Origin of the sequence: Archangium sp. (genome assembly GCF_045802675.1) — a bacterium.
GTDB lineage: Bacteria > Myxococcota > Myxococcia > Myxococcales > Myxococcaceae > Archangium.
Window position 1 is genome coordinate 1 of sequence record NZ_JBJMQO010000050.1, and the last position, 51979, is coordinate 51979.

At 70.3% G+C, this 51979-nt stretch carries 46 protein-coding genes; 18 read left to right on the top strand and 28 right to left on the bottom strand.

The genetic code is table 11. The annotated features are described in order from the left end of the window. A partial coding sequence (locus ACJ8AN_RS14945) for a hypothetical protein (RefSeq protein WP_407756016.1) occupies positions 1-202 on the top strand: 202 nt, incomplete at its 5' end. A 139-nt stretch (positions 203-341) separates the two neighbouring features. Further along, positions 342-476, top strand: coding sequence for a hypothetical protein (locus ACJ8AN_RS14950; RefSeq protein ID WP_407756017.1), 135 nt, complete (start codon positions 342-344; stop codon positions 474-476). A 6-nt stretch (positions 477-482) separates the two neighbouring features. Here ACJ8AN_RS14950 and ACJ8AN_RS14955 read toward each other — a convergent pair whose 3' ends face one another. Continuing rightward, positions 483-2531 (bottom strand): PilZ domain-containing protein, encoded by a 2049-nt coding sequence (locus tag ACJ8AN_RS14955; protein ID WP_407756018.1) that lies wholly within the window; start codon positions 2529-2531, stop codon positions 483-485. A 486-nt stretch (positions 2532-3017) separates the two neighbouring features. Between ACJ8AN_RS14955 and ACJ8AN_RS14960 the strand changes: the two genes are divergently transcribed. Together ACJ8AN_RS14960 and ACJ8AN_RS14965 are read left to right on the top strand one after the other, a co-directional pair. Then, positions 3018-5852 (top strand): protein kinase domain-containing protein, encoded by a 2835-nt coding sequence (locus ACJ8AN_RS14960; protein ID WP_407756019.1) that lies wholly within the window; start codon positions 3018-3020, stop codon positions 5850-5852. A 99-nt stretch (positions 5853-5951) separates the two neighbouring features. Next, positions 5952-6653: a head GIN domain-containing protein gene (locus tag ACJ8AN_RS14965; RefSeq protein ID WP_407756020.1), complete on the top strand. Its 702-nt coding sequence runs from the start codon at positions 5952-5954 to the stop codon at positions 6651-6653. 88 nt (positions 6654-6741) lie between these two features. Here the strand turns inward: ACJ8AN_RS14965 and ACJ8AN_RS14970 are convergent, their stop codons facing one another. Next, positions 6742-8268: a cyclic nucleotide-binding domain-containing protein gene (locus ACJ8AN_RS14970; protein ID WP_407756021.1), complete on the bottom strand. Its 1527-nt coding sequence runs from the start codon at positions 8266-8268 to the stop codon at positions 6742-6744. 78 nt (positions 8269-8346) lie between these two features. Between ACJ8AN_RS14970 and ACJ8AN_RS14975 the strand changes: the two genes are divergently transcribed. Next, a complete protein-coding gene (locus ACJ8AN_RS14975) occupies positions 8347-9372 on the top strand; it encodes a zinc-dependent alcohol dehydrogenase family protein (protein ID WP_407756022.1) in 1026 nt (341 codons plus the stop codon). Between the two features lie 3 nt (positions 9373-9375). Here the strand turns inward: ACJ8AN_RS14975 and msrB are convergent, their stop codons facing one another. After that, positions 9376-9885, bottom strand: a complete 510-nt coding sequence (gene msrB / locus ACJ8AN_RS14980; RefSeq protein WP_407756023.1) for a peptide-methionine (R)-S-oxide reductase MsrB — start codon at positions 9883-9885, stop codon at positions 9376-9378. 182 nt (positions 9886-10067) lie between these two features. Between msrB and ACJ8AN_RS14985 the strand changes: the two genes are divergently transcribed. Next, positions 10068-11051 (top strand): aldo/keto reductase, encoded by a 984-nt coding sequence (locus ACJ8AN_RS14985; protein WP_407756024.1) that lies wholly within the window; start codon positions 10068-10070, stop codon positions 11049-11051. Here the strand turns inward: ACJ8AN_RS14985 and ACJ8AN_RS14990 are convergent. From ACJ8AN_RS14990 to ACJ8AN_RS15015, 6 genes are all read right to left on the bottom strand, one after another. Then, on the bottom strand, positions 11048-12088 hold the full coding sequence (locus ACJ8AN_RS14990) for a phytoene/squalene synthase family protein (RefSeq protein ID WP_407756025.1): 1041 nt from the start codon (positions 12086-12088) through the stop codon (positions 11048-11050). The two genes, ACJ8AN_RS14985 and ACJ8AN_RS14990, sit on opposite strands and share 4 nt — an antisense overlap. Positions 12089-12226: 138 nt before the next feature. After that, positions 12227-12739, bottom strand: coding sequence for a hypothetical protein (locus ACJ8AN_RS14995; protein WP_407756026.1), 513 nt, complete (start codon positions 12737-12739; stop codon positions 12227-12229). Positions 12740-12765: 26 nt separating this feature from the next. Further along, a complete protein-coding gene (locus ACJ8AN_RS15000; RefSeq protein ID WP_407756027.1) occupies positions 12766-13413 on the bottom strand; it encodes a hypothetical protein in 648 nt (215 codons plus the stop codon). Between the two features lie 129 nt (positions 13414-13542). Next, on the bottom strand, positions 13543-13998 hold the full coding sequence (locus ACJ8AN_RS15005) for a type II toxin-antitoxin system VapC family toxin (RefSeq protein ID WP_407756028.1): 456 nt from the start codon (positions 13996-13998) through the stop codon (positions 13543-13545). Further along, a complete protein-coding gene (locus ACJ8AN_RS15010) occupies positions 13998-14696 on the bottom strand; it encodes a hypothetical protein (RefSeq protein WP_407756029.1) in 699 nt (232 codons plus the stop codon). The genes ACJ8AN_RS15005 and ACJ8AN_RS15010 overlap by 1 nt, the downstream gene beginning before the upstream one ends. A gap of 176 nt (positions 14697-14872) precedes the next feature. After that, positions 14873-17056 carry a tenascin-X gene (locus tag ACJ8AN_RS15015; RefSeq protein WP_407756030.1) on the bottom strand — a complete coding sequence of 728 codons (2184 nt, stop codon included), beginning with the start codon at positions 17054-17056 and terminating at the stop codon, positions 14873-14875. A gap of 196 nt (positions 17057-17252) precedes the next feature. On the opposite strand from ACJ8AN_RS15015, the gene ACJ8AN_RS15020 reads away from it, so the two are divergent. Together ACJ8AN_RS15020 and ACJ8AN_RS15025 are read left to right on the top strand one after the other, a co-directional pair. Beyond that, a complete protein-coding gene (locus ACJ8AN_RS15020; RefSeq protein ID WP_407756031.1) occupies positions 17253-17540 on the top strand; it encodes a hypothetical protein in 288 nt (95 codons plus the stop codon). Positions 17541-17916: 376 nt separating this feature from the next. Then, positions 17917-19716: a protein kinase domain-containing protein gene (locus ACJ8AN_RS15025; RefSeq protein WP_407756032.1), complete on the top strand. Its 1800-nt coding sequence runs from the start codon at positions 17917-17919 to the stop codon at positions 19714-19716. A gap of 24 nt (positions 19717-19740) precedes the next feature. On the opposite strand, the gene ACJ8AN_RS15030 is transcribed toward ACJ8AN_RS15025, so the two are convergent. Beyond that, entirely contained in the window at positions 19741-19935 is a 195-nt protein-coding gene (locus tag ACJ8AN_RS15030; protein ID WP_407756033.1) for a hypothetical protein, read from the bottom strand. A 217-nt stretch (positions 19936-20152) separates the two neighbouring features. Next, the gene (locus tag ACJ8AN_RS15035; RefSeq protein WP_407756034.1) at positions 20153-21064 is read right to left on the bottom strand and encodes a LysR family transcriptional regulator; all 912 of its coding nucleotides are present in this window, start codon (positions 21062-21064) and stop codon (positions 20153-20155) included. A gap of 106 nt (positions 21065-21170) precedes the next feature. Here ACJ8AN_RS15035 and ACJ8AN_RS15040 point away from each other — a divergent pair, with 106 nt between their 5' ends. Then, the gene (locus tag ACJ8AN_RS15040; RefSeq protein ID WP_407756035.1) at positions 21171-21788 is read left to right on the top strand and encodes a hypothetical protein; all 618 of its coding nucleotides are present in this window, start codon (positions 21171-21173) and stop codon (positions 21786-21788) included. 25 nt (positions 21789-21813) lie between these two features. Here ACJ8AN_RS15040 and ACJ8AN_RS15045 read toward each other — a convergent pair whose 3' ends face one another. The 4 genes from ACJ8AN_RS15045 to ACJ8AN_RS15060 are packed head-to-tail and all read right to left on the bottom strand — an operon-like array spanning position 21814 to position 27737. After that, on the bottom strand, positions 21814-22131 hold the full coding sequence (locus tag ACJ8AN_RS15045; protein ID WP_407756036.1) for a DUF1330 domain-containing protein: 318 nt from the start codon (positions 22129-22131) through the stop codon (positions 21814-21816). Between the two features lie 15 nt (positions 22132-22146). Beyond that, positions 22147-25356, bottom strand: coding sequence for a helicase HerA domain-containing protein (locus tag ACJ8AN_RS15050; protein ID WP_407756037.1), 3210 nt, complete (start codon positions 25354-25356; stop codon positions 22147-22149). A 34-nt stretch (positions 25357-25390) separates the two neighbouring features. Continuing rightward, a complete protein-coding gene (locus ACJ8AN_RS15055; RefSeq protein ID WP_407756038.1) occupies positions 25391-26467 on the bottom strand; it encodes a hypothetical protein in 1077 nt (358 codons plus the stop codon). Then, positions 26436-27737 (bottom strand): endonuclease domain-containing protein, encoded by a 1302-nt coding sequence (locus ACJ8AN_RS15060; protein ID WP_407756039.1) that lies wholly within the window; start codon positions 27735-27737, stop codon positions 26436-26438. The genes ACJ8AN_RS15055 and ACJ8AN_RS15060 overlap by 32 nt, the downstream gene beginning before the upstream one ends. Before the next feature lie 137 nt (positions 27738-27874). On the opposite strand from ACJ8AN_RS15060, the gene ACJ8AN_RS15065 reads away from it, so the two are divergent. Both ACJ8AN_RS15065 and gshB read left to right on the top strand, forming a co-directional pair. After that, on the top strand, positions 27875-28123 hold the full coding sequence (locus ACJ8AN_RS15065) for a hypothetical protein (RefSeq protein WP_407756040.1): 249 nt from the start codon (positions 27875-27877) through the stop codon (positions 28121-28123). A 912-nt stretch (positions 28124-29035) separates the two neighbouring features. Further along, on the top strand, positions 29036-29995 hold the full coding sequence (gshB, locus tag ACJ8AN_RS15070; RefSeq protein ID WP_407756041.1) for a glutathione synthase: 960 nt from the start codon (positions 29036-29038) through the stop codon (positions 29993-29995). Between the two features lie 28 nt (positions 29996-30023). Here gshB and ACJ8AN_RS15075 read toward each other — a convergent pair whose 3' ends face one another. Both ACJ8AN_RS15075 and ACJ8AN_RS15080 read right to left on the bottom strand, forming a co-directional pair. Continuing rightward, the gene (locus ACJ8AN_RS15075; RefSeq protein ID WP_407756042.1) at positions 30024-31283 is read right to left on the bottom strand and encodes an adenylate/guanylate cyclase domain-containing protein; all 1260 of its coding nucleotides are present in this window, start codon (positions 31281-31283) and stop codon (positions 30024-30026) included. Between the two features lie 65 nt (positions 31284-31348). Next, positions 31349-31852 (bottom strand): hypothetical protein, encoded by a 504-nt coding sequence (locus tag ACJ8AN_RS15080; protein ID WP_407756043.1) that lies wholly within the window; start codon positions 31850-31852, stop codon positions 31349-31351. Positions 31853-31991: 139 nt separating this feature from the next. On the opposite strand from ACJ8AN_RS15080, the gene ACJ8AN_RS15085 reads away from it, so the two are divergent. Then, on the top strand, positions 31992-32786 hold the full coding sequence (locus ACJ8AN_RS15085) for a tRNA1(Val) (adenine(37)-N6)-methyltransferase (protein ID WP_407756044.1): 795 nt from the start codon (positions 31992-31994) through the stop codon (positions 32784-32786). A 6-nt stretch (positions 32787-32792) separates the two neighbouring features. On the opposite strand, the gene ACJ8AN_RS15090 is transcribed toward ACJ8AN_RS15085, so the two are convergent. From ACJ8AN_RS15090 to ACJ8AN_RS15105, 4 genes are read right to left on the bottom strand one after another with little or no spacing between them, the layout of a single operon-like run. Further along, entirely contained in the window at positions 32793-34976 is a 2184-nt protein-coding gene (locus ACJ8AN_RS15090) for an alpha/beta hydrolase-fold protein (RefSeq protein ID WP_407756045.1), read from the bottom strand. A gap of 31 nt (positions 34977-35007) precedes the next feature. Continuing rightward, the gene (locus tag ACJ8AN_RS15095; protein WP_407756046.1) at positions 35008-35790 is read right to left on the bottom strand and encodes a zf-TFIIB domain-containing protein; all 783 of its coding nucleotides are present in this window, start codon (positions 35788-35790) and stop codon (positions 35008-35010) included. Beyond that, positions 35787-36338 (bottom strand): GNAT family N-acetyltransferase, encoded by a 552-nt coding sequence (locus ACJ8AN_RS15100; RefSeq protein ID WP_407756047.1) that lies wholly within the window; start codon positions 36336-36338, stop codon positions 35787-35789. Before ACJ8AN_RS15100 ends, ACJ8AN_RS15095 begins: the two co-directional genes overlap by 4 nt. 33 nt (positions 36339-36371) lie before the next feature. Continuing rightward, positions 36372-37559 (bottom strand): winged helix-turn-helix domain-containing protein, encoded by a 1188-nt coding sequence (locus ACJ8AN_RS15105; protein WP_407756048.1) that lies wholly within the window; start codon positions 37557-37559, stop codon positions 36372-36374. Between the two features lie 270 nt (positions 37560-37829). On the opposite strand from ACJ8AN_RS15105, the gene ACJ8AN_RS15110 reads away from it, so the two are divergent. Beyond that, positions 37830-38420 (top strand): head protein, encoded by a 591-nt coding sequence (locus tag ACJ8AN_RS15110; protein WP_407756049.1) that lies wholly within the window; start codon positions 37830-37832, stop codon positions 38418-38420. Positions 38421-38453: 33 nt separating this feature from the next. Here the strand turns inward: ACJ8AN_RS15110 and ACJ8AN_RS15115 are convergent, their stop codons facing one another. Further along, a complete protein-coding gene (locus ACJ8AN_RS15115) occupies positions 38454-38951 on the bottom strand; it encodes a hypothetical protein (protein ID WP_407756050.1) in 498 nt (165 codons plus the stop codon). 256 nt (positions 38952-39207) lie between these two features. Further along, a complete protein-coding gene (locus tag ACJ8AN_RS15120) occupies positions 39208-40119 on the bottom strand; it encodes a LysR family transcriptional regulator (protein ID WP_407756051.1) in 912 nt (303 codons plus the stop codon). A 71-nt stretch (positions 40120-40190) separates the two neighbouring features. On the opposite strand from ACJ8AN_RS15120, the gene ACJ8AN_RS15125 reads away from it, so the two are divergent. From ACJ8AN_RS15125 to ACJ8AN_RS15140, 4 genes are all read left to right on the top strand, one after another. Beyond that, positions 40191-41564, top strand: a complete 1374-nt coding sequence (locus ACJ8AN_RS15125) for an MFS transporter (RefSeq protein WP_407756052.1) — start codon at positions 40191-40193, stop codon at positions 41562-41564. Positions 41565-41659: 95 nt separating this feature from the next. Continuing rightward, on the top strand, positions 41660-42601 hold the full coding sequence (locus ACJ8AN_RS15130) for a hypothetical protein (protein ID WP_407756053.1): 942 nt from the start codon (positions 41660-41662) through the stop codon (positions 42599-42601). Positions 42602-42604: 3 nt separating this feature from the next. Beyond that, complete coding sequence (locus ACJ8AN_RS15135; RefSeq protein ID WP_407756054.1) at positions 42605-43981, top strand: AHH domain-containing protein; 1377 nt, start codon at positions 42605-42607, stop codon at positions 43979-43981. Further along, positions 43978-44553 carry an imm11 family protein gene (locus ACJ8AN_RS15140; protein ID WP_407756055.1) on the top strand — a complete coding sequence of 192 codons (576 nt, stop codon included), beginning with the start codon at positions 43978-43980 and terminating at the stop codon, positions 44551-44553. The genes ACJ8AN_RS15135 and ACJ8AN_RS15140 overlap by 4 nt, the downstream gene beginning before the upstream one ends. 23 nt (positions 44554-44576) lie before the next feature. On the opposite strand, the gene ACJ8AN_RS15145 is transcribed toward ACJ8AN_RS15140, so the two are convergent. From ACJ8AN_RS15145 to ACJ8AN_RS15160, 4 genes are all read right to left on the bottom strand, one after another. Further along, the gene (locus ACJ8AN_RS15145; RefSeq protein ID WP_407756056.1) at positions 44577-45833 is read right to left on the bottom strand and encodes a hypothetical protein; all 1257 of its coding nucleotides are present in this window, start codon (positions 45831-45833) and stop codon (positions 44577-44579) included. Between the two features lie 116 nt (positions 45834-45949). Next, entirely contained in the window at positions 45950-47341 is a 1392-nt protein-coding gene (locus ACJ8AN_RS15150; RefSeq protein WP_407756057.1) for a hypothetical protein, read from the bottom strand. A 98-nt stretch (positions 47342-47439) separates the two neighbouring features. After that, a complete protein-coding gene (locus ACJ8AN_RS15155; RefSeq protein ID WP_407756058.1) occupies positions 47440-47970 on the bottom strand; it encodes a hypothetical protein in 531 nt (176 codons plus the stop codon). Between the two features lie 194 nt (positions 47971-48164). Next, positions 48165-49070: a metallophosphoesterase family protein gene (locus ACJ8AN_RS15160; RefSeq protein WP_407756059.1), complete on the bottom strand. Its 906-nt coding sequence runs from the start codon at positions 49068-49070 to the stop codon at positions 48165-48167. Between the two features lie 174 nt (positions 49071-49244). On the opposite strand from ACJ8AN_RS15160, the gene ACJ8AN_RS15165 reads away from it, so the two are divergent. Next, a complete protein-coding gene (locus tag ACJ8AN_RS15165; protein WP_407756060.1) occupies positions 49245-50408 on the top strand; it encodes a hypothetical protein in 1164 nt (387 codons plus the stop codon). A gap of 159 nt (positions 50409-50567) precedes the next feature. Here the strand turns inward: ACJ8AN_RS15165 and ACJ8AN_RS15170 are convergent, their stop codons facing one another. Further along, positions 50568-51737 (bottom strand): hypothetical protein, encoded by a 1170-nt coding sequence (locus ACJ8AN_RS15170; RefSeq protein ID WP_407756061.1) that lies wholly within the window; start codon positions 51735-51737, stop codon positions 50568-50570. Between the last annotated feature and the right edge of the window lie 242 nt (positions 51738-51979).

The following is a 51979-nucleotide window of genomic DNA, read 5'->3' on the forward strand; positions in this document are numbered from 1 at the left end:
GGGGGGGACGGCTTATGGCGTGACCTACAAGTGGAACGACGCCCAGGACGACGCAGAGCTGGTCGACGACGACCAGACCGAGTCGATCGCGATCCGGACGGCCGAAGGAGGGCGTACCCAGGACTGGTACTTCCCCAACCCGCGCGACTGCCTGACGTGCCACAACCCGCAGGCCGGCCATGTCCTGGGGGTGAAGTCCTGACAGGAAGAGGCCCGAGGCGCCGAAGGTCAGAGCGCACAGGGAGAAAAAGGCGAAGGGCGAGCGGAAGAAGTGCGCGCGGGCGGCGCGTATCGGCCGTGAAGGCCCTGGCTCGGGAGACGACGTGTCACGCGGCTCCGACATGAACCCCCTCGGCGACCGGGCCTGGTTGCCCATGCTCCGCGCGCGCAACTACCTGCGCTCGTGCGAGTCATTGCTGGACCATTCCCTCACGTACCTCTACCGCGTCGCCGAGCGCCACCGCTCCCCGCGGTGAAAACCCTCACAAATCCCCGCGCGGCGTGGTCGCCTCGCACAGGTGCTCGATGAAGTCCGGCAGCAATTGCGCGGACAGAATCCAGATGCGGCCCTCGCCCAGGTCCACCAGCTGCGCCTGGTGCGTGTACGCCGTGTGCTCCGTCTCCACGTAGTGCACGAACACGTCCAGGCCTCGCGCGCGGTACCACTCCGCCGCTCCCGCCAGCAGCGCCAGCATCGCCTCCTGCCCCTCCTCCGAGCCCTCGTCCACCAGGGGCACGATCCGCAGCCCGTCCAGCACGTGGAACAGGTTGAGCCCCGGGTGCGCCGTCTCCAGCACGCCCACCGCCAGCGCCCTCCCGTCCTTGCGCGCCACCAGCACGTCCCGCTCGCGCGTCAGCTTCGCCTCGCTCCACTGCCGCTTGAGCTCCGCCAGATCGAACCGCTCCGGCACCAGGTCCAACGCCTCCCGGTACGCCTCGGGCCGCGTCGCCTTCAGCCGCTCGAAGAGCGCCACCCGCTCCTCTTCCGTCGGCGCCCCCAGGCTGAAGCCCTCGGGCATGGGCCACTCGCGCCGCGCGTCCGCCTCCATGAAGCGGAACGGCACCATGCATGCCTGCCCCGTGTGCTGGTACCACTCGGCGAAGTCGAACGCCGTGAAGCGCACCCACCTCACGTTCGCCTCGCAGTACGCGAGGAACCACTTCACCTCGGGGTCGTTCTGCGCCGGCTCGAAGCCCCGCAGGTAGATATCCCGCAGCGCGTCCCGGGCCGTGTTGGAGCGCGGCTTCTCCCCGCCGGGCATGTGGCGCGCCAGCTGATGCGCCAGCCAGCTGCCCGAGTACGGCTTGAGCCACGACAGGCTCGCCTCCACCGTGTCATTGCCCGGGCCCGGCATCGGCCGCACCACCCGGTAGCCCAGCCGCGGGTGGCCTTCCAGGCGCTCGTGCGCGTCGCGGTACTCGGCCTGCAGCCGCGCGAAGTGCGCCGGGTTCTTGCCCGACAGCCGGAAGTACCCCGAGCGCTCGAAGAGCTCCCACGTCCCCTGGTCCCACTCCCCCGTCACCCGCGTGTTCGGGTGGCTCTGCTCCTCCACCAGCAGCCGCCAGCGCGCCGCCTCGCGCTCGTTCACCGGCTGCACCCGGATGCCGCAGCGCCGGCCCACCGCCGTGCCGGTGATGTTGCGCACCTCGGCCCGCACCCGCACCGGCTCGCGCCCCGGCAGCCCCACCTCCAGCTCTGGCAGCATCAGCCCCGGGTAGAGCAGGTCCTCCCCCGGCTGCGTCGCGAAGCACAGGCCCTCGTAGGACAAGTCCATCAGCTCGCGCTCCACGCGCACCTGGGGCCAGAGCGGATGGCCGAAGCGCGCCGAGCACCCGCCCCGCGCCGCCGCCCGGCGCAGCTTGCGGTGCCGGTAGCGCACCACCTCGCGCGGCAGCGGCACGCTCCACAGCCCGTCCTCGTACGTGGCGTGCTCCACCAGGAAGTGCATCACCGAGCTGAAGCCAAACACCTCCAGCGCGAAGGGCCCCGAGGGCAGCACGCCGCGCGCCTCCCACGACACCCGCCCGTCGTATTTGTCATACAACGCCGCCATCAGCTCCACGTCCCCCGAGGGCGAGCGCGCCATGCCCCGGCACCGCCGCGCCGTCAGCGCCTCGAAGATGCGGCCGATGCGGTCCATCCGCGTAATGCGCTCCGTCCAGATGGGGCTCGAGCGCGGCGTCTCCAGCTGGCCCAGGTCCCTCCAGCCCTCGAGCATGGAGACGATGTGCCGCCCCTGGTCCAACGGCGGCGCCACGAAGCGCAGGCTCAGCTCCAGCGGCGCCTCGGGCCCGGGCACGTGCACCTTCATCACCTCGGCGCGCAGCGAGGTGCGCTGCGCCCCCAGCCCCAGCAGCACGTTGGCCGTTTGCCCCGGCCTCAGCTCCGTGGGCCTCGACAGGCTCACCGTCAGGTGCTCCGGCGACAGCTGCACCAGTCTCCCACCCGAGGGCTGCTCGCCCTCCACCGACGCCACCGCCAACAGTCCTGGACCCATGCGGTAGCCCAGGACACTCTCTCGGGCTCGCATGCGCTCCGCTTCCTCCATCGCCATGGGAACTCCGTCTGTCGTGGAGAGCCTGATTACGTGACCAGTGAAAGTTTTCAGATTCACCGAAGTACCAGCTGTCAGGATTGACTTTCGATTCCGCCAATGTGGACACACGCCTCGGGGCTTGCAGCGGGACCGGGGAGGTGGGATTCGTGGAAGCGTTGCGGACCAACCCCGGCCCCGCGACGCGATGAAGAGTGAACAGCGCCATTGTCCACCGGGTAGGGATTGCGAGCCGCCCCCCTCGTGCCCAGGGCCGGGCCCCACGCCCCCTCCGCACGCGTTCTGCCAATTCTTGAGAAGCGAACACACGCCGTGGCTCAGTGTGCCTTCACCCTGGCCCGCGGATGGAGCCCACCGCACCGGACATGTAGGTAGAATCCGCTACGTTTGCGCTGTCACGCGAAAATCACGGTGGCGTCCTTCACTCGCGGGCCACCGGGCCTGTAAGCTGGGTTTTCTCGAATGGCTGGTTCGAAGCTCCCCCTCGCGCCGGATGATGTGCGCGGCAGGCAGATGGGCAACTACGAGGTGCTCTGTCGCCTGAGCACGGGCGGGATGGCGGAAATCCTGCTCGCGACGCGGCGGGGCCTGGCGGGCTTCCACAAGCCGGTGGTGCTCAAGAAGATCCTCCCGGACATCCACGATCAGGAGGAGTTCGTCCAGATGTTCCTGGACGAGGCGCGCGTCACCGCGGCCTTCAACCACCCGAACATCGCGCAGGTGTTCGATCTGGACGTGGCCGGGGACGAGCTCTTCCTGGCCATGGAGTTCGTGCCGGGAGCCACGCTGCTGGAGGTGGCCAAGGTGTGCCTGGCCACCCACGAGCCCATGCCCATGGGCTTCGCGCTGGCGGCGGCGCGGGACACGGCGCTGGCGCTGCACTACGCGCACACCTTCACGGACGCGCTCGGGCAGCCCTCGCCCGTCATCCACCGGGACGTGGCCGAGAAGAACATCATGGTGACGTACGAGGGCGTCACCAAGCTGCTGGACTTCGGCATCGCCAAGAACCTGGCGGGCGCCAGCCGCACGCAGGTGGGCATGGTGAAGGGCACCAGCGGGTACATGTCGCCGGAGCAGATTCTCGGCGAGCCGCTGGATGCGCGCAGCGACCTGTTCAGCCTGGGCGTGGTGCTGCACGAGTGCCTCACGGGCATGCGGCTCTTCCCGGGCAAGGCGCCCGCGGCGGTGGGCCAGGCGGTGCTGCGCAACCCCATCCCCGAGCCCTCGCGCATCAACAAGGCACTGCCTGCGGAGCTGGACGCGCTGGTGCTCAAGGCGCTGGCGCGCAAGCGCGACGACCGGTACGCCACCACGCTGGAGTTCGCCCGCGAGCTGGAGCGCGCGGTGGGTCCGCTCATCTGGCTGCCCGAGCAGAGCGGCGAGCTGCTGCGCCGCCTCTTCGCCGAGCGCCGGGAGCAGACGCGCCAACTGCTCGCCCGCGGCCGCCCCGCCACGGGTGAGGTGAAGCTCGCGCAGCACTTCTCGGACAAGGACGCGCCCGCCACGCCGCCTCCCGCGCCCGCTCCGGCCGGGGCCGCTCCGAGGACTCCGACGCCAGCGGCGGGACAGGCCACGCCCTCGCGCACCCCTCCCGGGCCGCGCCTGCCCAGCGTCTCCGCGCCCCACTTCCCGAGCCCTACCCCAGCGGTGGTCTCGGAGGAAACGGAGCTCGCTCTCGTCTCGTACTCGGTGGTGACGAAGCCGCCGGCGCAGCTCATCGCCGAGAGCCAGGGCCGGGCCGTGCCGCCGCCTCCGCCCCCGGCCACACCTCCGCCGCCGCCTCCCGAGGACACCCAGGTGCGGCGGGCCGCGCAGCCCCCGGCCCGCGCCCGCCCCGCCCGGGGCCTCGTGGCCGAGCCCCCCACGCAGCTCAACGCGCCCACGCTGGAGCCGGCCCGGCCCTCCATCCGCACGCCCGTGCCGCCGGAGACCCCGCGCGCCGCGACGCCCGAGCCCGTCCCCGCGCGCCGCGGCCCGAGCCGCTCCGAAGCCCCGCCCCCCGCGCCCGAGGAGGCGGAGGAGGGCGAGGTGGACCTGAAGACGGCCGTCATGCGGGCGCCGCGCGCCACCGGTGAGCAGCCCGTCACCCCGGACGAGACGCTCCCCCGGTACAACCCCACGCGCCCGGCCCGCAAGTCGCCGTCGCACCTGGACGCCGTCACCACGCCCGCTCCGGCCCCGCTGCCCGAGCGCTCGACGAACCTGGATGGGCCCACCGTGCCCGTCATGCGCTCGCCCTTCGCCCCGCCGCTCGCGGAGGAGCCCGACTCCGACGCGGTGGAGTTCCGCACCGCTCCCTCCCTGCCTCCCGTCATGCTCGAAGGCGAGACGACGGAGGAGGACACCTCGCCGAGCCGCCTCCGGCCAGGGGCCCTCGAGCCGACCGAGGAGGATCCCGAGGACTACTTCCCCACGGCCTCCGGCCACCCACCGCCGCCCGCGCCCGCTCGTTCCGGCCGGGGCGTGCTGGTGGCCGCGCTGCTCCTGCTGCTGCTCGCCGGTGGGGCCGCGGCCCTCGTCGCGCTGCGGATGGATGGGGGCCTGCTGTCCTCGCGCCTCTTCCCGCCCCAACCCCCGGCTCCCGCCGCGCTGAAGCAAGCACCTCCGGCGCAGCCCGAGGCCCAGGTCCAGCCCGCCCCCGCCGCTGAGCCCCCGCCCGCCTCCGCGCCCCCGGCTGAAGCTCAGCTGGCGCAGCCGGCGCAGACCTCCGAGTCCCAGGCGCCCCAGGCCGACGCCCCGCCCGCACAGGCACGAGCCGAGGCCCCGCCCGCACAGGCCCCCGAGCCCCCACCGGCCCAGGCCGAAGCGAAGCCCGCACCCGCACCGGCCCAGCCCGAGGCCCTCGCCGCGGCCCCGCGCGCGGAGATCGTCGCGAAGGACGAGGCCTCGTCACCGTCGAAGCGCGCCAAGGCGGCGGCGGGCTCGCGCCGCAAGCAGCAGCGGGGTGCCACCTCCACCTCCCCCACGACGGACGCGGACACGGCTCCCGAGCAGGTGATGAACGCCGACGAGGCGAACCAGGCCTGGCAGGCGTTGGAGCGCGAGCGCTCGGGCCCGTCCGAGCCTTCCGCGGACAAGGGCTTCCTGACGCTCGCCACGGAGCCGTACGCGAAGGTGTATCTGGGCAGCCGCTCGCTGGGCGGTACGCCGCTCTTCCGGGTGCCCCTGCCCCCGGGCAAGTACGCGCTCCGGCTCGTGGGCCCCGACGGCAAGCCCTTGAAACTCCTCACGGAAATCAAGGCGGGCCAGGTCACCTCCATCCGCGGCACCCTGTCGAAGCTCGCGCAGGAGTGAGCGGCCCGGCGGCCCGCGTGCAATGGCTTCGAGGGCAGTGCGTATCTCCGGGTGAGACGAGGCCGCGCGCCTCTCCCTTCTCCCGAGGTCCCTACCGCCATGATGCTCCGCTCCCTGCTGCTCCCCGTCGCCCTGCTGGTGTCCGCTCCCGTCTTCGCGCAGGGCGAGGCCGCCGCCCCCAAGGGACAGCTCGAGGTCCCCGACTTCCGCGGCGTCGCGGTGAGCCACGGCATCCACGCCGAGGTGAAGGCCGGAGCCAAGTCGGTGCGGCTGGAGGGCAGTCCGGACGACCTGGCCCGGGTGAAGCTCGAGGTGAAGGACGGCGTGCTGACGACGCAGGTGGACAAGGGCTCCTGGTTCTCCAAGGGCCTGAAGAACGTGCGCCTCTACGTCACCAACCCGCGCGTGGAGAGCGTGGCGGCCAGTGGCGGCTCGCACGTCGACGCCGAGGCCACGCGCTCGGACACCTTCCAGGTGGCGGCCAGCGGCGGCTCCGAGCTGAGCATCACCGGCGTGGACGCGAAGAAGGCGGAGATCCACGCCAGCGGCGGCTCCGAGCTGTCGCTCTCGGGCCGCACGGGTGAGCTGGAGGTGCAGGGCAGCGGCGGCTCGGTCATCGAGGCGCAGAAGCTCCAGGCCGAGTCGCTCGATGTCAACGCCAGCGGCGGCACGCGCGTGGAGGCCGCGCCCGAGCGCAGCATCAACGGCAACCTGTCCGGTGGCTCCACGGTGAAGGCGGCCAAGAAGCCGCAGAGCGTTCAGGTGAACAGCTCGGGCGGCTCGCAGGTGATCTACCCGTAGCCTTTCGATTACGAAGAGAGAGCAGCCGGACGAGTCACGGGGTGGAGGCATGGAGCCGGGGGGGCTTCGCGCCTCCACCCTTCTCGTTTCAGTTGAGCCGGAAGATGTTCTTGAGCAGCCCGAGGATGTGGTGCTCCTCCGTCACCTCCAGGCTCTCTCCCGAGGCCGCCATCGCCGCTTGCAGCTGCGTGCGCCGCTGCGCCAGCATCCCCGACAGCTTCGGCGCCAGCTCGGGGTGCGCGTCGAACAGCCGCGCGAACACCGGCCGCTCCAGCTCCAGCAGCACCACGTCCGTGAGCGCCACCACCGTGGCCGTGCGCGGCTCGCCCGTGAGCAGCGACATCTCCCCGAAGTAGTCGCCTCGCGTCAGCCTCGACACCTCCACGCCCGCTCGCGTGCGCACGGACAGCTCCCCGCGCCCCACCAGGTAGAAGGTGTCGGCCTCGTCGCCCTGCTCAATCACGTGCTCGCCCTTCGCGAAGCGCTTGGGCACCATCTCCCGCCGCAGCCTCGCGCGCTCCTCCTCCTTGAGCACCTGGAAGAGGTCCACCTGCCGCAACATCTCGGCGATCACCTCCTCGGGGAGCTCGGGCGCGGGCGCGCTGGCGAACGGCTGCCGGGCCTTGGGATGGGTCAGGTCGATGCCCTCGCGCCGGAAGCCGTACCACAGGCGCGTGTACACCTCCTCCGTCACCCATTCCGCCTGCCCGAACTCCTCCACGGAGTAGCGCACCTGGTAGCGGATGCCCGCCTCCTCGTAGCCCCACACGCGGCAGGTGGGCGCGGGCTCGCGCAGCAGCAGGGGCACGTGCTCGAGTGCCTCCAGCACCACCGCCTTCACCTCGTTGGGCGCCCGCTCGTACGGCGCGTGCACGTAGAGGTCCACCGCCACAGGCTGCCCGCCCCGCGAGTAGTTCTTCACCGCCTCCTTGGAGCAGACGTTGTTGGGCAGGGTGATGCTCTCCCCGCGCGGCGTTTCAATCCGCGTGGCGCGCCAGGCAATCTGGACCACGCGCCCCGTCACCTCCTTGATGGTGACCCAGTCGCCCACCTGATAGGGGCGCTCGAGCTGCAGGGAGAGGCCGGCGAAGAGATTGCCCAGCGTGTCCTGCATCGCGAGGCCCAGCACCACCGAGACGAGGGCGGAGGTGGCCAGCAGGCTCGTCAGATCGATTTCGAGCTGCGTCTTGAGGATGACGAGCACGGCGAGGACGGAGAGGGACACGTCGAGCACGTCGCGCAGAATCTTGGGGATGGGCGTGCGCGAGCGCAGGGTGAGCAGGATGACGCTGAAGGACAACACCGCGCGGATGGCGCCGAAGCACAGGGTGAGCATCCACGCCACGCGCAACATCTGCCGCGCCTGGGGAAGCAGGAGCGGGCCGGCCTCGCTGTCGGCCTGGTGGAGCACGAGGAACGCCAACAGGAAGCCGAGCGCCGTGCTCAAATCCTTGCGCGACTGCGGATCCGCGCTCAGGGCCCTCACGCCGAGCACCCACAGCATGAGCATGGCGCCCAGCGACAGGGAGAGGTGACTCTGTAGGAAGGTCATCAGCACGCCGCGAGCGTGCTCGCCGCGCCCCGGGGAATCAAGGCACGGGGAGTCGCGGGCCATGGGCGGATTTTTTCGCCCGCTCCGCACTCACGGCGTGAAACGGGCGGCCGCCAGGATTCGAGTCATCCGAGGAGGCCCATGCGTCGGACCGCGGACGCTGCCCCCAGACAGCTGTTGAGCGGAGGCCCGCGCCGCGCTACCTCGGCGCCCATGCGCGCCATCGTCCTGCCCCGCTTCGGCGGCCCCGAGCTCTTCGAGGTCCGCGACGTCCCCACCCCCACGCCCGGCCCCGGCCAGGTGCTCGTCCGCGTGCTCGTCTCCGGTACCAATCCGGTGGATGCCAAGCTGCGCCAGGACGGCTCCTGGGCCGGACTCCAACCGCCCGTCGTGCTCGGCTATGACGCCTCGGGCGTCGTCGAGCAGGTGGGCCCCGGCGTCACCGACTTCAAGCCCGGCGACGAGGTCTTCTACACGCCGGAGATCTTCCACAACCCGCTGGGCACCTACGCCGAGCTCAACGTCGTGGGCACCGGCATCCTCGCGAAGAAGCCGCCGAGCCTCTCGCACGAGGAGGCCGCCGCCATTCCGCTCGCGTGTGGCACCGCGTGGGACGCGCTCGTGCGGCGCATGCAGGTGCGCGTCGGCGAGACGGTGCTCATCCACGGTGGCTCCGGAGGCGTGGGCTCGTTCGCGGTGCAGATAGCGAAGGCGCTGGGCGCCCGGGTGCTCGCCACCGCGAGCGCGGGCAACCTGGACACGTTGCGCCAGCTCGGCGCGGACCTGGCCATCGACTACCGGAGCGAGGACGTCGCCCAGGTGGCCCTGCGCGAGACGGGCGGACAGGGCGTGGACGCCGTCTTCGATACGGCGGGCAAGAACGTCATCCCCAGCATCCCCGCCACGCGGCCCGGCGGACGCATCGCCACCATCCTCGGCGTCAACGGGGATATCTCCGCCTTCTACCCGCGCAACATCACCCTCCACGGCGTCTTCCTCACCCGCGAGCGCAAGCGATTGGAGGAGATGACGCCCCTCTTCGAGCGCAAGCAGGTGCGCCCCCTCATCGAGCGGGTCATCCCACTCGAGCAGGTGGGCGAGGCGCACCGGCGGCTGGACACGGGCCACGGGCGCGGAAAGCTGCTGCTGTCCGTGGCCAGGAAGTAGGTCTCACTTCGCCTTCGGCCGGAAGTCGAGCGCCGCCGAGTTCATGCAGTAGCGCAGGCCGGTGGGCTCCGGGCCATCCTCGAAGACGTGCCCGAGGTGCGAGCCGCAACGGCTGCACAGCACCTCGGTGCGCACCATGAGGAAGCCGCGGTCCTCGTGGTTCTCCACCGCGCCCGGGGTGAGGGGCTGCCAGAAGCTGGGCCAGCCCGTCCCGGATTCGAACTTGGTGTCCGAGCTGAACAGGGGCTGTCCGCACGCCGCGCAGTGGTAGGTGCCCTCGGCGTGATTGTTCCAGTATTTGCCCGTGAAGGCCCGCTCGGTGCCCTTCTGGCGCAGCACCTTGTACTGCTCGGGCGAGAGCTGGTGCTTCCACTCCTCCTCGGTCTTGTGGACGGCGTACACCTTCGGGCCCTCCTCGTGCGAATGCCCGGGCTCGGCTCCCGTGGCCACCACTCCCCCGAGCCCCAGCAGCGGCAACAGCAGCCACACCCCGCGTCGGATTCGTCTGCTCATATCTTGTGGATAAGTGGCTCAGCCCTCTTCGGTTACAGGAAGGCCTTTCCTGGCCGGGTTTCCTCTGGGTGGTGAGCTGGCTTGAGCCATCCCCAAGTTCTCCACAGGCCGGCCGTCCACTCTCCCGCAGTGCCGCCACGCGAGGCTCCCCGCGCCCGGCCGCTTCGGGTACGCAGGGGCCCATGCCACGCACCCTCGGGGCCTCCGGGCCCGCCGTGTCTCCCCTGGGCCTCGGACTCGCCGCGCTCGGCCGCCCCGGGTACATCACCCTCGGCCATGGCGAGGACCTCGGCCAGGGCCGCTCCGTCGAGGCCATGGAGCGCCAGGCCCATGCGGTGCTCGATGCCGCGTACGGCTCGGGCCTCTGCTACCTGGATGCGGCCCGCTCGTATGGCCGCGCCGAGGCCTTCCTCGCCTCGTGGTTGAAGGCCCGTGGGCTGCGCCCCGAGGACGTCGTCGTGGGCTCCAAGTGGGGCTACACGTACACCGCCGACTGGCGCGTGGACGCCGAGCGCCATGAGGTGAAGGACCACTCGCTGCCCAACCTCCGGCGCCAGTGGGGAGAAAGCCAGACGCTGCTCGGACCGTGGCTGCGGCTGTACCAGGTGCACTCGGCCACCTTCGAGAGCGGGGTGCTCGAGGACGCGGGCGTGCGCGAGGAGCTCGGGAGGTTGAGGGACTCGGGGGTGCGCGTGGGGCTGACGCTCAGTGGGCCCCAGCAGGCGGAGGTGCTACGGCGCGCCCTGGAGCTCCGCGTGGGAGGCGCACCGGTGTTCTCGTGCGTGCAGGCCACGTGGAACCTGCTCGAGCGCTCCGCGGGCCCCGCGCTCGCCGAGGCCCATGCCGCGGGCTGGGGCGTCATCATCAAGGAGGCCGTGGCCAACGGGCGGCTCACGGCGCGCAATGACGGTGACGAGGCCCTGCGGCCCCTGCGCGAGCTGGCCGGGGAGCTGGGTGTCACGATGGACGTGGTGGCGATCGCCGCGGTGCTCGCGCAACCGTGGGTCTCGGTGGTGCTGAGCGGGGCCACCACCGTGGAGCAACTGCGGAGCAACGTGCGCGCGCTGGAGGTGAAGCTCGGGAATGCGCAGCAGGAGAAGCTGCGCGGCCTCGTCGAGTCCCCCGGGGACTACTGGGCGAAACGCTCGGCGCTGCCGTGGAATTAGGCGGGCAGCGGGGCGGTGAGCGCGGCGAACATCAGCTTGAGCAGCGCGTCCTGCGTCACCAGCAGCTTCGTCGAGCCCATCACCCACCTCACCGTCCGCCTCGACACCTTCACCGGCTTGCGCTCGAGCACCGCCTCGTTGCCGTGCAGCTTGCGCAGCGTCATCACCGCCAGGAACAGCGGCCACAGGCAGAACAGCCGGATGCCCTTCTCCTCGCGCGGCAGCGACATCACGTACTCGAAGGCCTTGCGCAGCTCCCGGTGCGCCACCGCCACCAGCTTGCCGTGCGCCTTCATCGCCTCGCGCCGGTTGCCGGGCTCCAGCAGCGTCTCCGGTGTCAGCCCGTGCTCGGTCAGCAGCGTCCTCGGCAGCCAGCAGCTTCCCCGCTCCAGGTCCTCGCACACGTCCTTGAGGATGTTGGTGAGCTGCAATGCATTGCCAAACGCCACCGCCCTCGGCTCCAGCGCCGCCGCCTGGGTGGCGATGGCCGGCGAGTACCCCTGGAAGAGCCGCGTCAGCATCTCCCCCACCGTCCCCGCCACGTAGTAGCAGTACTCCAGCGTCTCCTCGAGGCTCGCCAGCCCCAGGCCTCCTCCCGAGGCGCGGCCCTTGTCCCCCATCCTCCCCATGCCCTCGGCCATCGTCGCCACGCACGCCGCCACGTGCTCGCGCACCGGCACCGCGTGCAGCGCCAGCGCCTCCAGCACCCGCGGCATCCCCTCCACCAGCCGCACCTCCGCCTCGGGCGCCTGCGAGCGCAGCACCCGCACCGCCTCCTCCCGGAAGCGCCTCGCGTCCGCCTCCCAGCCCCCGGGCAGCGTGGTCAGCCGCGCCAGCTCCGCCAGCAGCGCCGTGCTCGTCGGGCCGTGCGCCTCGTCCTCCAGCGTGTCGGCCACCCGGCACAGCAGGTAGGCCACCATCACCGCCGTGTCCAACGGCCGGGGCAGCACCGGGATGTTCAACGCGAAGGTGCGCGACACCAGGGGCAGCAGCTCGCGGCAGAAGACGATGGAGGCGGCCTCGTTCGGCATCAGCATGGTCGACGCGAGCTCACTCCCACCCGCCGCGGGCCCCTGCTCCCAGGTTGACGGTCCGCCATCGCTCTCCCCGGTTCTCATCACGAGGCGCGGGATTACCCCAGCCCGACTCCGGGTGCACGCAATCCGTTCGCCTCGTCACCGTTCCGGTACGCCGGGGGGCCGCGCCTTCTGTTCCTTCCCCGACTCCCCCTGCTCCGGCGCCTGCCGCACCGGCTCGAGCGCGTTCACCACATAACCCTCATCCCCCAGCGTGTAGCTCGCCCGCACTTCCTGTCCGGGCCGCAGCGCCTGACGGCGATCCGGGGTGAAGCGCGTGTCCTGCGTGAGCGCGAGCGGAAAGACGCTCCCCGCGTGCCGCAGCCAGAGCTGATCGCCCTGGACGCGCACCACCTCGCCGGAGAGCTCGCCCTGGCGCGGCTGGGCGGTGCCCGCCTCCCCCGAGCCACCCACGCCCGCGTGCGAGGACTCGGAGGTGGCGGGGATGTCGTCCGACAACGGCGTCTGGCGGAAGGCCTCCATGTCGTCGGGGATGTCCTCGGGCAGCCGCTGCGCGTCGACGTTGCCGCGCTCGCCGCCCACCACCTCCTGCGCGCCCGCCGGGCCCACCAGCCCGAGCACGGCGAGCCATGCCAACGCCTTGCGTGCCATGGGAGCCTCCTGTTCGTGCGTATCCCCTAGGGAGATGGGGTGCGCGCACCGTCCCCGCCCGCCGTCCCGCCCGGAGAGGAGGCCGGCGGGAGGGCCTCGGCCGAGAGCAGGAGGGCCAGGAGGGCGCCTTCCTCGGCGGCCCCGAGCGGCACGATGTTCGCGGGAATGCGCAGCGTGACAGGCACGGGAGGGCCGCGGGTGGCGTCGCACGTGCGCCAGCCCGAGTAGCGGTTGGCGGCCAGCGACAGCGAGTAGCCGCAGCCTCCCACCGAGCCCGAGAGGGCGGTGGGCGTGAGCGCCAGCTCGGCCGTGTCCCCGCCGAACCAGCCACTCATCCTCAACCCGGCCTGGGCCGCGAGGGGCACGGCGGTGAGGTCCACGGACTGGCCCGCCGCCCGGCCGGTGATGTCGCCGGTCTCGTCCCACCGGAGCTCCACCGGCTGGCCCTCGAGGGTGCCGCTCAGGCCCCCCTCCACACGGCGCAGCTGGAGGCCGGCGCCGGAGATGGACTCGGGCTCGATGCGCAGCTCGAGCTGACGCTCGCCTACCTGGAGCAGGAGGGGCTCTCGGACGGAGACGGTGACCTCGGCCGCCGCGAGCGGGCTCATGCCCAGCACGAGCACCACCGCGAGCGGAGCGAGGACAGCGCGCCTGGGAAACGGGGGCTGTGTCACGCGGTACCTGCCTTTCGTCGCCACCCCACAAGCTAGGGGCGCGGACACGAGAGGGGCACGGGTGCTCCCCCGGATGCTCCGCGGGCATCCTTCACGCGGAGCGACGCCTGGCGGAATGCGGAGATGGATTCACTCCCACCGATGCGCGTCGAGGACCTCGTCCAGGCCGAGAACCCGCATAGCGGTGATGAGGGGTTGATCGGCGGTGACGAGCTTCCGCTCGTACAGGAGGGCCGTTGCCGCCACGAGTAGATCCCCTTCCCCGAGGTTGGTGCCCTTCAACTTGTCCCGGGCCCACAGATTCGCGGCTTTGAACCAACCGTCGTTGTCGTTGAAATCGAGGCTCAGGATTTTCGCTGTACTGATCACGCGATCGAAAGCCGCAATCCTTGCCCGGCCCTCGTTGCGCAGGATGAGCTCTTCCAACCCTCGACGTGACTCGTAGAGCACGAAAGAGGGAATCGCCACCTCCTTGTCGCGCGAGACACGCCCCCACACGGTGGAGTGGAAGCGGGGCGCCCGTTCAGCCGTACGAGGATCGTAGAGCGCCGTGAAAGCGTTGGTATCGAGAAGGTAGAGACCCATCAGAAGAGCGGAGAAGTGCGACGGGCCTGCGACATGACCGCGAGATCCTCGGGGGTGAGGATCTTTCGGAGATCATCGAGGTACCGCAAGAGCTTCGCGAAACGCTGCTCGGGCGTGAGGCTGTTGAGCGGATCGAGATCGATTCCCTGGGTGGCCTTGAGATGAACCCACTCCGATGCCTCGAGATAGGCGGTCTCGGCCAGTTCCTCCAGGCGCTCTGGCGGAATGCCTCGCTCGGCCGCTTGAAGCACCGCGAGGAGGATGATCTGTGCCTCGAGAAGGCTCATGGGATCGTCAATCCCAGTCAGGACCGTCATGTGCTTGGGGTTCACCTGGGAGCAGTCCCGCGAGGCGTTCTTCAAGACTCCCAGCGTCCACTCGATCCCCTCCGCGGCGGGCAATCCCTGGAAGTAGCTCATCAACTTGAGCAGGGATTGCTCCAGGCCCGGCATGACCTCGGAGAAGTTCTCGGAGAGACCGGACTGGAGATCACCGGCCAGCGAACCCCAGGCCTGAACGAACTCAGCCGTCGCCCGCTGGATGACCTCCGGAGTCACCTTGCCTACCAGGAGCCGATCGAGGATCCGCCGGAAGCGCTCGGGTGCCCAGTGGAACCGCGCCCGCCGCTCGGCGGGAAGCCGATCGATGAGCCGCTCGATATCCGAAGGAGTGGGGAGCAGAGCGGGTACGGGAGACATGAATCACCTCTCAGAACGTGAACACGGAGCCACCCGTCTCGCTCCAGGCGAAACGGGCAGGCGGAAAGGCCCGCGCCTGCTTGCCCATGACTTGGACCTACAGGGTAGAGCCCTGGCGCCTTCCGTCAGGATATTACCCACGAAGTAGTCCACCTGACAAGTAGCTCCGGCTCGGCTCACGGCGCCGCGCGCACCGGGTCCTCGTGGTGATCATGTCCCGGCCCGCCGAACGTGCCCGGCCAGGGCTCCTGCGCCGGCTCCAGCCCCGGCAGTGTGAAGCGCTGGAAGCGCGCCCTGCTGTCCGAGAACGGCGGATCGCACTCGCCGCACGTCGTCGCTCCGTCCATCATCGTCAGCGTCCCCGGCCCGAGCTCGAAGAGCTGCGGCACCGTCCTCGGCGTGTAGCCCAGCTCGCACCGGAAGGCCTCGCTCCCGTCCTCCGCCCTCACCCCCACCAGCACCGGCCTGGCCGGGCCCTCCGCCGCGAAGCCCAGCACCATCGTCCGCCGCACCCCACCCTCCGGCCACGTGCCCAGCCGCAGCTCCTTCGACACGAAGCTCGCTCCCGCCGGCAGCGCGTACGTCCACGCCGCCCCGAGCCCCGGCACCGCGTACCCCTCGAGCTTCCTCGACTCCGGGGGCACCCCATCCGGGTTCACCGTCGCGCCCTCGGGGCTCGGCACCAGCACCCCGCGCGTCGCCACCGCACGTCCCAGCTTCAATGGCAGTGCTCCCACCGGCTCGCCGTCCGACGTGCGCAGCGGCTCCGTGCCTCCCTCCGGCATCAGCAGCCCCCGCACCAGCCCCAGCTCGCCTCCGGGGAAGGGCAGCGTCTTCCTCCAGCGCGGCACCCCGTCCGGCGAGAACGCCATCACCAGCGTCGGCGCCCCCGCCCTCAACGGCGCCCCCGAGTTCACCGTCGGGGAGAACGTCACGTACAGGTCCCCCGCCGTGTCCGACGCCAGGCCGAACGGGTGCGGGTGGTTACACTCGGACAGCAGCGGATCCTCCAGCAGCTGCGCCGACACCATCCCCCCCGCCGCGTCCAGCACCACCAGGTAATACAGCCGGCACAGCGTCCTCGAGTCCTGGCCCGCCGGGTACGCCTCGAAGAGCGCCGCCAGCCGGTCCGGCGCCATCACCGCCAGCCTCGCCATGAAGAGCGTCGAGGCCTGCTGGGCAATGTCCGGCCTCTCCCTCGCCAGCTCGAAGCTCCAGCGCGGCGCCGCCGTCGAGCGCTCCATCAGCGACACCTTCCCCTGCTGCGGCAGGTCCATGCACAGCAGCCGCTCGTTCCACAACATGCACCGCCGGCCCGTCACCTGCGCCTGCATCGGCGCGTCCCCCGCCGCATCCAGCACCGGCTTCGCGAAGAAGCCCGCCAGCGTCACGTCTCCCCCGGGGCCCACCAGCAAGTCGTGCAGCTTCTGCTCCGCCGCCTCCGCGTCGTACGTCCAGTCCGGCAGCAGCGGCACCGCCTGTGGCCGCACGCACTGCGAGCCCCGGCACCTGCCCTCGCCCTGGCACGGCGAGGCCGGCGCGCATACGAAGCCATCCGGCGGATTGCTCTTCACGCACGCGCCCTCCACGCACACGTCCGCCAGCTCGCACCCGCGCGCCTCGCCGCAGAAGGTGCCGTTGCGCGCGGGCCTCAGCTGGCAGCCCTGCCGCGGATCGCACCAGCCCTCCTGGCATGCCCCATCCCCCGGGCACGGCGGCGCGGGCACCGACTGGCACCCGTCCAGCGGGCTGCACACGTCCGTGGTGCACGCGTTGCCGTCGTCGCACACCCGCTCGCGGCCCTTGCACCGGCCCTGCTGGCACACCGCGTCCAGCACGCACGCGTTGCCCGGATCGCACGCCGTGCCGTCCTCCTCCACCGCTTCCACGCACTGCTCGAGCACCGGATCGAAGGTGAAGCGGTGACAGGCCACCGGCGTGGGACAGGGAGGCGCCGGCCGGCCCTCGCCCGACAGACTCAGCGTCACCGTGCGGCCCGCCTCGTCCGTGCCCACCAGCGTGGCCGAGAACTCCCCCGGCCCCTCCGGGGTGAAGCGCACCTTCACCGACGGCTCCTCCGAGGGCCCCACCCGCTCCGGCAGCCCCTCCACCGCGAAGGGCCCCTCCACCCGGCTCCACACCACCCGCGTCGCCGAGCGGCCCGCGCCCACCACCCGCACCTCGTCCTCGCGCCAGGCACCCACGTACGTGGCCGGAAAGGCCACGCCCTCGCGCGAGAAGCGCACCCGGCTGGCCGAGCCCACCAGCGGCGGCTCCTGCTCACGGCAGGCCCCCAGCAGCCCCGCCAGCAGCAGTACCGCCAGCCGCCACCTTCCGCCTGTCCTGCTTTCGCGCCTCATGCGTGGCCCCCACCCTGGCCTATAGGCCTCGCCCCTCGGACCGAGGAGGGGTGCGCCCCCGCTTCCCGCGCCCCCGCGTTCACCACCCCACCCTCGTCCACCCTGGCGTTTCTACGGCCTGCCCCGAGGGGAGCCCGTCCAAACCCCCGGAATCACGGACTCCACCCCCGGTACGCTTCTCGCACGGTCCGGAGACATGGCTTCCATCGAATCCGCCATTTCCGAGCAATTGGCGCAGGCCTTCACCGTCTTCATCCCGCTCGCGCTCCAGTCGCGGATGGACCTGCTGCCCGCGGACACCCGCCACACCCTGCTGGGCGAGCTCTTCCGGCTGGCCGTCCAGGCCTGGCACGAGCGCTGCCTTCTGCCCCGCCAGGGGCCCGTCACCCTCGAGTTCCTCCTAGCCGGCTGCGACGTGAACATCGAGCTCGACGCCCCCCGCGCCCGCCTCACCCTCGTCTCCCTGGTCCGCGCTCCGCACTGACTGCCCGGGCAGCCGCCGGGAGGGCCACGGAAGCTCCCGCCCGGGGGCGCTCGTCCACGGTCCGCAGTTGTCCCCAGGGCCCGCTGTTTCTTCACTGTATGAAGAGAGTATTAGATTGATCAGTGATGACAGCAGGGGCTGTGGGCTTGTGGAAAAGTCCGTAACCTCTCGGAGTCACTGAGGAATCCAGAATCTGCTACATGTGGGGAAGTTGGCGCTTATCCCCGGCCATCCACAGGGGGTGGATCAGCCGGGGGGTTATCCACAGCGGCGCCCGGCTCCATCCACAGGCCGTCCACAGGGCCCGTGGGCTATGGTTCGGCCCATGTCCGCACCGCCCAAAGGGGCCCCCCCATCGTCCTCGAATCACCCCCCCGTGGATGTGCACTGGGGCGAGAGCATTGGAAGGTATCAGGTGCTCGCGCAGCTGTCGGTGGGGGGCATGGCGGAGCTGTTCCTGGGCTTCACCTCGGGGCCGGGCGGGTTTCGCAAGTATGTAGCACTCAAGCGGATTCTGCCGGACGCGCAGGGCGACGACTCCTTCGAGCGGATGTTCCTGGATGAAGCGCGCATCACCGCGGCGCTCAACCACCCGAACATCGGCCAGGTGTTCGAGCTGGGCCGGGACGGCAACGGCCTCTACCTGGCGATGGAGTTCATCGCGGGGCAGAACCTCAACCAGGTGGCCACGGTGTGGCAGAGGCGCGGCAAGCCGCTGCCCCTGGGCTTCTCGCTGTCGGCGGTGCGGGACGTGTGCCTGGCGTTGCACTACGCGCACGGCTTCACCACGCCGGGCGGCAAGGCGTACCCCGTCGTCCACCGGGACGTGGCCCAGAAGAACGTGATGGTGACGTACGACGGGGTGGTGAAGCTGCTGGACTTCGGCATCGCCAAGGCGCGCGACGGGCTGGTGCGCACCCACGCGGGCATGGTGAAGGGCACCACCGGGTACATGTCCCCCGAGCAGGTGCGGGGCGAGACGCTGGATGGGCGCAGTGACTTGTTCGCCGCTGGGGTGATGCTGCACGAGATGCTCACCGGGCGGCGCCTGTTCGCCGCGGAGAGCGAGATCCAGGAGATGGAGATGATCCTGGACGCGCCCATTCCGGTGCCCTCGGCGCTGGTGCGCGAGATTCCGCAGGAAGTATCGACGGTGGTGCTCAAGGCGCTGGCGCGCAAGCGGGACGAGCGCTACGCGAACGGCCGGGACATGGCGCGGGCCATCGAAGCGGCGGCGGGCCGGCTGCTCTTCGACGCGGATCAACGCGCGGCCTTCATGCAGGAGCACTTCCAGGATCGCATGGAGGTGACGCGCCGGCTGCTGCAGAGCGCGGACGAGGTGAAGGAGCCGCAGCCCGGGGAGACGGATGGGGCGCGGCCGCGGAAGGCGGAAGCACCCCGGCCCCCGCCGCCGCAGAACGAGGAGACACGGCTGCTGGTGCCAGCGGAGGCGAAGCGGCCGGCGCAGGCACAGCCACAGCCACCGGCACAGCGGGTGCGGCGCGAGCGCGAGGCGGACCCGGGCGAGGTCTCGGCGACGGGAGTGACGACCACGGGCCGGCGGGTGATGACGCGGGAGCCGGTGTCCGGGGTGTCCTCGAAGGAGAAGCGTTCCCCGGCGGAGCCCCAGCGCGCGGGAGCGGGGCGGTTCTGGGGAATCATCGCCGTGCTGCTGGTGCTGGGCGGAGGCCTGGGCCTGGGCGCGGTGAAGCTGCTCGGGGCGATGAAGGAGCAGGAGGAGACAGGGGCGCCCATCCCCGTGCCCGTGAGCGAGCTGACGAAGATGCGGCCCATCGAGCGGCCTGGCGATGCGCCCGGACAGACTCCAGCTCCGGCGGAGGAGGCGGCCCCGAGCGAGCTGGCGAAGACGCAGCCGCCCGCGGAGGAGGCACCGGCGCCGAAGGACGACAAGGACGCTCCCGCGGCCGCCGAGCCCGTGCGTACCGTGAAGCAGGGAGCGCTGACGCTGGTCATCCTGCCGGAGACGGGGGCCGAGGTGTTCCTCAACGGGCGCCTGCTGGGGAAGACGCCGCTGTTCAAGAAGCCGGTGCCCGTGGGGACGTACCAGCTGCGGATCAAGGGCTCGGACGGCAAGCGGCGCACGCTGTCGGTGCGCATCGAGGCGGGCAAGACGGCGCAGTTCAAGCTCGCGCTCGCGGACATCCCCGAGGTCTGAGCAAGCGCCCTTCTCCCTCCGCCATCACAGGGCCGGGGTCCGGCTCGCGAGCAGCTTCTCGACCTCATCCCGGCAGCGGGTGCAGAGCGCTCGAAACCCGTCGCTGAGCTCGGCCGAAGCCACGAGCTGATTCCAATACGTCACCGCACAGCGCGCGGCGTGATGCCAGACATCGAGGTTGCTCGCGGTGGGAGGCCGTGGCTCGAAGCGGGATTCCACAACGCTGGTCCCTTGGGCGCGAAGACCATTGGGAGCATGTCGTAGACTGGAGCGAGTCTCAGCTTCACGACGTCCTGTACGAAGGAGCCACTGTCCTCCACGAAGAAGTGAAGGGTTTCCTGAATTGATTCTTGAATAGATTCTACGACATAACATACCGGAAATACTCGCCGGTTCATCATAAAGCTCCCCCTTCGTGAATAGATTCCAGGGGTCCTCAGGGCTGGCGGCTCGCCTCGGCGATGGCCTTGCGGAGCCAGACATGCGCCGCGTCGTGCTGCACGCGCTCGTGCCAGAGCTGGCTCAAGGTGAAGCCCTCGAGCTCGACGGGAGGATGCAGCAGCGCGAGCCCGAAGGCGGGGGCGAGCAGGCGCGCCATGCGCTCGGGGCCCATGAGGAGCAGGTCCGTCTGGGCCACCAGGAAGGGCGCGAGGAAGAAGTGCGGAACGGCCGCCACCACGCGGCGTGACTTGCCCAGGCGCGTGAGCACCTCGTCCACCATGCTTCCGGTGCCGCCCAGCGGCGCCACGGTGACGTGGCCGTATTCCAGATAGCGCGCGAGGGTGAAGCGGCCCTGGGTGACGGGGTGTCCCTCGCGGGCCACGCACACGAAGCGCTCGCGGATGAGCGCCTGGAGGCGGAAGGCGGCGGGGACGTCGTGGAAGATGCCGAGCGCCACGTCGAGCTCGCCCCGCTCGAGCGCCTGGAGCGTGTTCTCCGCCGGCCCCCGCATGCGCACGGAGACACCGGGAGCCACGCGGGTGAGCTCCCGCATCAGCGGGGGCAGCACCACCATGCCCGCCAGGTCCGCCGAGGACAGCCAGAAGGTGCGCGTGGAAGAGGCCGGGTCGAAATCACGCACGCCGCGCAGGGCGCCCCCCAGCCGCTCGAGGGCCTCGCGCAACGCGGGAGCGAGGGACTCGGCCAGCGGCGTGGGCACCATGCGCCCCCCGCTGGGGACCACGAGTGGATCTCCCAACCGCTGACGGAGCCGCGCCAGGGCATGACTCACCGCGGACTGGGTGACGCCCAGCCGTGCGGCGGCGGCGCGGTTGCTGCCCTCGGTGAGCACGGCATCGAGGACGACGAGCAGGTTCAGGTCACGAAGGTCGATGTGAAGGGAGCTCATGGGGAGAGTGACAGGGTTTCAGTCGATTCAATCCCTGTCCAGGCCTACTGTGCTCACGCATCGAAGGCCCGGACATGGAGTCGCGGGCCTTCTTCCAGGAGCCACCATGAACGCCATCCGTTTCGCCACCGTTGCCGCGCTGTGCCTCTCCGGGCAGGTGCTCGCCGCCGAGCCCCCGAGCCTCGTGGGACATTGGAAGTCCACGCAGTGCGAGGTGCGCCCGGGCGCGGGCGAGCAGAAGTATTACGTGAAGCGGGACTTCACCTATACGAAGACGGACTCGAAGGCGACCATCACCTTCTACGCGGACGAGACGTGCGATGAGGCCAAGAAGGTGTCCCGCGTGTTCTTCACGGGCCCCTATGTCGTCCGCTCGCAGGTCATCGACACCGAGGGCGCGACCAAGGGGGCCTCTCCGGCGCACTTCCTCTTCGCCACCCTGAAGCTCACCCCGCTCGCCGAGGGCTTCGCGCAGTACCTCAACAGCGCGGCGCCCGGCACGTGCGGCACGAAGAAGTGGGAGGTGGGCAAGGAGCAGGACGTCACCAGCACCAACGGCTGCTCGGCCGTCTTCTCCTTCAACACCTGCCCCTGGGAGCAGGACGTGGTGAAGGTGGCGGGGGACGAGCTGTACTTCGGCGCCCGGCCCGCGGGCGGCGGCTGCAACCCCGACGCGAAGCACCTGCCGTCGGAGCTGCAGGCGCCGATGAAGCGCGTGAAGTAGCGCGTACGCCGGGAGCCTTCCGCCCTCACTTCCGGGCGGCGGGATCCGCACCCGGGGGCAGGGCCTCCAGGAGCACCATGTCGGTGTCGGCGCTCGCCTGACGCATGGCCTTGGCGGGGGCGTACTCGGGCGAGTTCCACCAGGCCCGGGCCCGCTCCACGCTGGGGAACTCGAGGAGCACCAGCCGCGTCGGCTTCCATCCGCCCTCGAGCGCCTCCGTCAGTCCCCCGCGCGCCAGATAGCGGCCTCCGTAGAGGCCGATCGTCGGCGGGGCGAGCACCTTGTAGCGCTCGTAGGTCTCCGGATCCTTCACCGTGACTTCGACGACGACATAGGCGGACATGCGTCTCTCTTTCGTTCAGGAGCCCGTGCGCCGGGCGTCGGCCGCGGGGAGTGTACGCGCGGCGAGCCGCAACAACTCATCATCGGAGAGCTGCTCGGTGGCGAGCACGGAGGGGTCGGTCTTCACGCGCTGCACGTTGCCCTCGCGGACGGCGTGGAACTCGCCGGTGGCCTGATTGGGAATCTTCGCGGTGAAGTCCGTCCGGGCCTCGCTGAGCATGGGCTTCATCTTCTCCAGCGAGTTCCTCTCCTTCACCCGGCCGATGTACCAGGAGCGGATGTTGTCGCGGCACTTGTAGTCGAAGTCGCCCGGGCTCTGCGTGGCGAGCATCAGCCCCAGGCCCGCCGAGCGCGCGCGCCGGATGAGGTTCTCCATGGGCTGCTTGGTGGCGGGCTGCCGGGTGGCTGGCAGGTACATGTCGGCCTCGTCGAACATGAGCACCGCTTGCAGGGCACTGGAGGGATTGCGGCCGAGCCAGCGCGACACCTCGATGAGCAGCTGGGACACCCAGAAGAGCACCTTGTCGTTGTCACCGAGGAACTTGGTGCTGATGACGCTCAAGCGCGTCTTTCCAGGCCGGGCGTGAGCCCCGCGTCCGAGCAGCAAATCCATGTCGAGCTTCTCGCCACCGCTGCCCAGCAGCGAGGAGGAGCCGAGCCGGAGCGTCTCCAGGTCCTGCACGAGCTTCTCGAACAGCTTCATCTCGAGCCGGCCCACGGCGTTCACCAGACGCGGGTCCTTCTCGTCGATGAAGTAGACGAGCTTCTCCAGGGTGACGCCCGCGGGCGAGAGCTGGACGAGCTGATCAATGGCTTGCGTGAGGACGGTGCGGCAGGCCTTGTCGCGCCCGTTGTGCTTGTAGTCCAGCATGCCGCCGAGGGCATCGGCCGCGAGCTGGGTGGCCTGCTTGCGATCGAACTCGGGCAGCGAGCCGAGCCCGTCCGGGACGATGGGGATGGCGAGCGGGCGGCCGTGGGGGTGCCCGGGGGTGAAGAGGGCCACGTCGAGCCGCTCGCGCAGGAGGGCCCGGCGCTCGGAGCGGTGCGGATCATCGAGCGGGCGCGTCCAGACGGCGTCATTCGCATACCCGGCGAGGTCTCCCTTGCGGTCCACGAGGATGGCGGGGATGCCCTGCAGCAGGAGCTGCTCCACCAGGTTGAGCGCGAGCGTCGTCTTGCCACTGCCCGGGCCACCGAGGAACGCCGCGTGCTGCACGAGCTCGTTGGGGCGGACGAGGACGGGCTCCTTGGACAGACTGTCCAGCTCGCCGATGCGCATGGGCTCGAGCTTGCGCGCGGGCTCCTTCGGGGCTTCCACCGGACGAGGGGGCTGCTCCGGGGGTGGCGCCTCGGGTTTCGGATCCGTCCGGATCGCGGTGGCGGGTTGGGAGGTGGCGGGCTTGGCGACGACGGCGGCCGGAGCCTGGCGGGCCACGGGACGCAGCTGGTCCAGGTCGAGGATGTCGCGCAGCGCCTTGATCTGCGTGAGGGGCCGGGCCGAGCGCAGCCAGGAGGCGAAGTCGGCACGGGACTCGTGCTGCTTGCGGAACACACGCAGCGCGAGCAGGGTGCGGCAATCACTGTCTTCCAGCACCGCGCGGCGCCCGCCCTTGGCGATGAGCTTGCCGAGCTCCTCGGCGACGGCGGCCTTCGGGTTGTTGGGGAAGGCAGTGGTGCGGACGATGACGAGCGTGCGGCCCCTCGCGTCCTTCTGTGTCTCCACAATCTGCCGCGCGAGTGCTCCGCCCTGAGGCTTCTTGTTGCACAGCGCTACGTGGAGCTTCCCATCCCCGGGAACGATGTCCACCTGGATGGCCTCGCCCAGCGTCCGGGCCTCGAAGCGGTGGCCGCTGTCCACCTCGTCCGTGCTCACCCCCAGTGCCCAGGAGAGGAGCACGGCCAGCTCGGAGTCATCATCCGGTGGCGAGCCCTTGTACGCGGCGCGGAAGTCGTTCCAGAGCGGATCCAACTCCGAGACCTGCGTGGACCCCGAGTGGCCCTCCTTGCCACCCGTGCCCGTCGGGAGCTCCACGAGCGGGAAGTGCTCGGGCAGTCCGTCCTCGCGGATGGCGAGCTCCCGGTAGCGGCGGCACTCGTTGAGCACGTCGCGGGCGCGCATGCCGGCCAGGGCCTCGAAGCCCTCGTGCGGGAAGGGGTACGTGGGCTCCGCGGCCTCGAAGGGCGCGTCCTCCTGCTCGTAGAGGTACTCCAGGCGCTTCTCGGCGATGAGCCGCGCTTCCTCGGCCGTGCGCAGGCTGTGCAGGCTGAGGGGCGCGGGATCCAACGTGATGCGATCCAACATGGGCCGCGTGAGCTGCGAGTGCATCGCCTCCCAGAAGTCCTTCAGGCAGCTGATGACCACCAGCGACGAGGGCACGCGATCGGCCAGGTCACACACCGTCTGCATGGCCCGCCGGAAGGGATTGCCGGCGTCGTGCGGATCGTAGATGTCCTCGAGCTGATCCACGCACAGCACCAGCGAGTGCTCCAGCGCGCGCATCAGCCGCCCGAGCTGCTCCACCATCTGCTTGGGATGCTCATCGTGGACGCGGGGCACCATTCCCCCGAGCACCTTGCGATCCGGCTCGGCCAGGTCCTCGCAGCGCAGGTACTTGAGGACGCGGCTCTTGATGCGCGGCTCGTTGCGCTGCAGGTAGAGCAGCGCGCGCAGGAGGTCCAACTCCAGGTCCGCGAAGGCCTCCTGGGCGATGAGCTCATCGGCCGCGTCACCGATGATTTGATGGACGTCGTCCGCGTCCGTGTCGGGCAGCGTGAGGCCGGCGGCCCACTTGCCGCACCGCGAGAAGAGCGCGCTGGAGAGCTTCGTCAGACCGGAGCCCGGATGCGAGGGCTCGCAGTAGGGCTGGTCGAGCGAGTCGATGAGGTTGGAGAGGACGTAGCGCCCATAGTTGGACGTGGACGTCGTCATCTGCATGTAGCCCACGAACCCGAGCGAGCGCTCGTGGACGCGGGAGCGGAAGGCCCGGACGAGGTGCGTCTTGCCGCAGCCGGACTCGCCGAGCAGCAGCAGGATGCGCCCCGAGTCCAGTCCCGGCGGGGTGGTGGCCCGGGTGAGCAGGCGCTCGAAGGCGGTGCGCGCCTCCTGGTGCACCCGCTCCACGTCGAAGGGATCCGGCCGCCAGATTTCGTGGCGGTGCTGGATGGAGTGGAAGACCTCGGTACGGTCCGAGAGGAAGGCTGCGAGACGAGGATCGTGCTGGCTCATCGGGAATCCCTGGCAACCGCGCGGAGGAAGGCGACTACAGGGCGATGAAGTGGAAGGTGGCGCCGAGGTAACGCGTCTCCGAATCGGAGACATCCGCCGGGTCCATGGCCTCCACCAGATCCGCCCGGCTCAGCGAGAGCAGCCGCGCACGGTTGGCCTCGACGAGCCGGCTCTTGAAGGTCTGCTCGTCCACGCCCTGGAGCTGAGCGCGCAGCAGGCGCCAGACGTGGGAGATGAAGATCTTGTCCTCGCCGAAGCGCCCGCTCGCCGAGGCCCTCGCCGCCTGCCGCACCCGCTCGGCGAAGCCCTGGAGCTGCTCACGCGGGGCCGGAGCCGCCAGGTCGAAGTAACCCGGCGAGGGCGCACCGGCCAGCTCGTTGCGCGCGGACGGCGCCGGAGAGACGGCGGGCCGCACGGGCTCGGGGGGAGTGACGGGCTCGGAGGTGGGGACGAGCCAGGAGCGCAGGGCCGCCAGACGGAGGCTCTCCGCATCCGAGCGCTTCGCACCCACGCTCCTCGCCGCGAGCTGACGCATGGCCTGGGTGGGCTCGGTCTCGCGCGAGGCCTGAAGCGCGCGGGCGAGCAGCACCGCCTGCACGGCGGCCAGGGTGAAGGGCTTGTCCGTCTCGACGCCGAGCTGCTTCCAGCACAGCGCGTCGCGCACCTGGGTGAGGCTGCGCGAGCCGGGCGACTCGGAGCCGAGCTGCTTCTGCACCAGCACCGCGCGCATGCCATCCGCGGTGCCGAGCCGTGCCAGGTTGCCGGTGGAGGGCGGCAGCTCCAGCACGCGTGCCAGCAGGTGCGTGGCCTTGAGCTTCTTCCAGCGGGTGCCCTCGGGCAGGCGCTTCACGCCGAGCCACGCGTGGGCATGCGTCCGCCCCTGGGCGGTGAGCTCGAGCCCATTGCGTGCCGTGCGCCGCGCGAGCCCGCCCGCCTCGAGCGCCGTGAGCGTCTCGTCGAGCCGGGTGCTCCAATCACTGGCGGTCCAACGGTGCTCGGCGAAGGGCTTGAGGGCGCGGGACAGCTCGCTGCGCGCGCCCTTGCCTTCCTCGCGCGTCAGCAGCCACGCGAGCGCCAGCTCACCGAGACGACAAACCTCGTGCCCCTCCATGTACGGCCTCCCCCCGCGAGCCCGTCTGGGAGAGGGCCTCGCGTCGTTGCAGGATGACTTCCGAGATAGTGTCGAGGATTTCCTCGAGCCGCGCCACCACGTCCCGGCTCAGGAAGCGCAGCACGATGTAGCCGTGGCGCTGCAGGGCGAGGTCCTTGCGCCGGTCCCGCCGGTAGGCCTCGTCGTCCTGGAAGTGGTAGTAGCCGTCGAGCTCCACTGCGAGTGAGAGCCGCCGGGCGAGCAGGTCCACCTCGACCTCGCGGCCCGCGAGGCGGAACCCCGGGGAGGCGTTGAGCTCGAAGAGCCCCTGCGTGGCGGGGTGCGAGTCGAGGATGGCGTAGAGGAAACGCTCCTCCGTGCTGCGCGCCCGGTCCTCGGGCGCGTCCTCGCGGGTGCCGCGCTGGTGCTCGCGGACCACCTCGCCGAAGAGCGTGAGCACCTCGTCCGGCGCGCCCTCGGCCGCGAGCCGGGCCAGCGGGCCGGAGAGCTCCTCGGAGGGTTGGACGCCGAGTGCCTCCAGTTTGCGCCCCAGGGCCTCGGGAGAGGGCGCGGCGAGCTCGATGAGGCCCTCGCGCACCATGGCGAGCGCCTGGGATTGGCCGCCGTGCAGGTACGCGTCGAGCGAGGGCGGCTCCGCGGTCAGTGCGATGACGAGGGTGGGGCTGGAGGCGCACAGCTTCGCGGCGATCCGGGCCGAGCGGGTCATGTCCTCCGCGCTGGAACCGGTGAGCAGCAGCGCGGGTGCGGCCTCGGGCGGGACGAGTGCCTGGAGGGCCGCGAGCACCCGGAGGGGCTCGTGCTCACAGGCCTCGAGCAGCGCGTCGAAGGGAGCGCTCGGCTTGTGGGTAACTCGTGGTTGGAGCAGATCCCGGCACGCGCTGGAGGCATCTCCATCGGGAGCGGAGGGAAACAGCTCCTGGAGGAGGACGTCGCGCTCGTGGACTGTCTTTCCCTTCAACCGCGCGGGCAGCTCGTGCGGTGCGAGGCCCGCGGCCCGTCCGAGGAATTCCGCCGCATCCGCCTCGAGGTCCCTGACGCGAGCGAGCGCCTCGACCCAGGAGCGGACGGCCTCGGCCTCGGTCGAGACGGGCACGTTGGAGGAGGGACGGTGGAGCGAGGCGAGCCAGCGATGCCAGAGGGAGGCGGCGGTGCGAGGAGGGCCGGCGAGCACGGTGAGCGTGGGGATGCCCTGCTCACGCCGGCGCTGATGCCGCTCCAGCTCGTGGAGGGCGAAGGCATCGCTCCGGGTGTCTGGCCTGGCGAGGGGCACGCACCCCGAGCGTCCTTGAAGTGGAGGCGCGGTATCAAGGGCCCCTCCCGGGAGGCGGTGTCCGGCAGTGGGCACCGCTGTGGATGGCGCACCGCTCCATCCCGGGCCCCTGGGGCAACATTCCGTTGGGGGGCCTCATGTCTCGACGCGCGATGCTCATGGCCTTGATGGGGTTGCTGGTCCTGGGGACTGCTTGTCCTGATGTCTACGGGATAGGCGGCAAGTTCGATCGGGCCATGGAGAAGGACATCAAGGAGATGCACGAGGAGCGAAAGCGCGAGCTGAAGGACCCGGATGTGGACGACGACGAGGAGTGGCACTGTCCGGAGGGCAAGGTGGAGGTCCGCGACTGCACCTCATTGCCTTGCAAGGTGGAATGCCAGTGAGGTGGAGCACGATCATCGGTGGCATCATCGGGCTCGTACTGCCCGTGCCGCTGATGCTGCTCATTGGCTCGATGCGCCAGGAGCAACCTTCCCTTCTTCCACTGGCTGAGCAGAGAGCGCTCCAGACCTTTGGGCGGGATTGCTGGAAGCGTGAGGACTGTGAGCCACCCCTGGCTTGCTTGTACTTCGCTGGTGAGCGCAAAGGCTTTTGTGGGGGCAGCACGTGTCAGGCGGACTTCCAGTGCGGTGAGGACTGGATGTGCCAGACGGTTCATTCGCTCGGGGATGGGGCGCTCATACGGACCTGTGTCCCTCCGGGGTTGAGAAGAGAAGGCGAAGCCTGTGTGCGGACCCTGGGAAGGGATGAAGAGACCTGCGCCTCGGGGCTGCGCTGCAACGAGGGCTGGTGTGGCCGTTCCTGCCAGGCGGATGAGCCCACGAGTTGTCCACGGGGCTTCTTCTGCCGCGAGGGGTTGAATGGCCCCTCGTGCCTTCCCACCTGTGAGGCCACGAGTTGTCCCGAAGGCCAACGGTGCATCGCCATGGGCGAGGGCATCTCGGTCTGCGCGGTGGTACGCGGGGAGAATTGCCAGCAGGTGCCCTGTTCCGCTGGCGGCCTCTGTTCCGTCTGGCCTCCGCGTTACAAGGACTCGGGCCTGGAGCTGAAGATGGCCTGCAGCCACCTCCCCTGTGGCGACGGCCAGCCCGCGTGCCCCCGAGGCACTTCCTGCGTTCAGGGCTCCTGCCAGCGCGACTGAGAGCCCGGTGGGCCGGACGCCGGACCGGCTGTGTGCCCACCGCGTCACCCGGAGTCCCTCCCCCACCCCGCGTGTTTTTTCTGTCGCGCGGCCGCCTCGCCGCGTCTACTCACCGGGTATCATTCCCCGCACCCCGCAGGAGGCTCTCGCACCCATGGCCGCGCTCACCATCGGCTTCCTCATGGATCCCCTCGAGACAGTCCGGGTGGACCATGACTCCACCTTCGCCCTCATGCTCGAGGCCCAGCGCCGCGGCCACCAGGTGCGCTACTTCGAGCAGCCCTGGCTGCGCTTCAGCGGCTCCGCCTCCGAGGCCCGCATGCGCACCGTCACCGTGCGCCGCGAGCCCGGCCGTCACTTCGATCTCCTCGACGAGCAGGTCCGCCCCCTCTCCAGCCTCGACGTGCTCTTCCTGCGCAAGGATCCGCCCGTCGACGCCGACTTCATCCAGGCCACGCAGCTCGTCGAGCTGTGCAACGGCCGCGCGCCCGTCTTCCTCAACAACCCCACCGGCATCCGCGACGCCAACGAGAAGCTCTTCGGCCTGCGCTTCCCCGACCTCATGCCCGAGACGCTCATCGCCCGGGACATGGCCGCCATCGCCCAGTTCGTCGCCCGCCACCCCGAGGGCACCATCCTCAAGCCCGTCGAGGGCTTCGGCGGCCAGGGCATCGTCTTCCTCCAGCCCGGTGACCGGAACACCCGCTCGCTGCTCGAGGTCCTCACGCTCGGTGGGCGCAAGGCCATCGTCGTCCAGGCCTACCTCCCCGAGAGCCGCCAGGGCGACAAGCGCATCATCCTCGTGGACGGCGAGCCCTGTGGCGGCGTGCTCCGCGTCCCCGCCCATGATGACCACCGCGGCAACATGGCGGCCGGTGGCACTCCGGTGAAGACGCAGCTCACCCCGCGCGAGCTCGAAATCTGCGCCCGCCTCAAGCCCGCGCTCCAGGAGCGGGGCCTGTACCTCGTGGGCATCGACGTCATCGGTGACTGGCTCACCGAGGTGAACGTCACCAGCCCCACGGGCCTCGCGGAGATCGACAAGCTGGACAACACCAACGTCGAGGCCAAGGTCATCGACGTGGCCGAGCGGCTCGCGGGCGCGCGGCGCTGACGCGCGGGCGCATGAGCGTGAGCAGGACTCAGGCGGCGCTCGTCGAGCCCGAGGCGAGCCGGGGCACGAACACCTCCACCGGCTGGGCCTTGCCCTTCACCAGCACCGCGCCGATGGGCGTGCACGTGAGGGCCTCGCCCGCCTGGGCGCGCGTGGCCTCGGTGATGAGCAGCTCCACCCCGTGCGCCTTCGTCAGCCCCTCTACTCGCGAGGCCAGGTTCACCGCGTCGCCGATGATGGTGAACTCCTTGCGCTCCTCGGTGCCCACGTCTCCCATCACCACCCGGCCGGTGTGCAGCCCCACGCCGATGCGCAGTGGCACCTGGCCTCGCGCCGTGCGCACGCGGTTGAGGGACTCGAGCGCCTCGAGCATCGCCAGCGCGCACCGCACGCCCGCCTCCGCGTGGCGCGGCTGCGGCAGCGGCGCTCCGAAGTAGGCCAGCAGCCCGTCGCCGATGAACTTGTCCAGCGTGCCCCCGTGCGCGAACACCACCCGCGTCATCGCCGCGAGGTACTCGTTGAGCTGCTCCACCACCTCGGGCCCGGTGAGCTGCTCGGAGAGCGTGGTGAAGCCCCGCACGTCCGCGAAGAGGATGGTGACCTCACGCTCCTCTCCGCGCGCCTCGCCCTCGCCCAGACGCATGATGTGCTCGGCGACGGCGGGCGCGAAGTAGCGAGACAGCCGCGTCTGGGACGCCTGCTCGCGCAGGACGACGCGGATGAGCCGGTGGATGCGCACGGTGGCCAGCACCGCTCCCGCCGCTCCGAGCAGCGGCAGGAAGAGGAACGCCATCGAGATGAGCGCGTCCGTGTGGAGCAGCCGCAGGAAGAGCGTCTGCACCACCAGCGCCATGACCGAGCCCACGAGCACCACGCGCACCTGCAGCGTGAGCAGCGAGCAGAGGATGATCAACAGGAAGAAGGCGACATTGAAGGCCGCCACCCCGATGGGCGTGGGCGAATACTCCGCGCGCACCCATTGGAGGTACGCGATGAAGGGGAGATCCAGGAGCGCGGGCGCGTAGGCCATCAGCCGCACTGGCACCCGTTGGACGCGGTAGAGCAGTGCGAGCACCGCGGCGAAGGCGGCCCAGGCGAGCAGGGGGGTGACCGAGTCCCTCCAGGCCGGATCGCCCTCGCGAGTGCCTTGGAGTGCCAGGAGCAGCCAGACGCCGACGCCCACCAGGCGCAGGATGTTGAGCCCGCGGACCACGGGACGCTGCTCGGCCTGGAGGGCGCGCTCGTAGGCTTGCGCGAGCCCCGGTTCACTCCGCTGCTGGATGCTCAAGACAGCCACGACTCATAGCAGGCGCGAGGGGCTCGTGGGGAGCCCACCCCCTGGTGGCTTCGGGCTCAGCCGCCGTGGCCCATGACGGACAGGGTGACGGTGCAGCCCTTGCCGGACGTGGTGTCCATCGTGGTGAGCGTGGCGGAGAGGATCCGGCGGCCCTCGCGCAGGAACACCGAGCCCGAGGCGCTCACGTCCAGCGTCACCGTCCGCTCGTCCGAGGGGCTCATCGCCCTCACGGTGCGCGTGTCGATCCGGAACGAGCCGAGCTGCTCGATGTCTCCCACCGGGTCGGGGAGATAGACCTCGCCCGTGAGCGGTACGGAGAGCTGCGTGGACGGATCGATGACCTCCATCACCACCCTGCGCCCGTTGTCGCTCTGGAGGATTTGCACCGTGGGCGCGAGCAGATAGGGGCTGAAGTCACACTGCCCCACGGACGTGGCGTCCTCGAGGGCATACGCCCCGGAGAGGTCCGGGCAGGTGTTGGTACACGGCACCGGGTCGGTGCCACAGCCGCTGGAGGCCAGGGCGAGGAGGACGACGGGAAGGGAAAGGTGCCGGCTCATGGGGCAGGCAAGCTGTGCATCCCCCGGTGTGCGTCCAGCCCGGGAAGTGGCCTGGGATACAGCCGCCCCACGGGTGTGGACCGCCGGATAGAGTGAGGGCCCGCTGCCCGACAGTCCCGGCGCCCTACCGGAGCCTTCCTTGAGCGAAAAGAGCGACGAGACGCTCGACTCCATCGGCACGGCGAACGTGCGCGTGCTGCAGCGCCGCGGCGGCTACCGCTTCACGCTCGACGCGGTGCTGCTCGCCGCCTTCGCCGCCACCGAGGGACGGGACGCGGGAGGCCCGCTGCTGGAGCTCGGCGCGGGCAGTGGCGTGGTGTCCTTCCTGCTCGCGTGCCAGTTCGGCCTGGGGTCGGTGGACGCGCTGGAGTTGCAGCCCGAGGTGCACGCGCGGCTGGTGCGCGCCGTGTCACTCAATGCCTGCGAGGGACGGGTGCGGCCGGTGCTCGGGGATTTGCGCGAGGCACGCTCGCTCTTCGCGCCCGGGGCCTACGCGCACGTGGTGTCCAACCCGCCCTTCCGCCCGGTGCACGCGGGCGTGCGCAGCCCGGACGCCGAGCGCGCCATGTCCAAGCAGGAGCTGGCGTGCGATGCGCCCTCGGTGGTGGCGGCCGCCCGGCACGCGCTGTCCCCGGGGGGACGGGTGAGCCTCGTCTACCCGGCGGCGCGGGTGGCGGAGGTGCTCGGGCTGCTGGTGGAGGCGAAGCTGTACCCGGTGGCGCTGCGCTTCGTGCACGCGCGGGTGGAGGCTCCGGCGACGCGCTTCCTCGTGCACGCGGTGCGGGACAGACAGCGGGGGCTCGCGGTGCGCCCGCCGCTCATCGCCCACGGCGAGGGCCCCGGAGGGTACTCGCCCGAGGTGGCCGCCCTCATGGAGCCACCCCGGGCCGAGCGCCCGCCCTCCCCTCTCATCGAGCCGGAGGGCGGGGACTGAGAGGGATTACGGCACTACGGGGTACAGGTACTTGAGAATGTCGCCGAAGCGCGCGGCCCAGGCCTTCTCGTTGTGCTTGGCACCGTCGACCACGGTGTACTTGAGGTCGCTGTCGAGCACCCAGCCCTTGTTCACCAGCGCGTCGCGCAGCGCGTCGGCATCCGCCACCGTTTCAGTGTTCTCGGTGCTGGAGCCGGACTCGGCGGTGCCGATGTCCTCCCAGATGCGCAGCGCCGGCTTCTCCGTCAGCGCGTTCACCTTCGAGAGGATGTCCTTGTTCGCCCACCACACCGAGGGCGAGACGACGCCCAGCCGGCTGAAGGTTCCCGGGTACTTCATGCCCAGGTACATGGACACCAGGCCGCCCAGCGACGAGCCCGCGAGGCCCGTGTACTGCGCCTCGGGCTTCGTGCGGTACGTGCTGTCGATGAGAGGCTTCAGCTCCTCGACGAGGAACTTGCCGTAGTCATCCGCCCGGCCGCCGCCGTACGTCGCGTCCGATACTTGCGTGTACTCGGGGATGCGGTCCGCGGTGTTGTAGACGCCCACGATGATGACGGGCTCCACCTGGCCGGACTCGACGAGCTGCTGCGCCGTCTCGTCCACGCCCCACTCGCCCGCGAAGGCCGTGGTGGCGTCCATCAGGTTCTGCCCGTCGTGCATGTACAGCACCGGGTAGTGACGCGAGGGGTTCGCCTCGTAGTCCGGCGGCAGCCAGACGATGACGTCACGCTTCTTGAGCGTGGTGTCCTTGGGCGTCACATCGCGCAGGTACTTGATGTTGCCCGTGAGTACCGGCGTGGCGGGCACTCCGTCGAGGTCCGCCCACTTGGCCACCGTGAGGAAGAGGCGCGCGAAGCCGCTGCCCGTCGAGTAGGTGCGGTTGTCGATCTCCTCGCCCGCCGGGCCCTTCTCCACGGTGTCCCACGAGCCGCGCGTGAACTTGTACTCGAGCGACGTTCCCGGCGTGAAGGACAGCGTGATGGCGAAGCGGTTGTTCACCGCCTTGTACATCCTCACCAGGCCCGGGTCCCAGGGGCCCACCTGGTCCTGGTTGCCGACGATGTAGAGGCTGTCGGCCGCGGGCGTGTTGCTCGGGTAGGCGACGACGAAGGCGATCCGCGGCTCGGTGTCACCGCTCTCCGGGCCCCAGCGCTCCACCGTGAGGTTCACCATCTCGTCGGCGTTCACCTTGAACGAGCGCGGAGGCACCACCGCGCCCGCCGTGTCGAGCGCCACCTGCGCGCTCGGCGCGGTCATCTGGACGTTGTAGGAGAAATCCAGGCCGCGGCGCAGGGCCACCGTGGCCTGGAAGGTGGTGCCTCCCTGGTAGGTGAGCGCGAGGCCCGCGCCCAGCACCTCGTTGTTGCTCTTGAGGACGAGGTGGGCGTCAGCCGGGGTCTCCGGCGGCACGGTCACCTTGAAGGTGAGCTGCGAGGGAACGTCGCCCCAGCGGCCGACGGCGAGCTCGAGGCGCTCCAGGCCGCTCTTCGTCGTATGGGTACGGGTGAGGTCCTCACCATGGCTTCCCGCCTCCACGGTGTCCGCCGTGCCGCGCGTCACCCGGTACTCGAGCGACGTGTTGGGCGCGAACGAGAGCACGGCGACGTAGCGGTCGTTCACCGCCTTGTAGAGCTTCACGCCATCCGGCTTGCCGCCGCCCAGCTCGGGCGCGTTGCCGGACAGCCAGAGGCCGTTGTCCAGGGGCGTGCTCGCCTCGGGCACCTGGACGAGGAAGGCGAGCCGCGGCTGGGTGTCGCCGCTCTCCGGGCCCCAGCGCTCCACGCTGAAGCTCACGTTCTCCTCGGTCTCGTGCACGGTGACGGTGCGCTCGGGCACCGCCGCGCCCGCCGCGTCGAGCGCCACCTGCGCACCCGGCGTGGTCATCACGATGCGGTAGGTGAGCGCCTTGTCCGTGGGCAGCTTCGCCTTCACCGAGAAGGTGGTGCCGCCCTGGAAGATGAGCTCCAGGCCCTGGCCGGAGGAGCCGTTGAACGACGGATCCGCGCCCTCGAGCAGCAGGGTGGCGTTGACGGGCGTCTCGGGCGGCACCGTCACGTCGAACCGCACGTCGGAGTAGCGCTGCTCGGCCGGAGGCGTCGTGGGGGGAGGTTTGGGATCGCAGCCGGCGAGGGCCGTCAGCGCGAGCAGCAGGAGGAACGGGAGACGAGAGGGTTGTCGTTGCGTCATGTGTGTGGCGTTTGCCGGGGTGGGGGGAAATTCAGAAGAAGATGCCGACGACGATGCTGATGCCTTCGCCGATGAGGTCGAGGGCGGCCGACACGGCGCTCGTGTCACGCCGCATCCCGGCGGAGCCGGAGGACAGCTCGACGGGAGGAATGGCATCCGAGCGGTGCTCGGACTTCAGCTCATTCGGGCGCTGCGAGGATTTCGGGTGGAAGCTCCCCTGCTTCAGGTTGTCCATGAGGAGCCGGGCGGCCACCTCGGGCGCCACGTCGCGGCGCGAGCCCGTGGCCCGCTGTGCGTCGCTCACCGTGGTGCGCACGCAGTCCGGGTCGAGCAGGGAGAGCGGGGCCTCGCAGCGCACGCAGGCCGTCAGGTTCGCCAGCCGCACGGGCTCGCCGCAGTCCGAGCACAGCAGGGTGTCCACGTGCTTGCGCAGCTCGGTGAGCTCGCGGGGCGTGAGGCTCCGGGCGATGCCCTTCTCGCGCAGGAAGTGGAAGAAGGTGATGAAGTGCCCGTGTCCCTTCGGGCAGCGCGAATAATGAAAGCGATTGTTGTGCGCCAGATCATGCGCCAGCTCGAGCTTCGCGTCGCAGCGCGGACAGGACATGCCCCGTCTGTCCTGGGGACGGCGCGCGGTGCGCTGCGCGTGCATCTCGCGGAAGAGAGACAGCGTGCCCGCCGCGGAGAGCTGCCGGCTCTCGTTCGAGTCGAACCACAGGCCCCGGCAGCCGTGGCACACGTCCACCTCGACAGGCGCGCCCGTGCGTCCCTCGAAGGACTGCATGGCCATGGGCTCCTTGCACTCGGGGCACTTCATCGCACCTCCAGGGCGCGGCGCAGGACGTGGAAGACGCTCTGCTTGTTGCCGAACTCGGCGATGACCTGCTTCACGGGCTCGAAGCCCCGGCGCGCCCAGAAGCGCTGGCCCGCCTCGTTGTGCTCCGAGACGGCCAGGCGCAGGTGCGCGGCGCCGTGCCGCACCAGCCACTCCGTCAGCGTGTCCATGAGCGCGGCGCCCAACCCCTGGTTGCGATGCGCCGGCTCGAGCACCAGCAGGCCCAGGTACCACTCGCGCGGCTCGGGGTAGTCGCGGATGACGTCGATGGCGCCGACCAGCCGTTGGGTGCCGTCGAAGACGCCCATGCCGAACTTGTCCACGAGCGTCTTGCGCGGAGGCAGATCCGAGAGCAGCTCGCGAATCATCTGCCCGGGGTCCGGCGGCGAGCCGTAGTGGAGCTCGAGGTGCTCCAGGCAGCGCTCCCCGAGCTTGCGGATGATCGGCGCGTCCTCCTCGGAGACCCGCCGCACCCGGTACTCCCCGACCTCGAACAGGATCTCTCCTCTGGGAGCTGTCGTGCGCCACATGTCGGGGTGCAACCCTAGCAGGTGGCGCGAGCCTCAGCCCACCCGCGCCCGGGGCCGGCGCACCTTCGTGGCACCGAGCGCCTTGGCATGGCGCGTCAGGGCCTCGTCGAGCGCCGCGTCGTCCAGCTTCACGCCCTTCTCCCTCCACAACTTCTCCACTCGCAGTACGCCGTCCTGCACTCGTGCTTCCAGCCGGCCCACGAGCTGTCCCCGGTGCAGCAGCGGGCACACGTACCAGCCCCAGCGGCGCTGCGCCTCGGGCTTGTACACCTCCCACACGTACTCGAAGCCGAAGAGCTGCTGCACGAGCGCTCGGTCCCAGAGCAGGGGCTCCAACGGGCCGAGTATCCGCATGCGCTCGTCGGGCGCCGTCACGGGACGCGAGCGGAAGCCGGCGGGAGCGAGGTAGCGCCGGGGCGAGCCGGGCAGGGCCACCTCCTCGAGCAGGCCCTCGCGCACCAGGGCGTCGGGCAGCGGCGAGGTGCGCACCGGGGAGAGGGTGGACCAGTGGGGACCGCTCGCGCGGGAGAGCAGGCCCGTGGCCTGGACGCGCTCGGTGAGGGCCCAGCGCGCGAAGGCCTCGTCGCCGGAGTAGCCCACGGAGGCGCGAGCCACCTCGGGGAGGGCCCGGTGCGGCACGTCATAGCGTTTGCCTCCGGGGCCGCGGCCGCACACGACGATTTCACAGCGCGTCCACAGCACCTCGAGCGCCATGGAGGTGGCCTTCCCCGTGCCCTTCCATCCGTTCCATTCGAGCGGATTCACGGCGCCGTGGTCGGTGAGCTCCGAGGCGGTGAGGGGGCCACGGGCCTGGAGCTCCTCGAGGACGGCGCCGAGCACGTTTTGCGGCAGGCGCTCGAGGCGCGTGGCGAGGCGCCACCACGGGGTTTCGAGGGAGCGCTCGCGGTAGTGGGGGAAGGCGCTGGCGGGGAGGAGGCAGCGCTCCTTGGCCCAGTGCTCGAAGGCATGGCCCGGGTAGAGGTGGCGGTAGACGTCGCCCTTGGAGAGGCCGTCCACGCGCGCGAGCGCCACGAGGTCCGCGTTGGTGCCGATGACGTCGAGCGGATCGAGTTGGATGTGACGCAGGTCGCGCAGCAGCGCGCGTACGCCCTCGGCGCCGGAGGGCCACGAGGGCGTGGCGAGCCCGAGGTGGCTGACGAGCCAGGCCCGCGCCTCATCGAGGGGCAGCGTCACGGCGGGAGGAAGAGTCTTCTTCGGCATGGGGGAAGCGGGAGTCTACCTGCCGAGCCGGGCCAACTCGCACGCCTCGGAGATTTGTTTGCAGTGGCGTCGCCATTTTGGCGTATCTAGCGTCGCTCGAATGAAACGAGCGAATCGCCACCTCGTCCTGGGAACGATGACCCTACTGGGGGCACTCGCGTCCGGTTGCGCATCGGGGACGGCAACTCTGGGTCCGACCGGCGAAGCGAGCATCCGTGAATCCCTGGCGATGGCCAGAGGCGGCGAGCCTCACCTGAAGGCGGTGGCGCCGTGACGATTTTCGACCGTATCCTCGAGGCGCAGGAACTGCTCGGGCAGACTCGCGAGGACTCTCGATCCCCCGAGGAGAAGGAACTCTTCCACCTCGCCATCGATGCGCTCTGGTTCATCTGGACGAATGGCCAGGCAGATGAGTTCGCGGACTATCGGAAAGACGTCCAGGCCGAGGCCCCGGCCCGAGTCGTGGCCACGTTCAAGACGCGCGACGAAGCAGATGCCTGGTTGAACGCGAACCCCCAGCCACCTGATCTGGCTTATGTGCTGATCGCGGATGAATACCACATCGTCATGTATTCTCGTGAGCGCGGAATCCGAGCACTCGCCCCACATCCGACGCTCGAGTTCCACATCGAGGAGATGACGAGAGACGGCCTCCCTCCGGCGGTGGCTACGTTCAACAGCCGTGAGGAGGCAGAAACATGGTTCAACGGGCAATCAGAGCCGCCCGCGCAGACAGTCATCCAGATTGGGGGCGAGCGCTACCTGGCGGCGTACTACCGGAACATCCATCACCGTGCCCTCTTCCCCTTCTCCATCGTCGAGCGTCGAAGGAAGGGGAAGAAGGACGGCCCGGGGAAGTAGAAGCAGCGGAGGAAGTGGCGTCTGGGGAGCGGACTACTTGTCGAGCTGCGCGAACTCGCACGCCTCGGAGATCTGCTTCGACTGAGGGAATAGTGCGCGGGCGCTCTGCGCGGTACGCGCGGCCTCGTCCATCTTATCCTGTTCGCCGAGCGACTCGATGAGGCCCGCCCAGGACTCCTCCAGCGATTCCAGCGCCTTCGCCGAGGCTTCCCGGTACAGGGCTTCCGCGGCCTGGGGAGAAGCACGCACGACGCTCATGAAGCGAGCCAGCCCGATAAGGGCCGCGGGTTCCCGGCCCGAGGACTCCACCGCAGCGTGGAGCATCCGCTCGATCTCGCCGAAGTAGGCCTCCGGTGGGCCGGAGTCGTCTTTATTCCAGAGCTCGGCTCTGCTCGAAATCAGTAGTGCGGGGACGAAGGCTGGGCAATGCGTTCGGAGGCTCTCGAGGAGTTGTAATTGCCGGGGACTTCCCAGCTCCAGACTCCTGGCTTCAGAGAGCAACTGCTGCAGCTCACGCGGGCTCGGGTGCATGATCTCCTCAGATTTTCTGAAGAAGTCGCGAACTGTCCTTGGCGACGTCTTTCAAGAGCTTCAATGCGGTGCCTCTGCTTCCGCGAACTGACCTTCGGCGATGAGATGGTTGATCCGCGCTTCCGCGGAGCTACGCCCAAAGCCTGCTCCGCCACCTACGTCATGAGAATGCGCGCAGGAAGTCAGCACGCTCCCCAGGAGGAGCAGCATGAGGAAAGCCGCCCTGTGTGGAATCAGGTCCATGCGGCGGAAGATATCAGACCGTGTTCGCGCTCGGCCCTTTGGCCTGGCGCAGCGAGTCCACGATGAATGTCTTCAGCGCTCGCGCGGCCGCCGTGAGGTACTCCTCGCCCCGGTGCACCAGGGCCACCTGCCGTCTCGGACCGCCCTTCTTCACCTCCACCACGTCGAAGCCTCGCGCGGCATGGTCTCTCGCCATCAGCTCCGGCAGCAGCGCCACCCCCAGTCCCCGCTCCACCATCCGCCTCATCCCCTCCGCGTTGTCCATCTCCACCGCCACCCGCGGCTTCACGCCCCTCGCCTCGCACGCCGCCTCCAGCGCGTACGTGCCCGCCATCCCCGGTATCACCACCAGCGGCTCCTCCACCGCCTCCGTCAGCTCCACCGGCCGCTTCAGCTTCGCCAGCCGGTGCCCCCGTGGCACCGCCAGCACCAGCGCCTCCTCCCATAGTTTCTGCGCCACCAGGTCCAACCGCTTCAGCGGCAGGCTCACGATGCACAGGTCCAACTCGCCGCTCGTCACCCGGGCTTCCAGCACGTCGTGCGTTCCCTCGCTCAGCCGGGGCAGCACCTCCGGGTAGCGGCCCTTGAAGGCCCGCACCAACTGCGGCAGCAGGTACGTCCCCACCGAGTGCAGTGTCCCCAGCGACACCGTTCCCCTCGGCGTCGTCGTCAGCGCGCCGAGCTCCGCCGTTCCCACCGTCAGCGCGTCCAGTGCGCGCCTCGCGTGCGGCAGGAAGCGCTCTCCCGCGTCCGTCATCACCACCCCGCCTGGAGCCCGGACGAGCAGCTTCACGCCCAGCTCCGCCTCCAGCGCCTGCAGCTGGCGCGACAGCCCCGGCTGCGACACCCCCAACTGCTTCGCCGCCACCGTGAGCCGGCCCTCTCGCGCCACCTGCACGAAGGCCTTGAGCTGTTCCGTATTCATGCGTCCTCCGCATGCACTCTATGCGTGAGATGCGGTTTCCGCATGTCTCCCCGTGGGCTATTCATGGGGACATGGATGCGAGTGTTTCCGAGCTTCAGCCCGCCGCCCGTCCCGGCCTGGCGCGGCGCATGGCCACCACCGCGGTGCTGCTCGGCCTGGTGGTCTCCGCCTTCGAGACCACCGTGGTCACCAGCGCCATGCCCACCCTCACCCGGGAGCTCGGCGGCCAGCACCTCTACTCGTGGGTGTTCTCCGCGTACCTCTTCGCCTCCACCGTCGGCATGCTCCTGTTCGGCAAGCTCGCCGACAACCTCGGCCGCAAGCCCGTCTTCTCCCTCGGCATGGGCCTGTTCCTGCTCGGCTCGGTGCTCTGCGGTGCCGCGCGGTCCGTGCCCGCCCTCATCGCCTTCCGCGTCATCCAGGGGCTCGGCGCCGGCGCGCTCCAGCCCACCACCATGACCATCAGCGCCGACCTCTACACGCTGCGCGAGCGCGCCGCCGTGCAGGGTGTCTTCACCGGCGCCTGGGGAGCCGCCACCGTCGTGGGCCCGCTCATCGGCGGCTGGCTCGTCATGCATGCCTCGTGGCGCTGGGCCTTCCTCGTCAACGTCCCCGTCGGCCTGCTCGCGCTCGCGCTGCTCCATGTCTCCTACCGCGACCCCGAGCGCGCCTCCACGCGCGTCGACGTCTGGGGGCCTGCCCTCGTGGGTGCCTCGCTCGGCCTGCTCCTCTTCGCCTTCGAGCGCGGCGGCGCGGGCGGCCTGCGCCTTCCCTTCGCGCTCCTCGCCTGTGGAGGGCTCGTCACCGTCGCCCGCCAGCAGCGCACCTCGCCCTCCCCGCTCATCCCGCTCGAGCTGCTGCGCGACCGCACCGTCCTCAGTGGCGTGCTCGGCGGCCTGGTGGGCGGCGGCCTGCTCTACTCCACCACCGCCTTCGTCCCGCTGTGGATGACCGAGCGCGGGGGCTACACGCCCCTCATGGCCGGGCTCGCCCTGGTGCCGCTGCTCGCCGGGTGGGCGTGCGGCTCCACCTTCGGGGTGCGCGTCTTCGTGCGCGGTGGCCTCCGGGCCAGCGCCGGAGGGGGCTTCGCCATTGCCCTGCTCGGCGCCGCGCTGTTCGCCCTCGGGGTCGCGCATGGCTGGGGCCTCGCCGCCACGTTCGCGAGCCTCGGCCTGCTGGGGCTGGGGCTCGGGCCGGCCGCGTCCACCTCGCTCATCGGCCCCCAGACGCGCGCCCCCTGGCACCACCGGGGCATGGTGACGAGCGCCCTGTACGCCACGCGCATGCTCGGCGGCTCGTTCACCATCGCCGCCCTGGACCTGGTGCATGGGGGCTTCGCCCCGCGCTTCGCCCTCGTCGCCGCGCTCGCCGGGACGGCCGCCCTGACGCTCTCCACGCTCGCCCCCGGCCGCGTGGTGACCGAGGCCGGCCCCTCCGCCTCCTGAGCCTCCGCTCGCCTCCCCTCCGGGCTCCCGGGCGGCACCTCCCGGACGGTGGGTTTCTTCGCACCCGGGCCCCGGACACGTCATGATGCGCCGTCATGGGAAGCACGAAGTATCCAGAGCGGCGGTTCGGGGTCTGCCTGGCGTTCCTGCTGGGGACGCTCGTCACGGGTGGCGCCGCGCGCGCCCAGGACGCGAGCACCCCGCCCCCTCCCGCCCCGGAGGCCGCCAGTGCGGCGCAGGCGCCGGCCGCCGCCGCCCCGGCTCCGGAGACGGAGGTCACGCAGTGCGGTGACCTGCAGGTGGGCACGGGCGAGGGCCAGTTGCGGCCGCTCGGGCACGGCTACTACGCCGAGGGGAAGCGGGTGCGGCGCGGGTGCACGCTGTTGCTGCGCCGCCCGGTGAAGAACCGCGCGCCGGAGGCCTTCTCGCCGGCCGCGTTCCGCCCGCTCGGGTGCGGCTTCATCCGCTACGCGGCCAGCGTCTACTGGAGTCAGCCGCTGAGCGACGAGGACCACGTAAACGAGCCCAACGGCCAGCGCGCCGACGTGCTCACGAAGCTGGACCTCGCCGACGCGGAGACCTTCGAGGTGGACGCCGAGTGCCGGCCGCGCGATGCGCGCTTCTTCTATCTCAACCACGCGGCCCGCTCGGAGCTGCCCGCCTTCGTCGCGGTGCCGCGCGGGGATGGGCAGGGGTACGAGGAGCTCGGGTGCGGCTTCGTGCGCTACGAGGGCCGGGTGTTCTTCGGCACGCGGCTGGTGGAGGGAGCGCATGCGCCCTCGTTCACGTCGGTGCTGGGGCGTCTGCCCTATGTCGAGTGCGGCTCGGGCATGTATGGGAAGGACAAGGCCAAGGTGTGGTGGCAGCAGGAGCTGCTGCGCGGCGCCAAGGCGAAGACGTTCCGGATTCCCAAGGACGAGAACCCCGAGTTCCGCGTGTCGTGTGATGGGCGCCGCTCGTTCCAGCTCGCTTCCGCGGACAAGAGGCCGAACCTGCTCTGCCGCGTGGTGAAGAAGCCGGTGAAGAAGCGCAAGTAGGCCGTGTCTCCGCGAGCCGCCCTCGTTCTCTGCCTGCTGCTGCCGTGGCTGGCCCGGGCCGCCCCACCCGAAGAGGGGTCGCGCCTTCCGGTGCTGGAGCGCGTGGCGGTGCGTGAGCACTCCGAGTCCTCGCCCGGTCTGGGGCTCGAGCTCACCTTCGAGCGACTCCCGCCGGACCCGGCCCTGGCGCGGTTCAGCGTGGAGGACGCACGCGCGTTCATCGAGGCCCTGGAGGCGGGATTCCAGGTGCCCCGGCCGCCGTCAGGGCCGCCTCCCGCGAAGCGCTTCCTGCTGGGAGCGGCCATGACGGGCACCCTTCTGGGACCACCGCCGGATGCCCGGTCCTCCTCGGACCTGGAGAGACAGGTGCGCTCGGGCTACGAGGAGCTCTTCGGCGCTTCCTCGCTCCCGCTGCCGTCCTCGCTGGAGAACAGCCGGTGGTTCCAGGCCCTCAAACTCTCGCCCCGGTACATGGGCGAGGGTGTGCGCGAAGCCGCCCTGGCGATGCTCAGCTCTCCCGCCGTCGCCTATTCCCTGGCCGTGTCCATGATGCTGTACATGGCGGCGTGGGCCGCGCCCGAGCCCGTCTTCTCCAAGGCATTCGCGGCGGCGGTGACGCTCGGGCTGTTGATGACCTACAGCGCGACGGAGCTCTACACGGTGGGGATGGCTTGCCTGAATCTCTACCGGGAGGCGGAGGCCGCGAGGACTCCGGAGCAATTGGAAGCGGTGGCCGAGCGCTTCGGCAAGGCGATGGGCGGAGTGGGGTTTCGGGTGTTGGTGACGGTGGCGGGAGCGAAGCTGGCGAAGGGATTGCCGGAAGTGCCCCGGGGAGGAATGTGGGGGCGCCTCTCGCCGCCGCGCTTCGCGTTCGCGGGAGGGGCCTCGCGGGGAAGCTTCATCGTGGGGGCGGGGACCCGAGCGCAGGTGAGCGTGGCGAATGGCACGGTGGTGCTCATGGGCGTGTCCGCGGGTACGACGTCTGCCGCGGCCTCGGCGGCGGTGGCGGCTTCACGGACGACGGGGGCCTGCCGGGAGGAGCCGGGCAAGGACGACGCCAAGAGCCATCACATCGCCACCAACAAGAACGACGTCGCCGAGGTCCGAGGCGGTCCCTGGACTCCCGTGTTCGAGGATGTCTTCGAGAAGGCTGGTATGAGCCTCGTTGATCCCGCGAACATCGTTCATCTCGTGGGACATCAGGGTCCCCATCCCGAGGAGTACCACCGAGAGGTCTATAGGCTGCTGAGTGATGCGGTTGATAAGTGTCAGACCCGAGCCGAGTGCAAACGCAAACTCATCGAGGCGCTCGATGAAATTGCAGGTAACATCTGCAAGCCTGGTTCGAAGCTCAACAAGCTGCTCACGAGAAAACCATGAGTGCGCAAAATCGATATTTTGAGCTGATGGATGATTTTCATATCCCGGGGCGCTGGTATGTGAAAGGTCCGCTAGATGATCAAGGGAGGGAACTCATTCCCTATCAGTTCCGGCGGGGGGAAATACTCAGATGGGATGCCCCTCTTTTTCTCCCCGTGAGGCATCAGGGACTTGCACTTGATTTCACTCAGACGGGCCTTGGATTCATCGTCGTCAGCAGTCGTTTCGTTTCCATCTGCGAGCGGCTGGGCATCCAGAACGAGGTCCAATTCGTCCCAGCCCGGGTGGAAGGGCATTCCGAGCCCTATTTCGTCCTCAACCCCCTTCGCATCGTCAAATGCGTCGATGAGGCTCGCTCCGAGGAGTTCTCGGTCTACGAGCCCGGGTACGACGATCCCGAGAAGGTGGGCCATTACCGGATGCTCTTTGGGCTGAAGATCGACCCCGAGAAGGTAGGGGACGCCAGCATCTTCCATCCGTGGGGCTGGACCGTGGTCCTCATCGTCTCCGAGCGTGTCAAACAGGCCATTGAAGAGGAAGGACTGATCCGCCCCCAATTCACCGAGGTCTGAGCTCGCGAAGTCGTGAGCAGTTTCTATTCGGCCAGTGGATCCTCGATGGGTCCCGGCATCACCCACAGCGCCGTGGGCTCGCGGTAGCCGCCCTCGAACGAGTCGAGAATCGGTGGCCAGCGATCCCAGAACGTCGCCCAGCCGTAGTCCGTCGGCGGTGAGGTGAGCGGATTGCCGTCCCGATCCGGACGCGCATACGCGTAGTCCGCCAGCGTCCACTTCAGCGTGCCGAAGTACACCACCAGCATCGGCGTCATCGCCCGCATCACCTCTGGGCGCGACACCTCGTCCGCGTGTACCTGCGCCGGAAGGAAAGCCGGTTGCACCGCATCGTGCTGCTCGCGCCACGCCAGGTAGTTGTTGGCCAGGGCGATGAGCGCCTCTCGCTCCAGCGTCTCCGGAGTGAGCCGCGCCCGCTCGTAGAGCGCGAAGGCCGCCACCACCAGGCTCCTCCCATCCATGCCTGGAAAGAGCGCGTCGAAGGCATGGGGCCTCGGCACCTCGTGCGCATGGGCGAGCGCGTACCCGTAGGCGAGCCGCGCCTCCTCGGGCCTCGCGCCGGGCAGCGGGAACTCCGCGAGCACGCGCTCGGGCGTCACCTCCCCGGTGGACGAGCGCCACGCCAGGTACGCGTTCGCCGCGCCGCCGATGTCCGCGAAGATGTCCACGTTGCCCTCGTTCAGCGTGCGCTCCAGCGTGCGCACCATGGCCTCCGCCTTGTCGAGCGGCTGTGGGGCGGGCGCGCTCCAGTAGAGCGAGGCGAAGCGCGACGCGGTGAGGGCGAGTGAGCGCGGGTCGGCGAGTGCCTCGCCATTCATCCCCGTGAGGAGCGCGCCGAGCGACGCGGCCGCGTCCGGGGGAAGTCCCTGGGCCACGAGCTCCAGCGAGAGCCGCTCCACGGACAGGCGCACCTCCCCCGAGAGGCCCACCCGGTCGAGCGCCTCCCGCACGGACAGCGAGGGCCGCTCCCGCGCCGCGTCGAGCACGTGCCGGGCGATGGCCGCACTGAGCATGCCCTTGCCGGCCGCATGCGAGGCGTGGGGTGCGAAGGCGAACCAGTTGGGGCGCACGCCGCTCGGGCCTCCGGGCTGGAAGTCCGGGTCGAGCAGCGCCTGGAAGGCCTGGGCGAGCTGGATGTAGCCCGCGGTGATGCGGCGGTTGTCCTCCAGCGGCGTGGAGCCTTCCGCGGCTCGCGTGGATGGAGCCGACAGAAGGGCGACCAGCAGCAGCGCGGCGAGGACGTGCCCACGGCATGGAGGGCGCGAGGAGGCTTCGTGCACGAGGATGCTCCCGGTGTGGATTCAGGGTGGGGAGCTCGAGGGTATTCATCCCCCACGGCCTTCCCAGCCACCCCGGCCGGGAGCGTCCGCCGGGACGTCCAGCGGACAACCCTTCCCTACCGCGGCCCCTCGCTGGCCGAGCCCTCCGCGCCCGTGCCGCCGAGCTTCTCCTTCAACGTGTCCAGCCGCTGCTGGCCCGCCTCGCGCGCCTTGTCGAGCACGCCACCGGCCTCGCGCACCATGTCCTCCCTCTTCACCGCCGCCACGCCCCGCCGCACCCGGTCCATCCACTGGATGGGCTCGTACACCTGCTTCGCCCGCTCCTCGCCCAGCACGGTGACGAGAATCTTCTCCAGGCCACCGGCCCTCGCCACCAGCGCGCGCACCAGGATGACCGCCGCGCGCTGCTGCCGGAGCACGGGCAGGCTCTTGCCGTGCGAGCGCAGCTCCTCGGTGCTGGCGCGGATTTCCTGGCGCGTGGGCTCGTCCAGGTACGGGCTGCCCGCCAGCTTGTCGAGGCTCGCCGCCGCCTCCGCGTAGCGCTCGCGCCGCGAGTGCACCATCGCCCAGCCCCACCACGTCAGCTCGTTCTCAATCCCCAGCTTCTCCAGCGAGCCGAGCCCCCGCTCCACGTCGTCCGCCGCCGGCCCCTCGCGCTTGAGCTGCATCCGGTTCCACGCGCGCAGGAAGTAGCCCATCGCGAGCAGCGTCTCGCGCTCCTGCGCCGCCGTCGTTCCCCGCTCGCGCAGCAGGTGGAGGTCTTCCTCGGACAGTTGCTCCACCTCCGTCAGGTACGTGGTGAGCTCCTCCTCGGTCGCGTAGTGGTAGCCCGCCTGTAGGAAGGACAGGCCCCGGAAGGCCCGCGACGCCATCCGCAGCGTGGCCGGCCACTCGGGCCTCGGCGTGGCGCGCGAGAACTCGTACAGCGTCAGGTCCGACAGCGGCATCCGGTTGCCCTGGTCCGCCGTGTCCAGCGCCACCAGCACCGTTCCCGTGAGCAGGTGCTCCATGCCGCCGTCGTAGCCGGGCAGGAAGGCGCTCGGGGGCTCATGCGAGGCGAGCTGCAGCTTCGTCCACAGCAGCGGGTAGTCGTCCTCGTCGTGCTCCCGCAGCGTCTGCTTCGCCTGGTAGAAGGCGATGGCGAGCCGCAGGTACGTGCGCGCCTCCCGCGTCGCGTCCTCCGCCGTGGCCTGCTTCGTGGACAGGTTGCGCGTCTCCTCGAGCAGCTTCCAGAGCGCCGTCACCGCCTCGGGCTCCTGCCCCGTGCCCTGCGCCCGCACCGTCAGCTTGAGCGCGCGGTAGGGCACCAGCGCGTTGGAGTCGCGGATCTGCTGCTCGATTTTCGCCCGCTCCTCGGCGGCGCGCTCGGCGTCCGTCTTGTGGCAGCCGCCGCACGCGGTGAGCAGCGCGAGCGTCAGCGCGGCCAGGCGGTGGCGCAGCCGGTGGGCCCGGGAGGACGGAAGCTCGGAAGGAGGAGGGAGGGACGGCGTCTCACGGGAAGCGGGCATCGCGTGCGAAGGCTAGCCGCTCGGGGGCTCGGGACGTAAGGGGACCCGGCCCGCTCCCCGCGTGGACCGGATGGAGCCCGCGCACCGGGAGTCACGGTTCAGTTGAGGATGACGGAGCAGACGCCGTCGGAGCACTGCAGCCCGGTGCAGCACACCGTGCCCGCGCCGCACGCGCTACCCTCGACGACGCACACCGGGGTGCCCGCGTCCGTCTGAGGATCCGTCGTCCCCGCGTCCGAGCCCGGGCCCGTGGTGCCGCCATCCGACCCCGTCCCGCCGCCCGGGTCCGTGGTGCCGCCATCCGGCTCGGAGGTGCCCTCACACGCGCCGAGTGTGTCTCCATGCTTCAGGTGCGCCTTCACCGCGGGCTGCCCCACCCGGATCGTGTGCGCATTGGCCGGATTGCCCGGAGGAATATGACAGACGGTCACCCGGCCATCGTCATCGCCCGCCGTGGAGTCTCCCTCGTCGGCCGTGGTGCTTCCGCCGCCCGCGTTCAGGTTGTCTCCCTGGAGGCTCGGATCGCTGTGGCCCTCCTCCGGCAGCCCGGTTCCGCAGCCTCCCACGAGGCCCACCCACAGCGTGGCAACGAGAATCGAGGAGGTGGTCAGCGCCTTCTTCAGTCCCATGGAGTTCCTCACGTTCAGACGTGTTTTCCCCCTGCTCCTCTAGTGTTGTGCACGCCGTCTGGGAATGGATCCGCCGGGCGCTCTTTCTGTCCGCTACCCGCGCGCCCGTACAAACACGGAGGAGTGTTCCCGTGTCTGTGTTCTCACGCGGGTGGCTCCAGGTGCGCCCACCGGGTCCAATGACATACAGGCGCTCAGTGGCAGGTGCCCCGGCCCTCGTCCCGCACGGTGCCGCCCACCTGGAGGAATTCCCACGCGTAGCCGTCCTCCTCCAGCGTCAGCTTCACCAGCCCGAACGTGTTCGCCAGCCGCACCTCGCTGTTCGCCAGCGTCGGGCCGAAGGCATACAGGTCCTTTCCCCCCGTCCCCACCACCAGCTCGAGCAGGCCCCGCTCCGCGTCCGCCACGCCCTCGGGCGTCTGCGGGGCGAAGCGCTCGTAGAAGTGGTCATGCCCCGCCAGCACCACGTCCGCCCCCGCCTCGTACAGCACCTCCCACAGCCCCTTCACCACCGAGTTGTCCCGGCCCATCCCCGAGCTGAACAGAGGCCGGTGCAGGTACGCCAGCGTGCAGCGCGCCGGGTGCGCCTTCAAATCCTCGCGCAGCCACTGCTCCTGCTCGCGCAGCCCCGGCTCCGGCAGCTCGCTGTTGAGCGCCACCACGTGCCAGGTGCCCAGCTCGTAGCTGTAGTAGCCCTTGCCCGGCTCCCCCGCCGCCTCGCCGAAGTAGTCGAAGTACGGGCGCGCCTTCGCCGAGTGGTACTCGTGGTTGCCCGGCACCGGCCGCGTCCGCTGCTTGTGCCTCCCCCACGACGGGGCGTAGCAGCGCGCGTAGTCCTCCGCCGAGCCGTCCGGGTACACGTTGTCTCCCAGCGTGAGGACCGTGCCCTCGATGGAATCCAGCATCGCCGCCGTGGCCTCGTCCCGGTCCGAGTCGCAGTCCGCGATGTCTCCGGCCGCCACCACCACCGCGGGCGAAGCAGTCCCCGTGGGACTCGGGGCCGGGCCCGTTCCCGAGGACGCTCCCGGTGTCTGACAGGCGGTCAGTGACAGCAACAGCGCGGCGCTCCCCGCGCGGTGCAGCAGGTGCGAGAGATTCATGGGCTCCACTCCTTCAGGGTCGTCATTCGGGCAGGGCTACGGGGGCCGGGTCCTGTAGGGGGTGGAGTGCCGGACGGTCAAGACCCCCGGCGCTTCTCGTGCCCTCGTCCGCGTGGCGCAGGGACTGTCAGCAGCTTGCGCCTGGCCCCGCATTGAGAGCAGGGTTCGAGCACCATGCTCTCACTCCTTCTCCTCGTCCTCGCGGCGCAGACGCCGGCCGCTCCCGCCACGGGTCCCGCCATCGAGCCGGTCTTCGTGGCCTACACCGCCGAGCTGGAGCGTGGCATCAGCTCGGGCGACGCGGCCGTGCTGGACTCGCGCATCGACGTGGAGCAGCTCATCGCGCGCTCCACGCGCGGCATCTCCGCCCCCAAGGGTTTCGCCGATGGCTTCGGCCAGGGCGTGCGCCGCTCGGGCGTGCCGCTGGGCAAGCAGCTCGTCGCCGCCTGGGATGACGAGTCCGACTTCCACCTGCTGCGCATGCGCCTGGACGGCACTACCCCGCACGCCCTCTTCCGCGTCATCTCCAAGGCTGGCATCAACTACCTGGACCTCGAGCTGGCCCGCGACGCCAAGGGCGCCGTCGTCGTCTCCGACATCTACCCGTACATCTCCGGCGAGCTGCTCAGCGACACCCTGCGCCGCACCTACCTCCAGGCCGCCAACGAGTCGGGCCTCGACCTCGTGGACAAGCTGATGGGCAAGGAGCAGGAGTTCATCAAGAACCTCCCCAAGCTCCAGGACATGCAGCGCTTCGCCCGCGAGGAGAAGTTCACCGAGGTGGTGAAGACGTTCAACGAGCTGCCCGCCTCGCTGCGCCAGAACAAGTCCTTCCTCCTCATCCGCCTCAACGCCTCCTCGCACCTGGAGGAGACCGAGTACCAGAAGGCCATCGCGGACTTCGAGAAGGCCTTCCCGGATGATCCGTCCCTGGATCTCATCTCCATCGACGGCCAGATGATGCGCAAGGACTACGCCGCGGTGATGAAGACGATTGAGCAGCTGGATGCCCGGGTGAAGGACCCCTACCTCCACTACCTGCGCGGCAGCGTGATGCTGGAGAAGGGCGACGGCAAGGAGGCTCGCCGCTACTTCCAGTCCGCCATCGACGCCGAGCCCCGCCTCGTCATGCCCTACTGGGTGATGATCAGCCTGTCGCTCACGGACAAGAAGTACAAGGACACGGCCCGCTACCTCACCGGCATCGAGCGCGGCGCGGGGGTGCGGCTGAGCGACCTGAAGGAGCTCGAGCAGTACCAGGGCTTCGTCAAGTCCAAGGAGTACAAGGCCTGGAACAAGGAGCGCCAGGCGCGGCTGGCCGCCGACGCGGCGCCCTGACGCGGGCTGAGCCCATGGGCGAGGTCCTGGCAGGGGGGAGGCTCCGGGCGCGTTTTCCCGCGACTGGTCCGATGGTCGTACCAGTCGGGACGAAGCGCGACCGGAAGGGGCCTCGTTCCTGGCCGCGAGCGCACCCCGGACAGGACTTCCCCACCTGGCTCAGCCGAGGCCGAGCCGGCCCAGCGTCACCTCGCGCACCTTCGGGATGCGGAAGCGGTAGAGGAAGGCATCCGCGAAGTAGTGCGCGAGCACGATGGCGTTCATCACCGTCACGCCGAGCGTCCACAGCGGCTCCTGGCGCAGCAGGAAGCGGGAGGCCGCTCCGCGCGTGGCGGTGTCCACCAGCGGCACGAAGGGGCTCTGCGCCAGCCCTACCACAATGAGCGGCAGCATGATGCCGAGCATCGCCGCCCAGACGGCCCCCCCGCGCAGCCGCGACTCCGCCTCGCGCGCCGTGGGCTCCAGCATGCGGCCCGTGAGGAAGAAGTACTCCAGCCCGTGGATGCCCGCGCTCAGCACCACGCCCCACGCCGGCCACACGAGGTACACCGCCACCACCGCCGCGTGCCCCAGCACGTACAGCCGCCTCGGGCCGCTCGTCCCCGAGGGCCCTCGCAGCGCCGCCCCCAGCCGGAAGGCGAACCCCGCCCACACCGCCAGCAGCACCCACGTGGTGGCGTAGGGCAGTGCCCCGGCCTCGGCCTGCCCCACGTTCACCAGCGGGAAGTCCCCCGGCCTGCCCGTCACCGGCACCGCCAGCGTGCGCACCATCAGCAGCACCAGCGCCAGCGGCACGAAGAGGCGCTGCAGCCGGCGCTCGGCGTCCGACAGCGAGGGCACCCCGGCCGTCCGCGCCTTCAGCCCGTGCAGCGCCCAGAGGCCCTTCACCTGCGAGAGCGTGTGGTGCGCCGCGAGCAGGTGGATGCCCGCGGACAGAAGCAGGTTGAGCTGGGGTGCCCGCTCGCCCGCGTACCAGAGCAGCCCGAGGCACACCGCGAACACCGCCGAGGAGCCTCCCACCAGCAGCCGTGCCTGGGAGGGCGTGGTGTGCAGCAGCTCGCGCCGCGCGCCCACCAGCAGGAAGGTGAGGATGACGTGCGTGCCATTGAAGAGCACGTACTGCGACGCCCACCGCCCGAGCGCCCGCGAGTACCCGTCCACGCCCTCGCCCGTGGTGCCCGCGAGCCACATGGAGAAGAGCGTCACCAGCGCCGGTACCAGCAGCAGGCTCACGTCCACCCGGGGCGAGAAGAGCCACAGCCCCTCGAAGCGGACGGCGGAGGCGGACGGGGCCGCGGACGGGGACAACGCGGGAGCGGGCTGGGACATGCCGCGCCCATTATAGGACGCTTGCCGCCTCACTTCCCGAGCCCGCCCGGCTGCTGCGCCGTCGAGCGCCGGACGCCTGCGCACGCATTCCTCTGGACAGCGCCCCTCTGCCCGTAAGATGCGCGCCCTCATGCGCTCCCGCTCTCTTCTGCTCTCCGTGCTCGCGCTCTCCGCCCTCGGAGGCTGCGCGACCGCTCGCGGCCCCGCTTCCGCCGAGCCCGAGTCCGTCTCCCGTCCCTCCA

Excerpts from the sequence above, each read along its gene's own strand:
- ACJ8AN_RS15015 (WP_407756030.1), bottom strand. The coding sequence starts at position 17,056 with ATGAGGCGCGAAAGCAGGACAGGCGGAAGGTGGCGGCTGGCGGTACTG.
- ACJ8AN_RS15010 (WP_407756029.1), bottom strand. The coding sequence starts at position 14,696 with ATGTCTCCCGTACCCGCTCTGCTCCCCACTCCTTCGGATATCGAGCGG.
- ACJ8AN_RS15080 (WP_407756043.1), bottom strand. The coding sequence starts at position 31,852 with ATGAGCCGGCACCTTTCCCTTCCCGTCGTCCTCCTCGCCCTGGCCTCC.
- ACJ8AN_RS14990 (WP_407756025.1), bottom strand. The coding sequence starts at position 12,088 with ATGCTGATGCCGAACGAGGCCGCCTCCATCGTCTTCTGCCGCGAGCTG.
- ACJ8AN_RS14975 (WP_407756022.1), top strand. The coding sequence starts at position 8,347 with ATGCGTCGGACCGCGGACGCTGCCCCCAGACAGCTGTTGAGCGGAGGC.
- ACJ8AN_RS15050 (WP_407756037.1), bottom strand. The coding sequence starts at position 25,356 with ATGAGCCAGCACGATCCTCGTCTCGCAGCCTTCCTCTCGGACCGTACC.
- ACJ8AN_RS15040 (WP_407756035.1), top strand. The coding sequence starts at position 21,171 with ATGAACGCCATCCGTTTCGCCACCGTTGCCGCGCTGTGCCTCTCCGGG.
- ACJ8AN_RS15035 (WP_407756034.1), bottom strand. The coding sequence starts at position 21,064 with ATGAGCTCCCTTCACATCGACCTTCGTGACCTGAACCTGCTCGTCGTC.
- ACJ8AN_RS15120 (WP_407756051.1), bottom strand. The coding sequence starts at position 40,119 with ATGAATACGGAACAGCTCAAGGCCTTCGTGCAGGTGGCGCGAGAGGGC.
- ACJ8AN_RS15055 (WP_407756038.1), bottom strand. The coding sequence starts at position 26,467 with ATGGAGGGGCACGAGGTTTGTCGTCTCGGTGAGCTGGCGCTCGCGTGG.
- ACJ8AN_RS15150 (WP_407756057.1), bottom strand. The coding sequence starts at position 47,341 with ATGCCCGCTTCCCGTGAGACGCCGTCCCTCCCTCCTCCTTCCGAGCTT.
- ACJ8AN_RS15020 (WP_407756031.1), top strand. The coding sequence starts at position 17,253 with ATGGCTTCCATCGAATCCGCCATTTCCGAGCAATTGGCGCAGGCCTTC.
- ACJ8AN_RS15005 (WP_407756028.1), bottom strand. The coding sequence starts at position 13,998 with ATGGGTCTCTACCTTCTCGATACCAACGCTTTCACGGCGCTCTACGAT.
- ACJ8AN_RS15155 (WP_407756058.1), bottom strand. The coding sequence starts at position 47,970 with ATGGGACTGAAGAAGGCGCTGACCACCTCCTCGATTCTCGTTGCCACG.
- ACJ8AN_RS14995 (WP_407756026.1), bottom strand. The coding sequence starts at position 12,739 with ATGGCACGCAAGGCGTTGGCATGGCTCGCCGTGCTCGGGCTGGTGGGC.
- ACJ8AN_RS15065 (WP_407756040.1), top strand. The coding sequence starts at position 27,875 with ATGTCTCGACGCGCGATGCTCATGGCCTTGATGGGGTTGCTGGTCCTG.
- ACJ8AN_RS14985 (WP_407756024.1), top strand. The coding sequence starts at position 10,068 with ATGCCACGCACCCTCGGGGCCTCCGGGCCCGCCGTGTCTCCCCTGGGC.
- ACJ8AN_RS15090 (WP_407756045.1), bottom strand. The coding sequence starts at position 34,976 with ATGACGCAACGACAACCCTCTCGTCTCCCGTTCCTCCTGCTGCTCGCG.
- ACJ8AN_RS15105 (WP_407756048.1), bottom strand. The coding sequence starts at position 37,559 with ATGCCGAAGAAGACTCTTCCTCCCGCCGTGACGCTGCCCCTCGATGAG.
- ACJ8AN_RS14970 (WP_407756021.1), bottom strand. The coding sequence starts at position 8,268 with ATGGCCCGCGACTCCCCGTGCCTTGATTCCCCGGGGCGCGGCGAGCAC.
- ACJ8AN_RS15095 (WP_407756046.1), bottom strand. The coding sequence starts at position 35,790 with ATGAAGTGCCCCGAGTGCAAGGAGCCCATGGCCATGCAGTCCTTCGAG.
- ACJ8AN_RS15170 (WP_407756061.1), bottom strand. The coding sequence starts at position 51,737 with ATGTCCCAGCCCGCTCCCGCGTTGTCCCCGTCCGCGGCCCCGTCCGCC.
- msrB (WP_407756023.1), bottom strand. The coding sequence starts at position 9,885 with ATGAGCAGACGAATCCGACGCGGGGTGTGGCTGCTGTTGCCGCTGCTG.
- ACJ8AN_RS15125 (WP_407756052.1), top strand. The coding sequence starts at position 40,191 with ATGGATGCGAGTGTTTCCGAGCTTCAGCCCGCCGCCCGTCCCGGCCTG.
- ACJ8AN_RS15100 (WP_407756047.1), bottom strand. The coding sequence starts at position 36,338 with ATGTGGCGCACGACAGCTCCCAGAGGAGAGATCCTGTTCGAGGTCGGG.
- ACJ8AN_RS14965 (WP_407756020.1), top strand. The coding sequence starts at position 5,952 with ATGATGCTCCGCTCCCTGCTGCTCCCCGTCGCCCTGCTGGTGTCCGCT.
- gshB (WP_407756041.1), top strand. The coding sequence starts at position 29,036 with ATGGCCGCGCTCACCATCGGCTTCCTCATGGATCCCCTCGAGACAGTC.
- ACJ8AN_RS14955 (WP_407756018.1), bottom strand. The coding sequence starts at position 2,531 with ATGCGAGCCCGAGAGAGTGTCCTGGGCTACCGCATGGGTCCAGGACTG.
- ACJ8AN_RS15130 (WP_407756053.1), top strand. The coding sequence starts at position 41,660 with ATGGGAAGCACGAAGTATCCAGAGCGGCGGTTCGGGGTCTGCCTGGCG.
- ACJ8AN_RS15140 (WP_407756055.1), top strand. The coding sequence starts at position 43,978 with ATGAGTGCGCAAAATCGATATTTTGAGCTGATGGATGATTTTCATATC.
- ACJ8AN_RS15160 (WP_407756059.1), bottom strand. The coding sequence starts at position 49,070 with ATGAATCTCTCGCACCTGCTGCACCGCGCGGGGAGCGCCGCGCTGTTG.
- ACJ8AN_RS15115 (WP_407756050.1), bottom strand. The coding sequence starts at position 38,951 with ATGCACCCGAGCCCGCGTGAGCTGCAGCAGTTGCTCTCTGAAGCCAGG.
- ACJ8AN_RS15165 (WP_407756060.1), top strand. The coding sequence starts at position 49,245 with ATGCTCTCACTCCTTCTCCTCGTCCTCGCGGCGCAGACGCCGGCCGCT.
- ACJ8AN_RS14950 (WP_407756017.1), top strand. The coding sequence starts at position 342 with ATGAACCCCCTCGGCGACCGGGCCTGGTTGCCCATGCTCCGCGCGCGC.
- ACJ8AN_RS14960 (WP_407756019.1), top strand. The coding sequence starts at position 3,018 with ATGGCTGGTTCGAAGCTCCCCCTCGCGCCGGATGATGTGCGCGGCAGG.
- ACJ8AN_RS15045 (WP_407756036.1), bottom strand. The coding sequence starts at position 22,131 with ATGTCCGCCTATGTCGTCGTCGAAGTCACGGTGAAGGATCCGGAGACC.